Origin of the sequence: Bacillus sp. SIMBA_031 (assembly GCF_046535225.1) — a bacterium.
Taxonomy (GTDB): Bacteria; Bacillota; Bacilli; order Bacillales; family Bacillaceae; genus Bacillus; species Bacillus velezensis.
Genome location: NZ_JAWRXC010000006.1, coordinates 115,344 through 172,544, shown reverse-complemented (window position 1 = coordinate 172,544; position 57,201 = coordinate 115,344). Strand labels below are relative to the sequence as shown.

General features: G+C 46.4%; 64 protein-coding genes (2 of these 64 running past the window's edge). 27 read left to right on the top strand and 37 right to left on the bottom strand.

Annotated features, from left to right (window positions below; genetic code table 11):
• A protein-coding gene (locus SB724_RS15920) for a methyl-accepting chemotaxis protein (RefSeq protein WP_032876993.1) crosses the window boundary here: on the bottom strand, positions 1-340 show its 5' portion. Its footprint begins 1,646 nt before the window's first position; only the first 340 of its 1,986 coding nucleotides appear in the window; the start codon lies at positions 338-340; its stop codon lies beyond the left edge, outside the window.
• Between the two features lie 141 nt (positions 341-481).
• Here SB724_RS15920 and SB724_RS15915 point away from each other — a divergent pair, with 141 nt between their 5' ends.
• Entirely contained in the window at positions 482-1,219 is a 738-nt protein-coding gene (locus SB724_RS15915) for a protein-glutamine gamma-glutamyltransferase (protein ID WP_007408635.1), read from the top strand.
• 17 nt (positions 1,220-1,236) lie between these two features.
• Here the strand turns inward: SB724_RS15915 and SB724_RS15910 are convergent, their stop codons facing one another.
• The 7 genes from SB724_RS15910 to SB724_RS15880 form a co-directional block, all read right to left on the bottom strand.
• Positions 1,237-1,488, bottom strand: a complete 252-nt coding sequence (locus SB724_RS15910; RefSeq protein ID WP_007408636.1) for a hypothetical protein — start codon at positions 1,486-1,488, stop codon at positions 1,237-1,239.
• A gap of 25 nt (positions 1,489-1,513) precedes the next feature.
• Positions 1,514-2,545, bottom strand: a complete 1,032-nt coding sequence (locus SB724_RS15905; protein WP_038459625.1) for a nitronate monooxygenase — start codon at positions 2,543-2,545, stop codon at positions 1,514-1,516.
• On the bottom strand, positions 2,538-2,960 hold the full coding sequence (locus tag SB724_RS15900) for a secondary thiamine-phosphate synthase enzyme YjbQ (RefSeq protein WP_007613358.1): 423 nt from the start codon (positions 2,958-2,960) through the stop codon (positions 2,538-2,540). Before SB724_RS15900 ends, SB724_RS15905 begins: the two co-directional genes overlap by 8 nt.
• Before the next feature lie 121 nt (positions 2,961-3,081).
• Positions 3,082-4,740, bottom strand: a complete 1,659-nt coding sequence (locus SB724_RS15895; protein WP_410571859.1) for a glycoside hydrolase family 13 protein — start codon at positions 4,738-4,740, stop codon at positions 3,082-3,084.
• An 89-nt stretch (positions 4,741-4,829) separates the two neighbouring features.
• A complete protein-coding gene (locus SB724_RS15890; RefSeq protein ID WP_038459629.1) occupies positions 4,830-6,119 on the bottom strand; it encodes a hemolysin family protein in 1,290 nt (429 codons plus the stop codon).
• Positions 6,120-6,161: 42 nt separating this feature from the next.
• A complete protein-coding gene (locus SB724_RS15885; RefSeq protein ID WP_410571857.1) occupies positions 6,162-6,839 on the bottom strand; it encodes a zinc metallopeptidase in 678 nt (225 codons plus the stop codon).
• 46 nt (positions 6,840-6,885) lie between these two features.
• Positions 6,886-7,149: a YuzI family membrane protein gene (locus SB724_RS15880; protein WP_015418085.1), complete on the bottom strand. Its 264-nt coding sequence runs from the start codon at positions 7,147-7,149 to the stop codon at positions 6,886-6,888.
• Positions 7,150-7,281: 132 nt separating this feature from the next.
• On the opposite strand from SB724_RS15880, the gene SB724_RS15875 reads away from it, so the two are divergent.
• Together SB724_RS15875 and SB724_RS15870 are read left to right on the top strand one after the other, a co-directional pair.
• A complete protein-coding gene (locus SB724_RS15875; RefSeq protein WP_015418086.1) occupies positions 7,282-7,536 on the top strand; it encodes an Atypical membrane-integrating protein in 255 nt (84 codons plus the stop codon).
• Entirely contained in the window at positions 7,533-8,519 is a 987-nt protein-coding gene (locus SB724_RS15870) for a potassium channel family protein (protein ID WP_007408644.1), read from the top strand. Before SB724_RS15875 ends, SB724_RS15870 begins: the two co-directional genes overlap by 4 nt.
• Here the strand turns inward: SB724_RS15870 and SB724_RS15865 are convergent.
• The 3 genes from SB724_RS15865 to SB724_RS15855 form a co-directional block, all read right to left on the bottom strand.
• Positions 8,516-8,920 carry a YugN-like family protein gene (locus tag SB724_RS15865; protein ID WP_410571854.1) on the bottom strand — a complete coding sequence of 135 codons (405 nt, stop codon included), beginning with the start codon at positions 8,918-8,920 and terminating at the stop codon, positions 8,516-8,518. The two genes, SB724_RS15870 and SB724_RS15865, sit on opposite strands and share 4 nt — an antisense overlap.
• 22 nt (positions 8,921-8,942) lie before the next feature.
• Positions 8,943-9,293 (bottom strand): transporter, encoded by a 351-nt coding sequence (locus SB724_RS15860; protein ID WP_261990152.1) that lies wholly within the window; start codon positions 9,291-9,293, stop codon positions 8,943-8,945.
• A gap of 69 nt (positions 9,294-9,362) precedes the next feature.
• Positions 9,363-10,715, bottom strand: a complete 1,353-nt coding sequence (locus tag SB724_RS15855) for a glucose-6-phosphate isomerase (RefSeq protein ID WP_410571852.1) — start codon at positions 10,713-10,715, stop codon at positions 9,363-9,365.
• 390 nt (positions 10,716-11,105) lie between these two features.
• Between SB724_RS15855 and SB724_RS15850 the strand changes: the two genes are divergently transcribed.
• Positions 11,106-11,672 (top strand): NADPH-dependent FMN reductase, encoded by a 567-nt coding sequence (locus tag SB724_RS15850; protein ID WP_045208727.1) that lies wholly within the window; start codon positions 11,106-11,108, stop codon positions 11,670-11,672.
• A 124-nt stretch (positions 11,673-11,796) separates the two neighbouring features.
• Positions 11,797-12,441, top strand: a complete 645-nt coding sequence (gene ycaC, locus SB724_RS15845) for an isochorismate family cysteine hydrolase YcaC (protein WP_265973165.1) — start codon at positions 11,797-11,799, stop codon at positions 12,439-12,441.
• A 307-nt stretch (positions 12,442-12,748) separates the two neighbouring features.
• On the opposite strand, the gene SB724_RS15840 is transcribed toward ycaC, so the two are convergent.
• Positions 12,749-13,921, bottom strand: a complete 1,173-nt coding sequence (locus SB724_RS15840) for an iron-containing alcohol dehydrogenase (protein WP_265973163.1) — start codon at positions 13,919-13,921, stop codon at positions 12,749-12,751.
• An 86-nt stretch (positions 13,922-14,007) separates the two neighbouring features.
• Complete coding sequence (locus tag SB724_RS15835) at positions 14,008-15,171, bottom strand: iron-containing alcohol dehydrogenase (protein WP_032876828.1); 1,164 nt, start codon at positions 15,169-15,171, stop codon at positions 14,008-14,010.
• A gap of 230 nt (positions 15,172-15,401) precedes the next feature.
• Between SB724_RS15835 and SB724_RS15830 the strand changes: the two genes are divergently transcribed.
• Positions 15,402-15,638, top strand: a complete 237-nt coding sequence (locus tag SB724_RS15830) for a DUF378 domain-containing protein (protein WP_003152104.1) — start codon at positions 15,402-15,404, stop codon at positions 15,636-15,638.
• 51 nt (positions 15,639-15,689) lie between these two features.
• Here the strand turns inward: SB724_RS15830 and yugI are convergent, their stop codons facing one another.
• The 3 genes from yugI to SB724_RS15815 form a co-directional block, all read right to left on the bottom strand.
• On the bottom strand, positions 15,690-16,082 hold the full coding sequence (yugI, locus tag SB724_RS15825; protein ID WP_007408653.1) for a S1 domain-containing post-transcriptional regulator GSP13: 393 nt from the start codon (positions 16,080-16,082) through the stop codon (positions 15,690-15,692).
• 197 nt (positions 16,083-16,279) lie between these two features.
• Positions 16,280-17,449, bottom strand: a complete 1,170-nt coding sequence (locus tag SB724_RS15820) for an aminotransferase (protein ID WP_029973792.1) — start codon at positions 17,447-17,449, stop codon at positions 16,280-16,282.
• The gene (locus SB724_RS15815; RefSeq protein ID WP_003152098.1) at positions 17,450-17,950 is read right to left on the bottom strand and encodes an Lrp/AsnC family transcriptional regulator; all 501 of its coding nucleotides are present in this window, start codon (positions 17,948-17,950) and stop codon (positions 17,450-17,452) included.
• A 152-nt stretch (positions 17,951-18,102) separates the two neighbouring features.
• On the opposite strand from SB724_RS15815, the gene SB724_RS15810 reads away from it, so the two are divergent.
• A complete protein-coding gene (locus SB724_RS15810) occupies positions 18,103-18,924 on the top strand; it encodes an alpha/beta fold hydrolase (RefSeq protein WP_410571849.1) in 822 nt (273 codons plus the stop codon).
• Between the two features lie 24 nt (positions 18,925-18,948).
• On the opposite strand, the gene SB724_RS15805 is transcribed toward SB724_RS15810, so the two are convergent.
• Positions 18,949-19,209: a DUF1871 family protein gene (locus SB724_RS15805; RefSeq protein WP_003152094.1), complete on the bottom strand. Its 261-nt coding sequence runs from the start codon at positions 19,207-19,209 to the stop codon at positions 18,949-18,951.
• A gap of 86 nt (positions 19,210-19,295) precedes the next feature.
• Between SB724_RS15805 and SB724_RS15800 the strand changes: the two genes are divergently transcribed.
• The 3 genes from SB724_RS15800 (at position 19,296) to kapB (ending at position 22,300) form a co-directional block, all read left to right on the top strand.
• On the top strand, positions 19,296-20,459 hold the full coding sequence (locus SB724_RS15800; protein WP_410571847.1) for a MalY/PatB family protein: 1,164 nt from the start codon (positions 19,296-19,298) through the stop codon (positions 20,457-20,459).
• Between the two features lie 123 nt (positions 20,460-20,582).
• Entirely contained in the window at positions 20,583-21,866 is a 1,284-nt protein-coding gene (locus SB724_RS15795) for an ATP-binding protein (RefSeq protein ID WP_342019007.1), read from the top strand.
• Between the two features lie 47 nt (positions 21,867-21,913).
• Entirely contained in the window at positions 21,914-22,300 is a 387-nt protein-coding gene (gene kapB, locus SB724_RS15790) for a kinase-associated lipoprotein KapB (protein ID WP_015240473.1), read from the top strand.
• Positions 22,301-22,324: 24 nt separating this feature from the next.
• Here the strand turns inward: kapB and kapD are convergent, their stop codons facing one another.
• Positions 22,325-22,942, bottom strand: a complete 618-nt coding sequence (kapD, locus tag SB724_RS15785; RefSeq protein WP_003152084.1) for a 3'-5' exonuclease KapD — start codon at positions 22,940-22,942, stop codon at positions 22,325-22,327.
• A 151-nt stretch (positions 22,943-23,093) separates the two neighbouring features.
• Here kapD and SB724_RS15780 point away from each other — a divergent pair, with 151 nt between their 5' ends.
• From SB724_RS15780 to SB724_RS15770, 3 genes are all read left to right on the top strand, one after another.
• On the top strand, positions 23,094-24,338 hold the full coding sequence (locus tag SB724_RS15780; protein WP_076983608.1) for a multidrug efflux MFS transporter: 1,245 nt from the start codon (positions 23,094-23,096) through the stop codon (positions 24,336-24,338).
• 89 nt (positions 24,339-24,427) lie between these two features.
• A complete protein-coding gene (locus SB724_RS15775; protein WP_410571844.1) occupies positions 24,428-26,302 on the top strand; it encodes a transglycosylase domain-containing protein in 1,875 nt (624 codons plus the stop codon).
• A 21-nt stretch (positions 26,303-26,323) separates the two neighbouring features.
• Complete coding sequence (locus tag SB724_RS15770; RefSeq protein ID WP_014305710.1) at positions 26,324-26,737, top strand: thiol-disulfide oxidoreductase DCC family protein; 414 nt, start codon at positions 26,324-26,326, stop codon at positions 26,735-26,737.
• 14 nt (positions 26,738-26,751) lie between these two features.
• Here the strand turns inward: SB724_RS15770 and SB724_RS15765 are convergent, their stop codons facing one another.
• Entirely contained in the window at positions 26,752-27,309 is a 558-nt protein-coding gene (locus SB724_RS15765; protein ID WP_007408662.1) for a YufK family protein, read from the bottom strand.
• Between the two features lie 174 nt (positions 27,310-27,483).
• Between SB724_RS15765 and malK the strand changes: the two genes are divergently transcribed.
• The 6 genes from malK (at position 27,484) to nupQ (ending at position 34,935) form a co-directional block, all read left to right on the top strand.
• Positions 27,484-29,085: a malate sensor histidine kinase MalK gene (malK, locus tag SB724_RS15760; protein WP_029326022.1), complete on the top strand. Its 1,602-nt coding sequence runs from the start codon at positions 27,484-27,486 to the stop codon at positions 29,083-29,085.
• Entirely contained in the window at positions 29,078-29,785 is a 708-nt protein-coding gene (locus tag SB724_RS15755) for a response regulator (RefSeq protein WP_029326021.1), read from the top strand. The genes malK and SB724_RS15755 overlap by 8 nt, the downstream gene beginning before the upstream one ends.
• 401 nt (positions 29,786-30,186) lie before the next feature.
• Entirely contained in the window at positions 30,187-31,260 is a 1,074-nt protein-coding gene (locus SB724_RS15750) for a BMP family lipoprotein (RefSeq protein WP_007408665.1), read from the top strand.
• Positions 31,261-31,403: 143 nt separating this feature from the next.
• A complete protein-coding gene (locus SB724_RS15745) occupies positions 31,404-32,936 on the top strand; it encodes an ABC transporter ATP-binding protein (protein WP_410571841.1) in 1,533 nt (510 codons plus the stop codon).
• On the top strand, positions 32,929-33,975 hold the full coding sequence (locus SB724_RS15740; protein ID WP_012118308.1) for an ABC transporter permease: 1,047 nt from the start codon (positions 32,929-32,931) through the stop codon (positions 33,973-33,975). The genes SB724_RS15745 and SB724_RS15740 overlap by 8 nt, the downstream gene beginning before the upstream one ends.
• Positions 33,976-34,935 (top strand): guanosine ABC transporter permease NupQ, encoded by a 960-nt coding sequence (gene nupQ, locus SB724_RS15735; protein WP_003152071.1) that lies wholly within the window; start codon positions 33,976-33,978, stop codon positions 34,933-34,935. It begins immediately after the preceding gene.
• A gap of 44 nt (positions 34,936-34,979) precedes the next feature.
• On the opposite strand, the gene SB724_RS15730 is transcribed toward nupQ, so the two are convergent.
• Complete coding sequence (locus tag SB724_RS15730; RefSeq protein WP_285979805.1) at positions 34,980-35,198, bottom strand: hypothetical protein; 219 nt, start codon at positions 35,196-35,198, stop codon at positions 34,980-34,982.
• Positions 35,199-35,441: 243 nt separating this feature from the next.
• On the opposite strand from SB724_RS15730, the gene SB724_RS15725 reads away from it, so the two are divergent.
• From SB724_RS15725 to mnhG, 7 genes are read left to right on the top strand one after another with little or no spacing between them, the layout of a single operon-like run.
• A complete protein-coding gene (locus tag SB724_RS15725) occupies positions 35,442-37,844 on the top strand; it encodes a Na+/H+ antiporter subunit A (protein WP_410571838.1) in 2,403 nt (800 codons plus the stop codon).
• On the top strand, positions 37,841-38,272 hold the full coding sequence (locus SB724_RS15720) for a Na(+)/H(+) antiporter subunit B (RefSeq protein ID WP_007613424.1): 432 nt from the start codon (positions 37,841-37,843) through the stop codon (positions 38,270-38,272). The genes SB724_RS15725 and SB724_RS15720 overlap by 4 nt, the downstream gene beginning before the upstream one ends.
• A complete protein-coding gene (locus tag SB724_RS15715) occupies positions 38,272-38,613 on the top strand; it encodes a Na(+)/H(+) antiporter subunit C (RefSeq protein ID WP_032876807.1) in 342 nt (113 codons plus the stop codon). The genes SB724_RS15720 and SB724_RS15715 overlap by 1 nt, the downstream gene beginning before the upstream one ends.
• Entirely contained in the window at positions 38,606-40,087 is a 1,482-nt protein-coding gene (locus tag SB724_RS15710; protein ID WP_038459658.1) for a Na+/H+ antiporter subunit D, read from the top strand. The genes SB724_RS15715 and SB724_RS15710 overlap by 8 nt, the downstream gene beginning before the upstream one ends.
• 5 nt (positions 40,088-40,092) lie before the next feature.
• On the top strand, positions 40,093-40,569 hold the full coding sequence (locus SB724_RS15705; protein WP_007408672.1) for a Na+/H+ antiporter subunit E: 477 nt from the start codon (positions 40,093-40,095) through the stop codon (positions 40,567-40,569).
• Positions 40,569-40,853 (top strand): Na(+)/H(+) antiporter subunit F1, encoded by a 285-nt coding sequence (locus tag SB724_RS15700; protein WP_017419420.1) that lies wholly within the window; start codon positions 40,569-40,571, stop codon positions 40,851-40,853. The genes SB724_RS15705 and SB724_RS15700 overlap by 1 nt, the downstream gene beginning before the upstream one ends.
• A complete protein-coding gene (mnhG, locus tag SB724_RS15695) occupies positions 40,837-41,211 on the top strand; it encodes a monovalent cation/H(+) antiporter subunit G (protein WP_123117416.1) in 375 nt (124 codons plus the stop codon). The genes SB724_RS15700 and mnhG overlap by 17 nt, the downstream gene beginning before the upstream one ends.
• Positions 41,212-41,250: 39 nt before the next feature.
• Here mnhG and SB724_RS15690 read toward each other — a convergent pair whose 3' ends face one another.
• The 5 genes from SB724_RS15690 to degQ form a co-directional block, all read right to left on the bottom strand.
• The gene (locus SB724_RS15690; protein ID WP_265973156.1) at positions 41,251-41,634 is read right to left on the bottom strand and encodes a hotdog fold thioesterase; all 384 of its coding nucleotides are present in this window, start codon (positions 41,632-41,634) and stop codon (positions 41,251-41,253) included.
• A 21-nt stretch (positions 41,635-41,655) separates the two neighbouring features.
• Complete coding sequence (comA, locus tag SB724_RS15685; protein ID WP_003152052.1) at positions 41,656-42,300, bottom strand: two-component system response regulator ComA; 645 nt, start codon at positions 42,298-42,300, stop codon at positions 41,656-41,658.
• Between the two features lie 80 nt (positions 42,301-42,380).
• On the bottom strand, positions 42,381-44,684 hold the full coding sequence (locus SB724_RS15680) for a sensor histidine kinase (RefSeq protein WP_410571835.1): 2,304 nt from the start codon (positions 44,682-44,684) through the stop codon (positions 42,381-42,383).
• Between the two features lie 152 nt (positions 44,685-44,836).
• Positions 44,837-45,823, bottom strand: a complete 987-nt coding sequence (locus tag SB724_RS15675; RefSeq protein WP_410571833.1) for a class 1 isoprenoid biosynthesis enzyme — start codon at positions 45,821-45,823, stop codon at positions 44,837-44,839.
• 130 nt (positions 45,824-45,953) lie between these two features.
• On the bottom strand, positions 45,954-46,094 hold the full coding sequence (degQ, locus tag SB724_RS15670; RefSeq protein WP_003152043.1) for a degradation enzyme regulation protein DegQ: 141 nt from the start codon (positions 46,092-46,094) through the stop codon (positions 45,954-45,956).
• Between the two features lie 465 nt (positions 46,095-46,559).
• On the opposite strand from degQ, the gene SB724_RS15665 reads away from it, so the two are divergent.
• On the top strand, positions 46,560-46,901 hold the full coding sequence (locus SB724_RS15665; protein WP_267543587.1) for a YuzC family spore coat inner layer protein: 342 nt from the start codon (positions 46,560-46,562) through the stop codon (positions 46,899-46,901).
• 6 nt (positions 46,902-46,907) lie between these two features.
• Here SB724_RS15665 and SB724_RS15660 read toward each other — a convergent pair whose 3' ends face one another.
• The 12 genes from SB724_RS15660 to esaA all read right to left on the bottom strand — a co-directional run.
• Positions 46,908-48,131, bottom strand: a complete 1,224-nt coding sequence (locus SB724_RS15660) for an EAL and HDOD domain-containing protein (protein ID WP_410571830.1) — start codon at positions 48,129-48,131, stop codon at positions 46,908-46,910.
• Between the two features lie 129 nt (positions 48,132-48,260).
• Positions 48,261-49,727 (bottom strand): nicotinate phosphoribosyltransferase, encoded by a 1,467-nt coding sequence (locus SB724_RS15655; RefSeq protein WP_014418767.1) that lies wholly within the window; start codon positions 49,725-49,727, stop codon positions 48,261-48,263.
• 17 nt (positions 49,728-49,744) lie between these two features.
• On the bottom strand, positions 49,745-50,296 hold the full coding sequence (locus tag SB724_RS15650; RefSeq protein WP_003152033.1) for a cysteine hydrolase family protein: 552 nt from the start codon (positions 50,294-50,296) through the stop codon (positions 49,745-49,747).
• Between the two features lie 96 nt (positions 50,297-50,392).
• A complete protein-coding gene (locus SB724_RS15645; RefSeq protein WP_003152031.1) occupies positions 50,393-50,791 on the bottom strand; it encodes a YueI family protein in 399 nt (132 codons plus the stop codon).
• A 65-nt stretch (positions 50,792-50,856) separates the two neighbouring features.
• Positions 50,857-51,105, bottom strand: a complete 249-nt coding sequence (locus SB724_RS15640) for a YueH family protein (protein ID WP_003152028.1) — start codon at positions 51,103-51,105, stop codon at positions 50,857-50,859.
• A gap of 71 nt (positions 51,106-51,176) precedes the next feature.
• Positions 51,177-51,398, bottom strand: a complete 222-nt coding sequence (locus SB724_RS15635) for a spore germination protein (RefSeq protein WP_014418768.1) — start codon at positions 51,396-51,398, stop codon at positions 51,177-51,179.
• A gap of 61 nt (positions 51,399-51,459) precedes the next feature.
• Positions 51,460-52,566, bottom strand: coding sequence for an AI-2E family transporter (locus SB724_RS15630; RefSeq protein WP_014418769.1), 1,107 nt, complete (start codon positions 52,564-52,566; stop codon positions 51,460-51,462).
• 135 nt (positions 52,567-52,701) lie between these two features.
• The gene (locus SB724_RS15625; protein ID WP_014418770.1) at positions 52,702-52,938 is read right to left on the bottom strand and encodes a DUF2642 domain-containing protein; all 237 of its coding nucleotides are present in this window, start codon (positions 52,936-52,938) and stop codon (positions 52,702-52,704) included.
• A gap of 137 nt (positions 52,939-53,075) precedes the next feature.
• A complete protein-coding gene (locus SB724_RS15620; RefSeq protein ID WP_007613450.1) occupies positions 53,076-53,606 on the bottom strand; it encodes an HD domain-containing protein in 531 nt (176 codons plus the stop codon).
• 164 nt (positions 53,607-53,770) lie between these two features.
• A complete protein-coding gene (locus tag SB724_RS15615) occupies positions 53,771-54,502 on the bottom strand; it encodes a (S)-benzoin forming benzil reductase (protein ID WP_007408685.1) in 732 nt (243 codons plus the stop codon).
• Between the two features lie 60 nt (positions 54,503-54,562).
• On the bottom strand, positions 54,563-55,036 hold the full coding sequence (essA, locus tag SB724_RS15610) for a type VII secretion protein EssA (protein WP_015418112.1): 474 nt from the start codon (positions 55,034-55,036) through the stop codon (positions 54,563-54,565).
• Positions 55,037-55,043: 7 nt separating this feature from the next.
• Positions 55,044-57,201, bottom strand: the 3' portion of a protein-coding gene (gene esaA / locus SB724_RS15605; protein ID WP_410571827.1) for a type VII secretion protein EsaA. It continues 974 nt past the right edge of the window; 2,158 of the gene's 3,132 nt are visible here — the last part of the coding sequence; its start codon lies beyond the right edge, outside the window; it ends in the stop codon at positions 55,044-55,046.

Here is a 57,201-nt window from a genome sequence, read left to right as displayed (position 1 = left end):
CTCCGTAAATGCGGGCTACGTCCTTATGAATAGACGTGTATTGCCCGAACTTTTCTTCAAGAGCAGACATGTTTTTCTTTGAGAAGGATGACCCTTTTAACGTTTCACTGAAAAATTCAATCGCCTTTGCTTTTGCGCCGATATCATTTGTAATCGTTGTGTTAAAAGATTCGATGTTATTTTTCGCGTTGCCTGAAATCTGATCATCCAGCGAATTGCTCGCCGTATGGTATGAACTGAATTCTAACACGAGAATCGGTATGATTAAGATCACGATAAATGAAATGATTAATTTACGTGAAATCGATGCCTTTGTGCACCAATTGATGAATTTTTTCATATTAAGCTGCTCCCTCAAGTGTGATACCTTATATATCGGCTCAGTCTTCACATTTTGTTAACATTTCCTCCTTTTTTATGACTTGATTTTCATTGCCCAAGCTTCCTGCATATCTTATAAAAAAAGATAGGGGGCGCGCAGATGATTATCATATCCGGCCAAGTGCTTCGGCCTCAGGACATCGCGAACTGGCAGACGGAAGAAAGCCTTGTTCCATATATAAATGAACTGCTCAATTCTCCCGTACAATTCGATTACGGGTCGATTGCTGAACTGATGTTCGAGGTGCGGCTGCGCCGCCATATTGTGGAAGCCGCAAGAGAACTGCACGGATCAGGTGTGAAATTTGCAACTTTCGCCAAAACATACGGAAATACGGCTTATTGGAGAGTGACGCCGGAAGGAGCCTTGGAGCTGAAGTACAGAATCCCCGCTTCAAAAGCGATTCGGGACATTATTGAAAACGGGGCGTTTTACGCATTTGAATGCGCTACCGCCATTGTTGTGATTTATTATCTGGCCGTCTTAAAGACAATCGGTGAAGAACGGTTTAACCGGCGTTTCCGGGATATCACTTTGTATGACTGGCACTATGAGCATCTGCCGATCTACACGGAAACCGGCAGTCACTTTTTACGGGGAGATTGTTTATATTTTAAAAATCCTGATTTTAATCCTGCAAAGGCTCAGTGGCGGGGAGAGAATGTCATTGTGATGGGGAATGATCAATATTTCGCCCACGGTCTCGGGATTCTGACCGCTGAACAAATCATCCAGAGATTGAATTCTTTAAGAAAAAAAAATGCCGTGCAGCCGGCTTATCTGCTTAACCAGGCAACAAGGCTTGATGCACCCGCGCTTTATCAGATCATGCATTAAAACAATCCCATCGTCTGTCATTGTGACGATGGGATGCGGAATGCTTTTCTTTTCCGGTAAAAAGCCGTCGTGCCGAGCGCTTGGTTTGCAGCCCATTCAAACTTCTCTAAATCATGTCGGGTGACAGCTCTGTCCCGTCGGCTCCATTTAATGGCGCGGACAAAGTAATACCCTTTAATCGGCGCCATGGTGACTTTAGAATGCGGAAAATCTTCAAAGACAAACTCAATAGTCCCTCTTTTTTTATAGGACATTTGAAGAATCTTCATCATCCATCACCTCACGATTTCTGGATTATGATTCGCACAATCTGTCCAAAACGGTTTTCACGTCTGTCGGCCCTTCAAGTTTCGCGGCGGACTGGCCGGCCCATAAAGACATATACTCCGCGTCTCCTGATTGAGCCGCGTGCCCGCGCATCGGCTTTGTCAGCGTATTATGCAGCGGATAAGGCAGTGTATTTCCCTCGTCAGCTTCATATGTTTTCATGAACTGATTCACGATTCCCCGCGCCTGTTTTCCCGAAAACAGGGTGGTCAGCCGCGTGTCGGCTCCTTTTGATTCGGCAATGGCTTTTTGATATGCCGGTGAGGCGCTGCTTTCTTCACAAAGGAGAAACGGTGTTCCTACTTGAACGCCGTCCGCACCCAAACATCGGGCCGCCTGCACGCCGCGGCGGTCAAAAATGCCGCCTGCCGCAATCACCGGGATATTCAGCGCGTCTTTAGCCTGCGGAATCAGCGCCATAAGGCCGAGAGCCGGTTCTCCTTTAACCGGCAGAAACGACCCGCGATGTCCGCCGGCTTCTATTCCCTGAAGGATAACGGCGTCCATCCCCCGTTCTTCAAAAGCCTTCGCTTCCTCCGGCGTTGTCGCCGTGCCGAAAAGGAAACAACCGCTTTTCTTCAGCTTTTCCGCCGTTTCTTCCGGCGGCAGGCCGAAGGTGAATGAACACGCTTTGACTCCGTAACGGATCAGAAGCTCCGCTTTTTCCTCAAAATCATTCCATTCTTCTTTCAGATCAGAGAACGGCTTGGCGTCTTTTGCCCTCGGAATGCGGGCTTTCCATTTTTCAACCAGTTCCGCCTCAGGCATCTGCCTTTCTTCCGGGACGAAAAGATTTACTTGAAAGGAGCGGTCCGTCAGCTCTTTCATCTCGATAAGCTGTTTTTCAAGCGCTTGCGGGCTGACGTATCCTGAAGCAAGGCTTCCGAGCGCCCCTTCATTTGATACCGCCGAAGCCAGACACGGCGTGACCAGCCCGCCGGCCATCGGCGCCTGAATGACGGGCTTTGTTAATGATAATGCACTCATCCACTCACTCATTTGTGTTTTCCTCCGGTTCAGCCTGTATTTTGATATAACATGTTCTGTTTCGCGGACCGTCAAATTCGCAAAAATAAACGCCCTGCCATGTTCCGAGTATCAGGCGCCCGTCTTCTATGATGACATGCTGGGAGGCGCCGGTTGTACTCGCTTTCATATGTGCCGCCGTATTTCCCTCCATATGCCGGTCCAGTTCGTGCTCCCACGGATACATTTCATCAAACCTTCTGAGCATATCCCTCTTCACATCCGGATCGGCATTTTCATTTATGGTAATGCCGGCGGTTGTATGGGGACAGTATATGAGCGCCAAACCGTTTTTCACGCCTGTTTCGCGGAGAAACGCTTCGGCTTCATGTGTGATGTCGATCATTTCATCCCGTCTGTTTGTTTGAATCTGCAATTTTTTCAGCATATAAATGCCTCCTTTCTTTTTCTCTTCCTTTCCCATATTCGTTTCTGTATTTGTCTTTTCCTGTCGGATCGCGATGATAAACGCAGATCACAAAAAACTTCAGCCTCGGGACTGAAGTTTTTCACCATATATATACGCGGGCCTCATAAGGCTTTAAAAGAAAGGATGTCACATGGCGGTGCGCTTCTGTCTCCGCGTTTGCAAGCACGAGAGAATCGGAGTCAAGCGGATAACCGGGATGCCTGTATAAAGCGGGGGTTCGGGACAGATTTGTGATGATCAGGGCGGTTTTTGTTCCGTTTTTTCTTAGATAGGCATAAATCTGCCGGTCATTCGGAAGCAGCAATTCGTATGTGCCGCTGATCAATACGCCGTGTTCTTTTCTGAGGGCGAGCAGCCGTTTGTAGAAATGGTATACGGATGTTTCATCCTGCATTTGTGATGCAGCATTCAGCCATGTGTGGTTCGGATTCACTCCGAGCCACGGAGAAGCATCAGAAAACCCGCCGTTCGCCTCACCGCTCCATTGCATCGGTGTCCGTGAATTATCCCGGCCCTTCTTCCAGATGATCTTCATCACTTTTTCATGCGGAACGCCGCGGGACGTCTCTTTTTCATACAAATATTTCATTGCGGCGTCATCATAATCTTCAATGGATGGAAACGAAACATTGGTCATCCCGAGCTCCTGTCCCTGGTAAATAAACGGCGTGCCTTTCATCAGCATATACATTGCGGCGAGTGCCTTGGCGCTTTCTGTCAAAAACCGTTCGTCACCCCATACCGAGACGGAACGGGGCTGATCGTGGTTCTCCATAAACAACGCGTTCCAGCCCTTTCCTTCAAGACTGTTCTGCCAGCCGGACAAGACGCGCTTAAGCGCCGGAATGGAGATGCTTTGATCATCTTCCGTATCCCAGAGGCCGAGATGTTCAAATTGAAAAATCATTTGAAAGATGCCGTTTTCTTCACCGGCCCAATCAGCCGCCTCCCAAGCCGCCACTCCGTTCGCCTCGCCGACCGTCATGATCGGATAGCGCGAAAATGTTTCCCGTTTCAGCTCTTTTAAGAAATCTATTATGCCTTCCCCATTCATATGGTACGGGGAAGACGGAACGTACGGGAGACCGTCCGGGTTCGGCATGTCAGGGAGCCCTTCTTTTTTCTTAATGTGAGAAATGGCATCCACCCGGAAGCCGTCTATGCCTTTATCAAGCCACCACCGGACCATCTCATAAACGGACTGCCTCATCGCTTCGTTTTCCCAATTTAAATCAGGCTGTTTTTTGTCAAACAGGTGCAGGTAATACTGGCCGGTCTCTTGATCATATTCCCACGCTGATCCGCCGAAAATGCTTTCCCAATTGTTTGGCTCTTTGCCGTTTTTTCCGTCTCTCCAGATGTACCAGTCCCGTTTTTCGGAATCTTTCGCTGAGCGTGATTCGATAAACCAAGGGTGCTCATCGCTTGTATGGTTGATGACGAGATCTATAATTAGCTTCATGCCGAGCGCATGGACATCTGCAAGGAGCCGGTCAAAATCCTCCATCGTCCCGAATTCGCCGGCAATTTGTTTATAATTCCGAATATCGTAGCCGTTGTCCGCGCCCGGCGAGTCAAAAACGGGACAAAGCCAGATCACATCCGCCCCCAACTCTTTTATGTAATGAAGCTTTGCTCTGATGCCGTTCATGTCGCCGATTCCGTCCCCGTTCGAATCCATAAAACTTCGGGGATAAATTTGATAGACGGCCGCCGTTTTCCACCAATCCGTTTTCATACCGACACTCCTTTCTTTACATCATATGAAGAAGCGGGACGAAGAAGCATTTTTTCCATAAAAAAAGCCTCATTGCAAAAGCAGGAGGCTCAGAAATCAGTTTTTTTAATTTCAACGAAGCGGATATGATGGTCTTCCGCTTCCAGCACCTTAAATTCACACCCTTCGGCATGAAACACATCACCATTTTTCAGCTCCATTTTTTGTGTTAAGAGCCAGCCGGCAATCGTGTCAATGTCTTCATTTTCGATGGCGATATCAAGGAGATCATTCACCTCTTCTATGAGCGCCTTGCCGTCCATCACATAGTGGTGTTCGCCTTTTTTGACGATGTGGGGCATTTCATCCTGGTCATATTCATCACGGATTTCCCCGACGATTTCCTCCAATATGTCTTCGACGGTCACAAGTCCCGCCGTGCCGCCGTATTCGTCAACGAGAATCGCCATATGAATCCGCTCCTTCTGCATCCGGATCAAAAGCTCCTGAACGGGGATGCTTTCAATGACTCTGATGACCGGACGCATAATTTCTTTTAATTCAATGGAGCGGCCGAGAAAATACGCTTTAAATAAATCCTTATTGTTAATAATGCCGAGAATGTGATCTTTGTCTTCCTTAATAACCGGATATCGCGTATACCGTTCGTTGATGATCAAATGTATGGCTTCATCAACTGACTGTTCAAGCGAGATGGCGGCGATTTCGGTGCGCGGCACCATGATTTCTCTGGCGACCCGGTTATCGAATTCAAATATCTTATTGACGTAACGGAATTCAGATTGATTGATTTGACCTTTTTTATAGCTCTCGGACAAAATCAGCCGCAATTCTTCTTCACTGACCACGACCTCATGTTCTTTCACCGAATGAAAACCGAACAGCTTGACCAAAAATCCGGCTGAGCCGTTTAACAGCTTAATAAACGGATACATCACTTTATAAAACAGAATGAGCGGTTTCGCCGTCCACAGACTGACGGCTTCGGCTTTTTGAATGGATATCGTTTTCGGCGCAAGCTCTCCGATGACGACATGCAGATACGTGACGGCGATAAACGCCGCAATAAACGTGACGACGTGCGTAATAGATGACGGCATTCCGATCAGGCTGAAAACAGGATGAAGAAGCCGCTGAATCGTCGGTTCACCGAGCCAGCCGAGTCCGAGCGCCGTAATCGTAATGCCAAGCTGGCACGCTGATAAATATTCATCGAGATTTGAAATTACCCTGTGCGCCGCGAGCGCCCGGCTGTCTCCGGTTTCAACCAGCTCCGCGATTTTTGAACCGCGGATTTTGACAATCGCAAATTCCGCAGCGACAAAGATGGCCGTTAATCCGATTAACAGCATAATGAGAACCAGTTTTAATATAAGCAAAAAAACCCCTACCGCAAACGGTAAGGGGCCACCTCCTTCGTGTTAATTCTCATCACGACCATTTAAGAAAATCATCACAAAACGAAGCAGCTCGAATAATGAAACGAGCGCCGCAGCCACATACGTCAGCGCGGCGGCGTTCAGCACTTTATTCACGCCGTGTTCTTCACTGTTGCGAATGAATCCTTCCGACACGATAATCCGCTTCGCCCTCGCGCTGGCATTAAACTCGACAGGCAGTGTGACAAGCTGGAAAAAAACAGCGGCCGCAAACAAAATAATGCCGAGTCCGATTAAGTTCAAGCTGCCCAGGAGCATCCCGCCCAAGAAAAGCAGAGGGGCAACCCCGGAGGCAAAATTGACGACCGGAAAAATTTTGTGCCTCAGCACAAGCGCGCCGTATGATTCCTGATGCTGCAAAGCATGTCCGACTTCATGGGAAGCGACGGAAATGGCGGAAATGGAGCGGCCGTAATATACCGGCTCAGATAAACGCACCACCCGCTCCGTCGGGTCGTAATGGTCTGTTAAAGTGCCTCTTACCGGTTCTACCGGCACATCATATAAACCGTTAATATCAAGAATCCGTCTTGCCGTTTCCGCCCCCGTCCGCTGACTGGAAGCTTCCACGTCTGAGTATTTCTGAAAATTGCTTTTCACTTTAAATTGTGCCCAAAACGACAATCCCAATGCAGCAATTGTTAAAAAGATAAACAGCATATTATCCTCTTCCTTTTTCTCTTATATCGTACGATCTGCTTATATATTATTTTAATGATTGTCCGCTTTCCTGTACAGAAATCCGCTTCTTTTTTCTGACAGGAATCAATCCTCCGAGCATGATGAGGATACACCCGGCCAATCCGATGTAAAACGGAAACGTGCCTGCGGTCTCTTTTGCAAAAACAAGCCATGAAAATCCGCCGGACATATGATTGTATCCATTCAAATCGAAAATAAGCAATACGGCCGCCGAAGCGAGCAGCTGCGCTCCGGCCAGCGCCGCCAGCAGTTTTTGAATGACTGTCATTTGACTCACCCTTTTTCGGTCCGCTTTCTTTATCATATGAAAAAATAAGGGTGAATATGTTTTCGGCGATTTTTGAAAGACATCAAACGAACTGGGACATACTGTATAAAAAAAGATACAGGTGTGATCGACATGAAAGTGACAAATGGCGAGAAAGAACAGCTGAGCAATGCGATAGACAGAATGAACGAAGGGCTTGACGCCTTCATCCAGCTCTATAATGAAGCGGAAAACGATGAACCTCTCATTCAGTTTGAAGATGAGACGGCCGATTTAATCAGACATGCGCGTGACTCATACGGCCAGGAACAGCTGGACGAAAAACTAAACACCATTATTAAGCAGATTTTATCCATCTCTCTGTCGAAAGAAGAGCCGGACGAATGAAATCAAACCGTTTATTTATTTCCTGGCTGAGATGGCCGTTATATGTTCGGATCGGGCTGATCATTATCGCCTTGATTTTATTGTTCGGCCAACTCATTTACATGCTCGAACCGAAGCAATTCACGTCTGTGTTTGAAGGGGTTTGGTGGGCGGTGATTACGGTGGCCACAGTCGGCTACGGCGATTACGTTCCCCAGACGCCGCTCGGGCAGATTGCCGGTATGGTGCTTGTATTAAGCGGAGCGAGTTTTGTGACCGCCTATTTCGCCACGCTTTCTTCAGCCGTGTTCAGCAAACAGCACCGCTATGTCGAAGGCAAGGTCGCCTTTAAAGGCAAGGGGCACGTCATTCTTATCGGATGGAATGAGAAGTCGCATATGCTGCTGAAAGAACTGCAGCACATCGCACCGTCAAAAACTGTCGTCCTGATTGATGATTCATTAAGGGAAGGGCCGCTTATTGAAAACGTCCATTTCATCCGCGGACATGCCGCTGATGACAGCACGCTCAATAAAGCGAATATTACGGAAGCCGATACCGTCATTCTGACAGCGGATCAGCAGAAAAATGAATCCGAAGCTGATATGCTGTCGGTATTAACGCTTCTCGCCATCAAAGGGCTGCATCCGTCCGTTTATTGTATCGTAGAAATTTTAACGGAACGGTATGTCAAAAACGCCGAGCGCGCAGGAGCCAATAAGATTCTGTGCACATCACGGCTGTCGAGCCGGGTGATGTTTGAGCATTACCGGGTCAAGCTGCAGCTTGCCAAACCGCAAACGCTGTCAGATCTGACGCTGGAGAAAAAGGTGCGCATCATTCCCGTCCCCGAGGAACTAAAGGGCTCATCTTATCATGACTGTGCGCTCTATTATCTCAAACGGAATACCACGATCATCGGCATACAAAAAGAAGAGGGGCCGATGCTGACCCCTCCCCTGTCATACCAGGTGCTCGATACTGATCTGTTTTTGGCTCTTTAATGCAGCAGGACGTCTTCCAGCTCTTTCACAAGCGAGATGCCGATATCTATATATGAGCGGTCAATTGCCGCATCCCGCCGTTTCGGCTCCGAGAATTGGTTGAATAATGACTCAAAAACACCGCCGCCTGCGTGATCATCCGTTTCCTGCTGATAGACGTGCCTCAGCAAAAAGGGTGTGCCGATTGTAACGGCGGCCCCCCGTTCATCCAGGTGTCCCTTATTTGCTTCAACAGGGATGCGGAGAAATAAATAGCCGTCCTGATCGGAAATTTTGTAATCAAAGAACCCGCGGTCATACTCCCAGCCGCCTCCGATGGTATAACCGATCGGTTTCAGCACCTGTTCCAATTCGCGGAGTAAAAACGATTGCCCTTCAAGTGAAGATGGAATGCTGATCATGTGCATATGCTCCTTTTTGTCTTTAGCGTCCCCGCTCTGCGGCATCTTCATACGGCGTCTGGGAAGAATCGGGAGCGGCAGACAGACGCCGGAAAGAGGTAACGGCGCATTCAATCAGAACATACGTCACAATTGCGGAGAGAACGGCTTCCGTTGAAATATAGAAAACGGCGGAATAGAGACAGCACTTCGTGATCAGCGTATGCATCCGGCCAATCTTCAGTTTCAGCCGGACCATGTCCGTAAACAAGCCGAGAGGGAAAGCGAAAAACAGGATGGTTTGTAAGAGGGATTCAGGAGACAGTTTTAGTGCCGAATAGACAATAGCGGCGGAACAGACGGAAATGACGGCATGCTTACATAAGAGCCGCATCAATTCATCATCACACCTTTCACGGTTTAAAAAAGGCTGACCCGTCTTGCTGAGGGCCAGCCCTTCTTTTTATTTTTCAAGGCGTTTTTCAAGCTCTGCTTTTTTCTCTTCAAAGCCCGGTTTGCCAAGAAGCGCGAACATATTCACCTTATAGGCTTCAACACCCAGCTGATCAAACGGGTTGACTCCGAGCAGATATCCGCTCATCGCCACCGCTTTTTCAAAGAAATAGACGAGATATCCAAATGTATATGCATTAAGCTCCGGAATGTTGACAATTAAGTTCGGCACTTTTCCGTCTGTATGAGCAAGCATCGTCCCTTCGAACGCTTTTTTGTTGACGAAATCGACCGTTTTGCCGGCTAAGTAATTTAAGCCGTCGAGATCATTTTCCGCTTCTTCAATTGTCAGCTCATGCTTCGGTTTTTCAACGTTTAATACGGTTTCAAACAGATCGCGTCTGCCTTCCTGCACGTATTGACCTAGAGAGTGAAGGTCTGTTGAGAAGTTAGCGGAAGAAGGATAGATGCCTTTTTCATCTTTTCCTTCACTTTCGCCGAAGAGCTGCTTCCACCATTCTGCAAAGTATTGCAGCGCAGGCTCATAGTTGATGAGCATTTCAATAGTTCTTCCTTTATTATACAGAACGTTGCGGACGACGGCGTATTGGTAAGCCGCGTTCTCTTCTAATTCCGAGCTGGAAAAGTCTTTGCTTGCATCAAGAGCGCCTTTCATCATTTCATCGATATCAGCCCCGCTTACCGCAATCGGCAGAAGACCTACCGCAGTCAGAACGGAGAAACGTCCGCCGACATCATCAGGAATAACGAATGATTCGAAGCCTTCTTCATTAGAAAGCGTTTTTAAAGCGCCGCGCTCTTTATCTGTCGTCGCGTAAATCCGCGCTTTCGCTTCTTCTTTTCCGTATTTTTCTTCAAGAAGTTTGCGGAAAATCCGGAAAGCGATTGCAGGTTCCGTCGTCGTGCCTGATTTAGAAATGACATTGATAGAGAAATCAGCGTCTTCCAAAAGATCCATAACATCTTTCATATAAGTTGAGCTGATATTGTTGCCGATAAAGATAACTTGAGGGTTTTTGCGCTTGTCTTTCGGCAGAACATTATAGAAAGAATGATTGAGCGCTTCGATCGCCGCGCGGGCGCCTAAGTATGAACCGCCGATACCCACGACGAGAAGCACGTCTGAATCTGATTTAATTTTTTCAGCGCTTTTTTTAATGCGCGCGAATTCTTCTTTATCGTAGTTTTCGGGGAGGTCCACCCATCCTAAAAAGTCGCTTCCGGCGCCTGTTTTTTCATGGATATTATGGTGTGCCGTTTTTACGAAATCACGTGCGTATGTAAGTTCATGTTCATTGAAAAAAGGTAACGCTCTTGAGTAATCAAAGCGTACATGCGTCATTTGCTTGTCCCTCCATCACGGTGAATTGTTTTCTCTTTCACTTTATATGAACTCACCCGCTAAATCAAGTCATGAAGAAGGGCGGATGAATACGGGATTTGCGCTAAAGATGCGTTCATTTTTTATACAATATCCCGGATTCGAGATGGTTATATTTGTATTAACTGTGAGAGGGATAACGAATCGAATGTTGGTGATCCAGGAACGTATCACCTTTACTTTGGAGCAGGATGACATCCATCGCTAATCCCGATGGGCCGGTTCTTTTTATATAGTACTCCTCTTGAGAGGCTGCCGCACAGGCATATTAAGGCACAAATGTCCATTTTTAAAAATAGTGTCTATATTTGGGGTATCGTAAGATGAAAGTTTATACCGGGAGGTGATTTTATGACTAAAACCATTGGTCTTATTTGCGGAAGTTTACGAAAAAACTCGTATAATCGAGCGATTGCTCAATCATTGATTGACTTCGATAATGCGGCTCAATTTCGCTGGGTTGAAATAGACAGTCTTCCTTTTTTTAACGAAGATTTAGAAATTTCCGGAGCACCAGACTCCGTAACATCCTTTAGAGCTGATATACAAGACGTTGACGGCGTCATCATTGTAAGTCCAGAGTACAATTCCGGAATTCCGGGGGTATTAAAAAATGCATTGGACTGGGCATCGAGACCGCGGACCTCTTCTGTTTTAAACAGAAAACCGGTTGGCTTAATCGGAGCAACCCCCGGAGGGTTCGGTACTGCCTTTGGTCAAACGCAATTGAGAGAAGTACTCGAAGCTATGCAAGTCAATGTTTTGCCATTTCAAAAAATGCTGATTTCGCAAGTCCATGAGAAAATTGATTCCGCTCAAAACATACTTACGGATGAACAAACAAAACGTTATCTTCAACGCTATTTACAACAGTTCATCCATTGGATTGATCATGCTCCGGTTCCCGTTCCAGATTAATTGAAGGATCATCACCCTCACGAAAAGTCACCTCAGAAATAGCTTTCTATCAAATACAGCATATGAATGATTCACCGTTTTCAATTCACAAACTTACTTGCCTTAATTCAAGGAGGATTATAAAATGTCTGATCTTTATTCCCGTCTTTCAAAAGATCATGCTACCGTGCTTTTAGTTGACCATCAAACAGGCCTTATTTCCGGTCTCGTGCGTGACTATGGCGTTGATGAATTTAAAAACAATGTATTGGCTCTCGGTGATACAGCTAAATTCTTTGATTTACCGGTTATTTTAACAACGAGTTTTGAAAATGGACCCAACGGACCGCTCATGCAAGAACTCGTTGATCTCTTTCCTGATGCGCCAAAAATAGCCCGTCCCGGACAAATTAATGCATGGGACAATGAAGACTTTGTTAAAGCCATTGAAGCAACTGGCAAAAAACAGCTGATTATCGCGGGGGTGGTAACAGACGTCTGCGTTGCTTTTCCTGCGCTTTCTGCCATTAAAGCAGGCTACGAAGTGTTTGTTGTGACAGATGCTTCGGGGACGTTTAATAAGCAAGTAGCAGATGCATCATTAACGCGTATGGCTCATGGCGGCGCGCAGCTTATGAACTGGTTCAGCGTAGCATGCGAGCTTCAGCGTGATTGGCGCAACGATGTTGAAGGTTTTGGCGCATTAATCTCCAGTCATCTTCCCGGTTATCAAAACTTAATGGGAAGCTATATGGGGGCTCAGCGGGACCTTAGTACACAAAATGCATAAAAGGAGCGCTGATTGAATCAGCGCCCCTTTTTTAAATTCGAAGTATAGCAAGGCTCTTCATCTTCATGATTTAGATTTTGTGTAAATAGATGATCGGCATCGCAAAGTTAATTGATCCTTTTCTGCTAAATGTACAGAAACAGGGAGTCAAATCCGCATCATGTGAGATTTCCATAGTTGTCTCATGGCAAGGGGTGTTTCACTTGCTCTTGATGCACTAATGAAAGTCTGGAAAGAGGGACTCCCAAAACGGTTACATCTGCAGCTTGAAAATCTATTTCATCTTCACCCCGGGCGGGAATGTATCTTACAGTGACGCCTTTAAGATGGCAAGTACGTCATCTTTGTTCAGTTTTTGGAAATTGCCGAATCCGCCGTATTCCATTTCTTTTGCGGCGATGTCTGCGATCAGCTCAAGCTTGTCTTCACCGATGTCATAATCCGCAAGGCGGGACGGTGCGCCGAGGCTTGTCCAGAACGCGGACAATTTATCGATCCCTTCAAGCGCAATTTCTTTATCCGTTTTGCCTTCAGTATCAATGTCAAACATGTTGAGCATGAGGTTTTTAAAACGGCCTACATTTGTATCAAGCGTGTATCTCATCCAGTTCGGGAACAGAATCGCAAGTCCTCCCGCGTGAGGGATGTCATAAACCGCTGATACGGCGTGCTCCATCGTATGGGAAGCCCAATCGCCGAAATAGCCCATTTGCAGCGTGCCGTTTAATGCGATCGTACCCGCGTATAAAATCGTTTCACGGTGCTTATAGTTCTCAAGGTCTTCCAAAAGTTTCGGCGCTGTTTCAATTACCGTCTGAAGGACCGCAAAACACATTCTGTCCTGAAGCGGCGTGTTTTCAACATTGTGGAAGTATTGTTCAAATACGTGGCTCATCATATCCACCATGCCGTATACGGTTTGGTTTTCCGGAACGCTGAAAGTATTCTCAGGATCTAAAATGGAGAAACGCGGATGAGTGACATTGCTGCCCCATACGAATTTTTCGTTTGTTTCCCAATTTGTGATAACGGAATCAGGGTTCATTTCAGAGCCTGTCGCCGCAAGCGTCAGCACCGTGCCGAACGGGAGCGCGTCCTGCGCCGTTACTTTTTTGCTGTAAATGTCCCATGCGTCACCGTCATATTTCGCACCGGCCGCAATCGCTTTTGTACAGTCAATGACACTTCCGCCGCCGACTGCGAGAAGGAAATCAATCTCATGCTGTCTGCACAGCTCAATTCCTTTATTTACCGTTTCCAGACGCGGGTTCGGTTCAACACCCGCAAGCTCATGAACGGTTGCGCCTTCTTCTTTTAAGATGCCTGTTACTTGGTCATACAGGCCGTTTCGCTTAATGCTGCCGCCTCCGTAAACAAGCAGCACGTTTTTCCCGTATTGCTTCAGCTCTTTTTTCAATTGGTCGATTTGACCTTTTCCGAAAATCAGTTTCGTCGGATTGTAGTACGTAAAGTTCTCCATTTATCATGACCTCCAAAAAAATCGTAAGGGAATTACTATAACACAGAAAAAAAGGAGCTGCCAATCCGGCCGCCCCCTTTATGTTATTACAATGATGCTTTCAGTATCGCAAGCACGTCTTCTTTCTGCAGTGACTTGAACTGTCCGAATACTCCGTTTGCCATCGCTTTATCTGCAATCGTATCCAGCTTCTCATCAGAAATATCATAATCAGCGAGTCTGTTCGGAGCGCCGAGGCTCGTCCAGAAATCAGACAGCTTGCTGATTCCTTCAAGTGCGATCTCTTCATCTGATTTGCCTGTCTCGTCAATATCAAAGACACGGACGGCAAGCTGTTTAAAGCGGGCCGGATTTTCTTTGAGCACATGTCTCATCCAGTTAGGGAACAGAATCGCTAAACCTCCGGCGTGCGGTATATCGTAAACCGCTGATACCGCATGCTCGATGTTGTGTGTGGCCCAATCCCCTCTTGCGCCCATTGACAGCATTCCGTTTAATGCGATCGTGCCTGTATATAAAATCGTCTCACGAAGCTCGTAGTTCTCCAGATCATCGATCAGCTTCGGCGCTGTTTCAATCACCGTGCGCAGAAGCGATTCACACATCCGGTCCTGATACGGCGTGTTTGACGTGTGGTGGAAATATTGTTCAAACACATGGCTCATCATATCGACCATGCCGTAAATGGTGTGGTCTTTCGGAACGGTAAATGTGTTTACCGGATCGAGAATAGAGAATTTAGGGTAAACGAGCGGGCTTCCCCATCCGTATTTCTCTTGTGTCTCCCAGTTTGTGATGACTGATCCGGAGTTCATCTCTGAACCGGTTGCCGCAAGGGTCAGCACTGTTCCGAACGGCAGCGCTTCTTTCGGCTGGTGTTTTTTCGTGACGATATCCCACGCGTCGCCGTCATATTTAGCGCCCGCCGCAATGGCTTTCGTGCAGTCAATGACACTTCCGCCGCCGACGGCCAATAAGAAATCGATGCTGTTTTCTTTACAGAGCGCAACACCTTTGTTCACCGTTGAGACACGCGGATTCGGCTCTACGCCTGCCAATTCATGTACGGTAACTCCTGCTTTTTTCAGCAGTTCGGTTACTTGATCATAAAGACCGCTGCGCTTAATGCTGCCGCCCCCGTATACGAGCAGTACGTTCTTTCCGTACGGCTTGATTTCTTCAGGAAGTTTTTCGACCTCTCCCTTTCCGAAAATCAATTTGGTCGGATTCCAATATGTAAAGTTTTGCATGACATCTCCTCCTTTGGATTTATATTATGCAGAAAGATGACATTCAATGTAAAGCAATCCGCTTTTTTGACGGCACATCACACGGTTTACAGGCAGCGGCTTCGCGGGAAAGGCACTTGTACAGCTTGAGACAGTGTGTAATTTACACAGCGGAGAATGTAGTATGCATAGATTCTTTGCTTTGTCACAATCTATAACTGTTTCACGAATTCATAGAGGAGGTTGTTTACATGAGTGTTATTCAGCGTATCTGTCTCGTATTAACGATTATCGGCGCTATTAACTGGGGACTGATCGGATTTTTCCAATTTGATTTAGTAGCAGCCATCTTCGGCGGCCAAGGATCAGCTCTGTCGCGGATTATTTACGGTCTTGTCGGCATCGCCGGTCTGATCAATCTCGGCCTGCTGTTTAAGCCGAACGAAGAAACATCCCGCGAGGAAGCGGCAAATCCGGAAGTCAGATAAACAAACATAAAAAAAGCACCGAACATACATATCCGGTGCTTTTTTTGATGATTATTTTTTGATAAGGTCTTTGCGGTTGGACTGTTCAATCCACTCTTCAAGCTTATCTTTCAATGTGTTGAAACCTTGCGGAGCAGATGTTTCTTCAGAAGCTTGAGCCGCTTTCGGTTTTCTTGGTTTGCTTTCTTTTCTTTCAGGCGCCGCTTGAGTCGCACGGATAGAAAGGCTGATTTTGCCTTTTTCTTCGTCAACCGCAAGTACTTTTACTTGTACTTCGTCACCGATTGAAAGGTGCTCGTTAATGTCTTTTACGAAACCGTGAGTGACTTCAGAAATGTGAACAAGTCCTTGAGTTTCTTCATCTAATGCAACAAACGCACCATACGCTTGTAATCCTGTTACTTTACCAGTGTAAACACTGCCCACTTCAAATTTTGCTGCCATTCATAACAACTCCTAAGTTAAATTAAATACAGATTATACGCAATTTAAAATTATATCATACAAGTTTGTTTTTCGCAAAGAGAACTTTTTTACATGATCATGTTTAAGCACAGAAAAATGGGGGTATACTATGATTACGAAGGCTTTCTAGTATTCCCCCCCTTTTATTTGGATGCGAACCGGGTTCGTATCTTTTTTTATGCCCTTTTTTCAACAAACCGTTTGATTCTGACGAGCGCTTCCTGAATCTGCTCAATGGATGTCGCATAGGAACATCTGATGTAGCCTTCGCCGCTCGGGCCGAATACATTCCCCGGAACGACGGCTACTTTTTCTTCAATGAGCAGCTGTTCCGCGAATTCTTCTGAACTCATGCCGGTCGACTGAATGGAAGGAAAGGCGTAAAATGCTCCGCCGGGGTGGTGGCAGCCGAGTCCGATTTCGTTCAATGTCTCCACAATCAGGTTTCGGCGTCTCCGATAGCTTTTCTTCATTCTTTCGACGTCTTCCTGGCCGTTTTTCAGCCCTTCAAGCGCCGCGTATTGCGCCATGGAAGGCGCGCACATCATCGCGTGCTGATGAATTTTGAGCATCGCATCCCTGATCACGGGAGGCGCCGCCGTAAATCCGAGTCTCCATCCCGTCATGGCAAATGCTTTGGAGAAGCCGGAAATGAGAACCGTGCGTTCCTTCATGCCGCGGATGGCCCCCATGCTCGTGAATGGCTCATCATACGTCAGCTCGGCATAAATTTCATCGGCAAGCACGATCAAGTCGTGTTTTTCAGCGAAAGCAGCAATGGATTCAAGCTCTTCTTTCGAATAGACAGAACCTGTCGGATTTGACGGCGAGCATAGAAGCAGCGCTTTTGTTTTGTCCGTCAGGGCCGCTTCAAAATCGGCTGGGGATGCTTTGAAACCTTTTGCAGCGACAGTCTGAATTGGCACCGGCTTCGCCCCCGTCAGGGTCACGAGTGATTCATATGCGACAAAACACGGTTCGGGAATTAACATTTCCTCTCCAGGATTCATAATGGCGCGGACAGCGAGATCAAGCGCCTGGCTTGCCCCTACAGTAACGATCAGTTCACTGTCAGGCGAATAACTCAGGCCGAACCGCTGATCTAAGTAGCGGCTGATTTCTTCTCTCAGTTCATAAAGACCCGCATTTGCCGTATAAGCCGTATACCCCTGTTCTAAAGAAAGAATACTCGCTTCCCTCACGTTCCAGGCCGTCACAAAGTCAGGCTCTCCCACTCCCAGTGAAATGACGCCTTCCATCGTAGCGGCCAGATCAAAGAACTTGCGGATGCCTGACGGTTTAATCTGCTGCACGTAGTCAGATAAATAAGAAGTCTTCGTTTCCATTTACGGAGACACCACGATTCTTTTGTCATCGTCTCCGCTTTCAAAGACTTTGCCGTCATGCTTATATTTTTTCAGGATGAAGTGCGTTGTCGTGGAAACGACAGACTCAAGGGTGGACAATTTTTCAGACACGAAGCTTGCCACGTCTGACATCGTGTTGCCGCGAATAACGACGGATAAGTCATACACCCCTGACATCAGGTACACTGATTCAACTTCCTGGAATCTGTATATCCGCTCAGCGACTTCATCAAAGCCGACATTTCGTTTCGGAGTGACTTTTACGTCAATCATCGCCGTGACGCCTTCCAAACCGTCGACTTTGCGCCAGTCGATCATCGCCGCATAATCAATGATGACTTTTTCCTTTTCAAGCTTTTCAATGATGCTTTTAACTTCTTCAGCGGGAATGTTTGCCATTTTCGCAATCGTTTCCGCATCAACGCGGCTGTTTTCGTCTAAAATTTCTAATATTTCTGTTTCTTTTTCGGTCAGCTTCATACGTTTCACACCTTTGCATTATCAAAAATCTTCATGACATTATATCACGATTTTCGACAAATGCTAAGAAAAACCCGAAAGAAACCAGAGCTAAAATCTGACAATCAAAAAAGCCTTTACATTACAACAAAGAAAGGACGGCGAAGGCTCTCATGGAAGCTGTTTCACCGATTAAACGGGCTGCGATAGACGGAGTTGAGCTGTATTACGAGCATTATGAAAATCCCGGCAGACAGACACTCGTCTGCGTACACGGTTTTTTATCTTCGGCATTCAGCTTCAGAAAACTGATCCCGCTGCTCAGAAACCATTATGATATTATCGCCGTTGACCTGCCTCCTTTCGGGCAATCGGAAAAGTCACGGACTTTCGTATATACTTACGCAAACCTCGCCAAGCTTCTGATCGGACTTCTGGAAAAGCTCGGTATCAGCCGGGCCGCACTCATCGGCCATTCAATGGGCGGCCAGATTTCCTTATCCGCGTCTCTTCTCAGACCCGAGCTTTTTTCTAAAATCGTCCTGCTGTGCAGCTCGGGGTATTTAAAGCGCTCGCACCCGTCAATTATATTCGGGACGCATCTGCCTTGTTTTGACCTGTATCTTAAGTATTGGCTTTCAAAAGACGGCGTGCTGAACAACCTGTTAAATGTCGTTCACGACCGGACGCTTATCGATCAGGAAATGATTGACGGTTACGAAAAACCATTTACAGACCGCCAGATTTTCAAAGCGATGACAAGGTTTATCAGACACAGGGAGGGCGATTTAAAGCCCGAGGATTTGAAGAAAGTGCAAAACCCCGCTCTTTTAATCTGGGGAGAAGAAGACCGGGTCGTTCCGGTCTCAGTCGGAAAACGGCTTCATGACGACCTGCCGGATTCCATTCTGTATTCACTCAAGGATACGGGGCACCTCGTACTCGAAGAGCGCCCGGAGTTTGTTTCGGAGCGGATTTTTGAATTTATTCAATAAAAAAACCGGCGGAACCGCCGGTTTTTAAGGGGTGCAGGAGCTGCTTTCTTTTATGAACAGAAGCTGCTCGGCGGCCTTTTGGCAGCCTTCGATCGGAAGCTTTTGCTCAAATGAAGCTTCAAAGATATCCTGAATGGCTGCTGCCAGCTTGTCGGCACGGTCTTCACTGTAGACGGCCTGAACGATGTCGACAGCTTCTGTCTCATAAAAATCTTCTCCATATTTAAACGGGTCCCACTTGGCAATGATTTTCATCATTTCCATGACCGCTTGGCTTTCTTCCATTTTCATCACCGCTTATAATAAAGTTTGCAATTCTATTTTATCATAGATACGCTGTGCAAAATAATGATACTACAGGAGTGACATACATGAACTTTGATCTTCGAGAAAACCGTCTTGGCACACAATCGGTGAAATGGGACAAGGCGGAAGCGTTATTCGGCGTATCGGATGCACTTCCGATGTGGGTTGCCGATATGGATTTCCGCGCTCCCGAAGCGGTCACTGACGCCTTAAAAGCCCGCCTTGACCACGGCATATTCGGTTATACGTCTCCTGACGAAAACACAAGAGAAGCCGTCGCTTCATGGCTTGAGACGCGGCACGGCTACCGGCCCGATCCCGCAAGCATCGCGTTCAGTCCCGGTGTTGTCACGGCAATCAGCATGGCCGTACAAGCCTTTACCGAACCGGGCGATCCGGTGTTGATTCAATCACCGGTGTATACGCCTTTTTATCAGATGATCGAGGAAAACAAACGGCAGGTTTTACATAACCCATTACGGGAAGAAAACGGCGTCTACTGCATGGATTTTGAGGATCTTGAGAAAAAGCTGAGCGATTCTGAGGTCAAGCTGATGATTCTTTGTAATCCCCACAATCCGTCCGGCAGAGCGTGGAGCCGGGATGAGCTTATGAAACTCGGATCGCTGTGCGCCGCCCATAACGTCACCGTCGTTTCTGACGAGATACATTCCGACTTGATGCTGTACGGAAAGCCGCATACGCCTTTCGCTTCTCTGTCTGAGGAGTTTGCGCGGATTTCCGTTACTTGTGTCGCGCCGAGCAAGACGTTTAATATTGTCGGCATTCAGGCATCCGCCATTATCATTCCCGATCGGTATAAGCGGGCGAAATTCTCCGCCGCATTGCATCAGAACGGGATTTCCAGCCTCAACACATTTGCGGTTGCAGCAATCGAAGCGGCCTATACAAAGGGAGGCCCTTGGCTTGACGCGCTGATTCCTTACATTGAAGGGAATATGAAATTGGCTGAGGACTTTTTAAGAAAAGAATTGCCGAAAGTCCGCATGATGAAGCCTGACGCTTCCTATTTGATCTGGCTGGATTTCAGCGAATACGGATTTTCGGATGCCGAGCTCAAAGAAAGAATGCTCAAAAAAGGGAAAATCATATTAGAGCCGGGAACAAAATACGGACCGGGCGGCGAAGGATTTATGAGACTTAATGTCGGCTGTTCAGCCGCCGCCGTAAAAGAAGGGCTTGAGAGAATGAAAGCAGCGCTCGCTTAGCAACGGAAAGTAACGCCTTTATCAGATGAGATAAGGGCGTTCGCTTTAGAGAAATATATACTTTTTTTTCCGGTAAAGATGTTATAATAGATTCATATTTACATAGGAAAGGATTTCGCATAAATGGAGATTGTAAAGGATTACCTGCTTCACTTCTCTTTTATTCTATTCCCTATTTTTCTTTATCAAGTCTTCTGGCTCAGCAAGCCTGATTTGCTTGTGCCGAGAGCGAACCGCCTGCTGGTCGCCGTATTTGCAGCGTCATCTTCCTTATTATGTACGGCTTTTCCCATCCAGGAGCTTCATTCCGTCCGTTACGGTTTGCAGTTGATTCCCATTATCGTCTGCCTGCTTTATTCCGGTACCGCCGCAGGACTTGCCGCAGGGGCGGCATCCGTTTTTTTTCAACTCATATGGTTTGAACCTTCCGCTCTTTTTTTCTTATCCTTAATTCCTTTTTTAATCATCATCCCTATCCAGCTCCAAACGAAATGGCCTTTTTTTTCAAAGCGGAAGAAACTGCTTTTCGCTCTTCTCATCGGCTGCACTGAAACCGCCTTATTAACCGCATCTGTCTTCATCTATTCCGCGACCAATATTTTCAATTTTCAAAATCCATCTTCCGTTTATTATGAGGCGGCAGTATCTGTTTTTTTTCAAGTCAGCGCCCTTTTGCTGTGCATTTATTTGATTGAGATCATCGATGAGAATGCATCCATGCGGACAAGGCTGATTCACTCAGAAAAAATGGCCGTCGTCAGTGAGCTTGCGGCAAGCGTCGCCCATGAAGTCCGCAATCCGCTTACGGTCGTCAGAGGTTTTGTGCAGCTGCTGTTCAGCGGCGAGCAGCTTCAGGACAAATCCCACTCCGGATATCAGAAACTTGTGCTGTCCGAACTCGACCGGGCTCAGACGATCATTACGAATTATCTCGATATGGCGAAGCAGGATGACTATGAAAAAGAAAAGTTTGATATTTCTCTGCTCGTAAAGGAAACAGGTTCCTTAATGGAGTCTTATGCCCATTTTAAATCGGTGACCGTGACTGTTCAAAGCGAGCCTGATTTATATGTGTTCGGCGATGTAAAAAAACTGAAACAGGCCTTCATTAATCTGATTAAAAACAGTATTGAAGCCGTGCCCTCTGAAAACGGCCGAATCGAGGTCTCCGTCCAAAAACAGGAAGAGATGATTCTCATTCAGATTACGGATAACGGAATCGGCATGTCCGATGAAGAACTGCAGAAACTCGGCAAACCGTATTATACGCTGAAAACGAACGGCACCGGGCTCGGGCTTACCGTGACATTCTCGATTATTCAGCATCATGAAGGCTCCGTCTATTTCACCAGCGGCGAGCACTCGGGCACAACGGCCTCAGTCAGGCTTCCGGCAGCTGTTCACTAGCCAACCGCGTTGATCTTTTATAGAATAACTAGAGAGAGGTGAACGCTATGAATACGTTTGAAATCGGCACAATCGTAAAAGGGTTTTATAAAACAGGAGCATACATAGGGGAAGTGACAGACGTCAGGCCCAATCACTATTTAGTGAAAATTAAAGCCGTTCTGACGCATCCCGCTCAAGGAGACCTCCATCATCCGAAGCAGGCGGATGTTCCGTTTTTTCATGAAAGAAGAGCGCTTGCATTCGGGGAACAGACAAACATACCGCATCAGATGGTCAAACCGTTTGATGGCGAGGTGCCTGATTATACGGCTTCCTTACAAGCGGCGTCTGCCCGGCTGAAAGATCAGCTTACAGCGGACGGCTCAGAATGGGCGGAACGTTCGCTCGACAACTTGGCCGCGTTAGAGCGTGACTATTTTAAAAGAACTTGACCCAGTCGGCATGATTGGGTTTTTTTATGTGGCCCGGCGAAACAGTTCAGTCAGATCGACGCGATCACCGATCGTCGGAGGTTTCGGTTTTTCAAGATATTGTTTATCCCGCTCGACAAGCTTGAATAATTTGTATGTCGTCCGCGCATCATCCAGCGCTTTATGATGGGTGCCCGTCCCTTTATCGCCATACTCTTCTGCCGCTTTCCAAAGGCCGGTCAATGTTCTGTCGCCGAAGAAGTTTTTGTATTCAAGGGACAGATCCCTAAGTTCTCCTTTGAACGGAAAAGGGATGTGGTTAAACATGCAATTTTGCTTTAACACTTTCATATCCATATTGCCCCAGGTGACGATCGTGCAGTTTTTATCAGGATCAAGCTCATTTAATTTGCGGATGAATTCATTAAACGTGATTCCGCCGTCCACGTCTTTTTGGGTGATGTTCAGAAAGGTTTTGCATCGTTTCGTCAGCTTCGGAAATTTTTTCGGTTTGATATAACTCGAAAACGTTTCAGTCACTTCATCATTCACCGTCTTGACAATTCCCGCTTCAATAATTTCGGGAAAGAAATTTTGCGGGCTGTATTTTCCGTCAGGCATTGTAAATTCAAAATCAATAATGAGCAGACTGCGCTGATCCACTTTTTTTACACCTGCCTTTCCTCCGATCAAAAATGATATTTTATGATAGTATATCAGTTTCCCCTCTGAAACTTTCTTCATTTTCTAAAAATAATGAATTTTCCTATATCCGCATCGAAAATACAAATACCGGATTCATTCCTATATACTTATGATTAGACACACGAAAAGTAAAGAAGGTGATGTTATTTCTGTCCGTAAGAAGAACTTCGTCGTCATTTGGATTACAAATTTCTTTATTTCCGCCAGCATGACCATGATTGTTCCGTTTCTTTCGTTATATATCGAAACGATCAGCCCCCATTCGGGCGGGTATGTGCAGAGATGGAGCGGGTATGTGTTCGGCGTCACGTTTTTAATGGCGTTTGTGATTTCCCCGTTTTGGGGCAGATTCGGCGATAAGCGCGGCTACAAAAAAATTCTCTTGATTACAGGAACCGGCATTGCCGTCAGCATTTTATTGATGGGGTTTGTGACATCCGTTTATCAGCTGTTTGTCCTGCGGCTGCTTATGGGTCTAGTAACAGGCTTTGTTCCGACATCGCTTGCCATGATTTCGGCGCAGACGCCGAAAGAGACTGCCGGGAAAACGCTCGGCACCCTGCAGATGGGTCAGGTGTCAGGCACTTTATTCGGACCGATGCTGGGCGGGCTGCTCGCTGACAGCTTCGGGTTTACGTACACATTTTTTATTACGTCTTTTGTCATTTTCGCTTCTGTGCTTCTCGTTTTATTTCAGGTGAATGAGCAGCCGCTCGGCGAGAAACAAAATAAGCGGAAAACCTACTCCAGAAAACAGGTGCTCTCTTATATTTTTCACCAGCCCGCGCTTTGGGCGATGATGGTGCTTACTATGATCGTGCAGACCGGCAATTTCAGTATTCAGCCGCTGCTCGCTTTATATGTCAATGAGCTGCACGGACCTGTTAATTTAGCTTTTTTCTCCGGAATGGCGTTTTCAGCGACCGGACTCGGAAGCTTATTGCTTGCCCGGAAATGGGGGGACTTCGGCGACCGCTTCGGCCACAGCCGGATCTTAATCGTGCTTTTGATTGCCTCAGCGGTGTTTTTCATTCCGCAGGCGCTCGCCTCCTCCCTCTCCATTCTGTTAGTCTTCAGATTTCTGTTCGGCATGGTCATGGGCGGCACGCTCCCCTGCATTACGGCCGCGATCCGCGTCAGGGCGCCGGGCAGCATCCAGGGAGAGGTGCTCGGCTATAACGTCAGCTTTCGTTTTCTCGGAAATGTGCTCGGCCCTCTGCTCGGAGGTGCGGTCTCAAGCGGTTTTTCCATTTCGGCTGTTTTCTACGTCACCGCCTTTCTCTTTTTAATAGGCGCGGGGCTTTTATGGATGGCGGGACATCTGCAAAAGGATACAGCGTCAAATGCGGGCTGACCGGCAGCGATCACGATTTCTTCTAAATTTAACCTTCTCGTATTCTTAAAAGAATGATACGATATGGCTAGAAATCAGGAGAAAAGAGAGTGACCATGGTACGTAAAATAATCGGATGGATTTTGCTGCTCGGCATTATCCCGTTGTGTGCATTTACAGTTATTGCTTCCGGCAAAGAGGTAAAACAAATCAAGCCTTTTGATCAGGTGCTCGATAAACATATTGATTTAAAAGCGATCAACCTGGTTCAAAACAGTTACATGTATGACAGGGACGGAAGCCTTGTTTCTGAGATTGTCAGCGATCATGAGAACCGCGTGATCGTGCCCTTTAATAAAATACCGAATGAGGTAAAACAACTGTTTTTAACCTCTGAAGACCGTCATTTTTATGAGCATAAAGGGTTTGACTTTATGGGGATGGTCAGGGCGGCCGCCTCCAATTTCAAAGATCATAAAATTGACCAGGGCGCCAGCACCATCACCCAGCAGCTGGCAAGGAATGTGTATTTAAGCCATGAACGCACCTTCAGCCGAAAACTGACGGAGCTGGCCTATTCCTATCAGCTTGAGAAAAAATACAGCAAAGATGAGATTTTAGAAGGCTACTTAAATACGATTTATTTTAATAACGGCGTATACGGTGTCGGTTCGGCGGCACAATTTTATTTCAGCAAGCCGCTGAAATCTCTCACTTTGGGAGAGATGGCCTTTATCTGCGCCATCCCTAATAACCCTACATTATATGATCCTCTCAAGCATTTTGATTATACGAAAAAACGACAAGTCAGATTGCTTAACGGATTAAAAAAAGCAGGCGTTATATCCGGGAAACAGCTGAAAAAAGCCGAAAAGGAAAAGATCAAGCTTGATATAAACGAAAAAACAAATAAATATCCTGACTATGTTTCCTATGTAAATGATGAATTCACACAGCTTGTTTCATCATCTGAAGGCTATGACAAACGTCTTGAAAAAGCTTCCGGAAAGGCGAAACAAAAAATACAGAGTGAGCTTTCAGACAGAGTCAGCACATTGTTAAAAGACGGCGTGAAGATTTATACGGCGCTGAATCCGTATATGCAAAACCAGGTCGTCGCCCAAGTGAATCAAAATCTGCCGTATGCAGGCGTCCAGGGCGGAGCGGCCGTGATTAATCATCAGACACATCAGATTATCGCGCTTTCAGGCGGGAAAGATTATCATAAATATGATTTCAACCGCGCCTATCAAGCATACAGACAGCCCGGTTCTTCCATTAAGCCGCTGCTTGATTACGGACCTTACATTGAAAAGACCGGCGCAACGCCACACAGCAAGATTGACGCAAGCAAATTCTGCAGTGCGGATTACTGCCCGCAGAACTACAATAACCGCACGTACGGTACGGTCACGCTGGAAACAGCGTTTAAATACTCGTACAACACACCGGCCATCAGAATCATGGACCGCGTCGGCGTCAATAAGGCGTTCAGCTACCTTGAACCGTTTCATTTCGCGAAGCTGGTCAGCGCGGATTACCGTCTGCCTGCGGCGCTTGGCGGTTTTACAAACGGCATGACACCGCTTGAAATGACCAATGCGTACACCACGTTCGGCAACAACGGCATTTATACGCCGAGTCACGCGATTACAAAAGTGACTGATTTAAAAGGAAAAACGATATTAAAATGGAAAGATGAGCCGACGCAGGTATTCAGCGTGCGGACTAACATGCAGATCAAAGAAATGATGAAAGCCGTCGTCAAAAGCGGTACAGGAAAAAAAGCGAACTTTAAAGCTCCGTACGTCGGCGGAAAATCAGGAACGTCAAATGACTATCACGATATGTGGTTTGTCGGTCTGACGGACGCTTATACGATGGGGGTATGGGTCGGCAAGGATACACCGTCAAGCGTCGAATATCTTCATGACGCAAGCCCTCAGCTTTCGATCTGGAAAAACACGCTGCAGGCAGCTTATTAAAGATAACGGAGGGGATCCGCTTTGAAACCAGCTCAGCTTCCGGACCGCGTACTTTTGTTTGACGGCGTCTGCAACTTATGCAGCGGCGCCGTTCAATTCATCATTAAACGCGATCCGGCCGGCAAAATCTCATTTGCTTCATTGCAATCAGATACCGCCCGGGAGCTTTTGGCATCAGAAGGACTTCCGACAGAACAATTTGACAGCATGATTTTTATCGAGAACGGGCGGATATACAAAAAATCCGCAGCCGTGTTAAAGGTTTCCCGTCATCTCCGCGGAGCCTGGCGGCTGTCAGCGGTTTTTTTCGCAGTGCCCCGCCCCCTCAGGGACAGAGCCTATTCTTTCATCGCCCGGCGCCGTTACAAATGGTTCGGAAAAAGGGAAGCATGCATGCTCCCCTCCCCTGAGATCAAAAATAGATTTCTGTCTTAACAAAAATGGCTAGCTTACACAGGTAAGCTAGCCATTATGCTATTATAAAGCTTGATAAAGATGTACAAAATACCGATAACAAAAGTAAACCAAAACAGAATCTCAAGCAATATAAAACCGATCAGTGAAACGATAGAGAGTGTCGAATAGATTCTGTACACCATGAAAATCAAATAAACGAGCGTAACAACAGCAAATAACGCCGCAATCCAAAAACCATTCTGCACGAGCGCAAAGGAAAGAATTCCTCCGCCTACATAAATTAAAGAACCTAATCTGATTTTTTTCAGATTGTCCCCCTCAGGGTCATTTGTGAAAAACAAAAGAGACAGCTCTGTCACTGTGTTTGCAATCAGCTTCAAAGCCGAAAAAAGCATAAAATACACAAGGGCGAACGCTGCAAAAAGCGCCAGTCTGATCCCTTTCTCAGAGAAATAATCCAGCATCCCCTGATACATGCCGAGCGTCTGAAGTATCTTCATGACATAAAGCGAGGTAGAAATGGATAATGACGAACTAAAAAGCAGAATCGCAACGAGCGGAAAATAACCCGTCCAATAAGTATTTTTCATATAAAAAGTCCCTTTCTGTAATCTACCTCACTTATTATGGAGGACTTAAAACACATTGACAAGATAAAAAATTCCATTTTTCCTCACTTTTACGAAATAAGGGCCTGATCTTCACAAACCGGCTTTTTCGGAGTAAAGTAGAACGCGGGAATGATAAACGTAAGGAAGGCTGTTATGAAAAAAACATTAAAATTGCAAACCCGATTAACGATATTCGTCTGTATTGTCGTCCTTATCGCACTTTGTATCACCTTTTTCACGATCAGCGTCCAAACAGCAGACCGCGTGAAAGAAGAAGAACGGACAACCGCGCTGCGCACCGCAAAGCTGGTCGCGGAAACACCGAGTGTCGCGCAGGCATTGCAAACAAGAAAAGGGCTGAAAGAGCTCCGGGATTATACATTAGACGTCCAGCATACGACAGGAACCGAATTTGTCGTGGTGATGGATATGAACAGCATCCGCCTCACCCACCCCGACGCAAATAAAATCGGGAAGAAATTCACCGGCGGAGACGAACAGCCGGCGATGCACGGGCATATCAAAACGAGCACATCAGCGGGAACTCTCGGAAAATCCATGAGAGCCTTCGTACCGATCTATGGAAAAGATAAAAAACAAGTGGGCGTCGTTTCGGTCGGAATTTCGCTTAACAAAATACAGGATGTCGTCAGCCACAGTTTGAGACCGCTTTATTTCATCATCTGCGTAAGTATTTTTGTCGGCGTCATCGGAGCCGTCATTGTCGCCCGCACCGTCAAAAACATTATGTACGGTCTTGAGCCTTATGAAATCGCCACCCTCCTGGAAGAGCGGAGCGCCATGCTCGAATCAACGAAGGAAGGCATTCTGGCGGTTGACGCGCGGGGAAAAATAAAACTCGCCAATGCAGAGGCGAAACGGCTTTTTATTAAAATGGGTATTCCGACTAATCCGGTCGATCAAGATGTGAACGATATTCTCCCGAAAAGCCGGCTGAAACAGGTGATTGAAACGAAAAAACCGCTTCAGGACAGGGATATCCGCATTAACGGACTTGAGCTGGTCTTTAATGAGGTTCCGATCCATCTGAAAGGACAAACCGTCGGAGCGATCGCCACGTTCAGGGACAAAACGGAGGTCAAACATTTAGCAGAACAGCTGTCCGGTGTTAAAATGTATGCAAACGCATTAAGAGCCCAGTCTCATGAATTCATGAATAAGCTTCATGTCATTTTAGGGCTTGTCCAGTTAAAAGAATACGATGATCTCGGCACTTACATTAAAGACATTGCCATTCAGCAGAAGACGGAAACAAGCGAGATTATAAGTGATGTCAAAAGTCCGGTTCTCGCAGGGTTTCTTCTAGGAAAACAAAGCTACATACGCGAACAGGGTGCTGATCTGGACATTCAGCTCGGCAGCCTGATCCCGAATGCGGCGGATCCGGCCGTCATCCATGAGCTCATTACGATTATCGGAAACCTGTTAAACAACGCGCTCGACGCAGTGGCGCAGATGCCGAAAAAAAATATTACGTGCTCGATGCGGTTTCAGGATCGCCAGCTTGATATAGAGATTACGGACACGGGAGCCGGAATGTCTGCGGCAGACCAAGCCCGTATTTTTGAACAAGGTTATTCCACGAAAGGGACAAACCGGGGGTTCGGCCTCTATTTCACCCAGCAGGCAACAGAAAATTTAAAAGGCCATATGATTGTGACAAGTGAAAAGAATGAAGGAACGACTTTCAGTCTTCGCATTCCGTATGAACCGAAGGAGGAAAATGATGATTAATGTACTCATAGTTGAAGACGACCCCATGGTGGGTGAATTAAATAAGCGCTATCTCAGCCAGATTGAAGGATTTCAGCTGAAAGGGATCGCATCATCCTTTCAAAGCGCGCTGCACGTGCTGAGCGAGCATCATATCGATCTCATCCTTCTTGACATTTACATGCCGGGAAAAAACGGGCTTGAGCTTTTAACGGAAATCCGCAAACAAAACGAATCGGTTGATGTCATCGTCATTTCGGCCGCAAGCGAGCTGGACGTCATCAAAAAAACGCTTCGGTACGGCGCCGTCGATTATTTAATCAAACCATTTGAATTTGACCGCTTTCAAACCGCTCTTTCCGACTACAGACGCAAGCAGAAAGTTTATCAATCACACAGAAGCATGACACAGAAAGAATTGGATGCCGAGCTTTTTCAAAAGAAAGAAGCGGCGGAAAAGGTTCACCTTCCGAAGGGATTGACAAAGAGCACGCTTAAACTCATCTGGGCGAGCATTGAGTCTTTCGGCGACAGTTCTTTTACTACGGAAGATCTCGCCAAGCATACTGAAATCTCGCAAGTCTCCATCCGGAAGTACCTTAAATTTCTGGAAGACATTCAAGTGCTGAATGTAGAGATGGCGTACGGCACAATCGGAAGGCCCGTCTTTCAATACCATATCAACACAGGCAATGTCAGCAGCATCAAACAATATTTATAATGTCAAAAAGCGCCGTTCCGCTGTGAATGGTGCTTTTTTACTGTCATATCCCGTGACAAAAGGCTTGAGATTCCTTTTTGATATGCTATATAAGGATAATGACCCGGCTGATCCTCCTCTGTTTTAACCAGATGAGGAAGCCGATTCATAAAATTGATATTTTTTTAAAAATAAGCAAATTTCTATTTATTTATGGCGGGTAAAATGATAAATTATGATTGGTTAGCAGATCTTTTCAGATAAGTCATAAGTCCCGAACTCGGAAGAGACAGCCGCTCAAGGCGGGAAAAAGAGAGACGTCTCATCACTATTATCAGAAAGTTTTTTCGATTCTGCATCCGGTACGGGGACTCAAGTCTGAATTGAACGGCACAGCCATATTTTACAGGGGGGTTATATCTTTGAAAAAACGCAAAATCGGAATGGCGATGGCGCTCATCGCGGCGGCCGGAACCATATTAAGCGCATGCGGTTCAAGTGACAAAGCAAACGGCTCCGGCAGCAAAAACTTTACCGTCGGCATGGTAACGGATATCGGCGGTGTCGATGACAAATCATTTAACCAGTCCGCCTGGGAAGGCATCCAGGCATTCGGAAAAGACAACGGGCTTACAAAAGGCAAAAGCGGTTTTGACTATCTTCAATCAAAATCAGATGCAGATTATACAACGAACTTAAATAAATTAGCGCGGGAACACTTTGACCTGATTTACGGCGTCGGGTATCTGATGCAGGATTCCATTAGCGAAATCGCCGATCAGCGCAAAGACACAAATTTTGCGATCATTGACGCCGTTGTCAAAAAAGACAACGTGGCGAGCCTTACATTTAAGGAACAGGAAGGTTCATTCCTCGTGGGAGCGGCCGCTGCGCTATCGAGCAAAACGGGAAAAGTCGGATTCGTGGGCGGAATGGAGTCTGAATTGATCAAAAAATTCGAAATCGGCTTCCGCGCGGGTGTACAAGCCGCAAATCCGAAAGCGACCGTCGAAGTGAAATATGCGGGCGGATTTGACAAAGCCGATGTCGGCAAGGCGACGGCTGAAAGTATGTACAAATCAGGCGTTGACGTCATTTATCACGCGGCCGGCGCAACGGGAACGGGCGTCTTCACAGAAGCGAAAAATCTGAAAAAAGAAGATCCGAAGCGGAACGTATGGGTTATCGGTGTTGATAAAGACCAGTACGCGGAAGGTCAAGTCAAAGGCACAAAAGACAATGTCACTCTCACATCAATGGTCAAAAAAGTGGATACAGCCGTAGAGGACTTAACGAAAAAAGCAAGTGACGGGAAATTCCCGGGCGGCAAAACATTAACATACGGTTTGGCGCAAGATGCAGTCGGCATCTCGGATCACAAGGAGAACCTTTCTGACGATGTCATCAAAGCAACAGACGATTGGAAGAAGAAAATCGCGGACGGACTCGAGATCCCTTCAACTGAAAAAGAATTGAAATCCTTCAAGGCTGAGTAAGAACCAGGGGATAAGGAGACTTCCGTGCTTATCCCCTCTCTTTTTTGAAAAGAGCGGTGAAGGAAAAGCTGCATCTCTTGCAGCTTTTCTTTTGCCAAGCTCTTTCTCATCAAAGTATCTCTGAAAAGGAGCGACAAAAATCGGTGGATTATATCATTGAAATGCTGAATATACGCAAGGAATTTCCCGGAATCGTCGCCAATGATGACGTCACGCTTCAAGTAAAAAAAGGCGAAATACACGCCCTTCTCGGTGAAAACGGCGCCGGAAAATCGACACTCATGAACGTTTTATTCGGTCTGTATCAGCCGGAAAAAGGCGAGATCCGGGTGCGGGGCGAACGCGTTCACATCAACAGCCCGAACAAAGCCAACGATCTCGGCATCGGGATGGTGCACCAGCATTTTATGCTTGTGGACACCTTTACCGTCTCAGAAAATATCATTCTCGGAAAAGAGCCGAAAACATTCGGCCGAATTGACAGACAGCGCGCCGACCGGGACGTGCGCGATATTTCCGACCGTTACGGCCTGCACATTGATCCTGAAGCCAAAGTTGCCGATATTTCCGTCGGTATGCAGCAGCGGGCGGAAATATTAAAGACCCTCTACCGGGGCGCCGACATTCTCATTTTTGACGAGCCGACCGCGGTGCTGACCCCGCACGAAATTCAAGAACTGATTCAGATTATGAAAAATCTTGTCAATGAAGGAAAATCAATCATCCTCATCACCCACAAATTAAAAGAGATTATGGAAGTCTGCGACCGTGTCACCATCATCCGGAAAGGAAAAGGCATTACAACACTCGATGTCGCACATACGGATCAAGATGAACTGGCAAGCCTTATGGTCGGACGCGAAGTGTCATTCAAGACGGATAAACAAGCGGCCGATCCGAAACAAGAAGTGCTTTCACTTTCTGATGTAACGGTTAAAGACGCGCGCGGCGTTGAGGCGGTCAAACAGCTCTCCCTCTCAGTCAGAGCCGGTGAAATCGTCGGCATTGCGGGCGTTGACGGAAACGGCCAGTCTGAATTAATTGAAGCCATTACAGGTCTCAGAAAAACGAATGCCGGCACGATCACGTTAAACGGCAAACAGCTGCAAAACATGCCGCCGCGGAAAGTCACTGAAGCCGGCATCGGGCATATTCCGCAGGACAGGCATAAACACGGGCTCGTCCTTGATTTTCCGATCGGAGAAAATATCGTGCTGCAAAGTTATTACCAAAAGCCCTACTCTTCTTTCGGCATATTAAATAAACACACGATTTATGACAAAGCGCGAAACCTGATTAAAGAATACGATGTCAGAACACCTGATGAATATACGCCTGCGCGCGCTCTCTCCGGAGGGAATCAGCAAAAGGCCATTATCGGCCGGGAAGTGGACAGAAATCCGGATCTTTTAATTGCGGCCCAGCCGACGCGGGGACTCGATGTCGGCGCGATTGAATTCGTCCATAAAAAGATCATTGAGCAGCGTGACGCCGGTAAAGCGGTGCTTCTGTTATCTTTTGAACTTGATGAAATAATGAATCTCAGCGATCGCATCGCCGTCATCTTTGAAGGCAGCATCATCGCAAACGTCAATCCGCTTGAAACAAACGAGCAGGAGCTCGGGCTTTTAATGGCGGGAAGTAAGCAAATGGAGGCGGGGAAAACACATGATTAATCGACTTTCTCATCTGGCTGTGCCGCTGATTGCGATCATCCTTGGATTAGCTGCGGGTGCGGTCATCATGCTCGCCAGCGGCTACAATGTCGTAAGCGGGTATTCGGCTCTTTGGAGCGGCATTTTCGGTGAAGTGTATTACATCGGGGAATCGATCCGGCAGATTACGCCATATATTTTGTCCGGATTGGCCGTGGCATTCGCATTTCGGACCGGCCTGTTTAATATCGGGGTTGAAGGACAGCTCCTTGTCGGCTGGACCGCTGCGGTGTGGGTCGGCGCTTCCTTTGACGCCCCCGCTTACATCCACCTTCCGCTTTCGTTATTGGCGGCTGCGGCTGCGGGCGGCATTTGGGGCCTGATTCCCGGATTTTTAAAAGCCCGTTTTTTTGTCCACGAAGTGATTGTCACGATCATGATGAATTATATCGCTCTTCATTTAACCAATTATCTCATTTCCGATGTCATGACGGACCACCGGGACAAAACAGACAAAATTCATGAAAGCGCGTCGCTCCGCTCGCCGTTTTTAGAGCAGCTGACAGATTACTCCCGCCTTCACTGGGGCATTCTGATCGCTCTGTTTGCGGCAGTCCTCATGTGGTTTATTATTCATAAAACAAAAAGCGGATTTGAATTCCGGGCTGTCGGCTTTAACCAGCACGCCGCGCAATACGCCGGAATGAGCGTCAGAAAAAATATGATGTACGCCATGATGATTTCCGGCGCCTTCGCAGGGCTTGCCGGCGCGATGGAAGGACTCGGAACCTTTCAATACGCGGCGGTTAAGGGCGCCTTTACCGGCGTCGGCTTCGATGGCATTGCGGTTGCGCTTCTCGGCGGCAGCACGGCAATCGGCGTTGTTTTGGCGGCATGTCTTCTCGGCGGCCTTAAAGTCGGAGCATTAAATATGCCGATTGAATCCGGCGTGCCTTCTGAAGTCGTTGACATCGTCATTGCCATTATTATTTTGTTTGTGGCATCAAGCTACGCCATCCGTCTCATCCTTGATAAATTGAAGAAAAAGGGGGCGAAGTAAGTGGACTTCCTGCAGATTTTATCCATTATTGTCCCGGCAACACTCGTATATGCGGCTCCGCTTATTTTAACTGCTCTCGGCGGTGTGTTTTCTGAAAGATCTGGAGTTGTCAACATCGGTCTTGAAGGACTGATGATTATCGGCGCCTTTACAAGCGTCATGTTCAACTTATTTTTCGGACGCGAGCTTGGCGCCGCCGCTCCGTGGCTCGCCTTGGCTGCGGCTATGATTGCCGGCGGACTGTTCTCACTGATCCACGCGGCCGCCGCGGTTTCTTTCCGCGCCGATCAGACGGTAACCGGTGTGGCGATCAATATGCTCGCGTTAGGAGCGACACTGTTTATCGTCAAGCTGATCTACGGAAAGGCCCAGACTGATAAAATCCCGGAGCCCTTTTACAAAACGAACATTCCCGGGTTAAGCGATATTCCGGTTTTAGGAAAGATTTTCTTTTCCGACGTATATTATACGTCGATTTTAGCCATCGTACTGGCCTTTGTTTCCTGGTTTATTTTATTCAAAACGCCGTTCGGCCTCCGCATCCGTTCTGTCGGGGAACATCCGATGGCGGCCGATACGATGGGAATCAACGTGTTCGGCATGCGCTATATCGGCGTCATGATCAGCGGACTGTTCGGCGGGCTCGGCGGCGGTGTGTATGCTTCCACGATCGCGCTTGATTTCACGCACTCCACCATTTCCGGGCAAGGCTTTATCGCTCTCGCCGCGCTGGTTTTCGGCAAATGGCATCCGATCGGCGCGCTCGGGGCTGCGCTGTTCTTCGGATTTGCGCAGAGTTTGAGCATTATCGGCTCGCTTTTGCCCCTGTTCAAAGACATTCCGAATGTATACATGCTGATGGCTCCTTACATTCTGACCATTCTCGCGCTTGCCGGCTTCATCGGCCGCGCGGATGCGCCTAAGGCCAACGGCATCCCTTACATTAAAGGAAAACGCTGATTGCCACAAAAAAAGAGTTCCGCACCCCGGTGCCGGAACTCTTTTCATCTATATACGATTCTGATATACTCACGCGGCTGAAACGGTGTTTGCATTGATTCAGCCGCACTCAGCTTATCTTCCGCGTATTCCGCACCGAGAAAAAAACGCTCCCAATCATCTGCCTCCGTCTGCTGCCTCCCTTTGCAGAAATCTTCCGCTATGAATGTTCCTGCGATAATAGAACAAAATATTCCAATACAGGCCGCCGCCTTTCTCTTCATCTGATCAGCTCCTTTTTTAAAAGCTTGATCTGAAAGATAAATGTATATACAAAGATCCGGATATTTGATAAATTTATTTTAGGTTCAAAAGACCACAAAATCACAGAAAGGAATACATTATGCCGTAGCAGGGTAAAAAAAAGTGCGATATAATTTGTACTGGGTCCTATGACCGTGAATTGATGGATTCACTCTTACATAAAGCAGTTGCTTGATGAAAAAACAAGCAAAGGAGGTCTTCTGTTGCAGCTGTTACATTTCGCGATTTTGGCGCCTTTTTTATTTGCCTTTATCGTTCCCTTTCTTTATAAACGGGTAAAACAAGTCCATACAGGCTGGTTTGTGCTGATAGTGCCCGTTGTGCTGTTTGTTTACTTTATCAGCAAGCTCCCTGTCACAATGGCTGGGGAAACCGTCCGGTATGCGGCCGAATGGATTCCGTCCCTCGGTATTAACTATACCGTTTATATTGACGGACTCGGGCTGTTATTCGCTTTATTGATTACGGGCATCGGCTCTTTGGTGACGCTTTACAGTATTTTTTACTTATCGAAGGACAAAGAAAAGCTCGGCCCCTTTTATGTGTACCTGCTGATGTTTATGGGCGCGATGCTCGGCGTTGTGCTCGTCGATAACGTTATCGTGCTTTATATGTTCTGGGAGCTGACAAGCCTGTCATCCTTCTTATTAATCGGGTATTGGCATAAGCGGAAGAAATCACGCTATGGTGCGGAAAAGTCACTGCTGATTACCGTCGGCGGCGGACTGTGCATGCTCGGCGGCTTTATCCTGCTGTATCTGATGACGGATTCTTTCAGTATCAGGGAAATGGTCAACCAGGTGCATATTATCGCAGGCCATCCGTTCTTTATTCCGGCGATGGTTCTCCTGTTATTGGGAGCCTTTACGAAATCAGCGCAATTTCCGTTTTATATCTGGCTGCCTGATGCCATGGAGGCGCCGACTCCTGTCAGCGCCTATCTGCACTCGGCTACAATGGTGAAAGCGGGCATTTATGTGATTGCCAGATTCAGTCCGGTTTTTGCATTTTCACCCGTCTGGTTTTGGACGGTTGCCTCAGTCGGTCTGATCACGATGGTATGGGCTTCCTTCAATGCGATTAAACAAACCGATTTAAAAGCGATTCTGGCATTTTCCACAGTCAGTCAGCTCGGTATGATTGTATCGATGCTCGGCGCAGGAGCCGCCGCGCTTCATTACCAGCATTCAGAATATTTTACGGCGGCTGTCACCGCGGCTGTGTTTCACTTAATTAACCATGCTACTTTTAAAGGAAGTTTATTTATGGCGGTTGGCATTATCGACCATGAAACGGGAACACGGGACATCCGCAGGCTCGGCGGCCTGATGGCGCTTATGCCGGTAACGTTCACCGTTTCACTGATCGGAACGTTTTCCATGGCCGGCCTCCCTCCGTTTAACGGCTTTTTAAGTAAAGAAATGTTCTTTACAAGTATGCTGCGGATTGCTCATGCAGATATTTTCAGCCTGGATACGTGGGGCGTGCTGTTCCCCGTTCTCGCATGGATCGGGAGCGTCTTCACTTTCATCTACAGCATGAAGCTGTTTTTCAGAACGTTCAGCGGCGCGCGCAAACCTGATCAGCTTGAAAAGACGCCGCATGAAGCACCGCTCGGCATGCTGATTTCGCCGGTCATCCTTGCCGCTTGCGCCGTCAGTCTGTTTTTTGCACCAAACGTTTTGTCTTACAGCCTGATTGAACCGGCGATGAACTCCATTTATCCGGCTCTGTTAACCGGCGGAGATACATTCCATGTTCATATTTCCCAGTGGCACGGGGTGACGGCTGAGGTAATGATGACCCTCGGCATCATCATTGTCGGCACGATCGGTTACGTAACGCTGTCTAAATGGGAGCGGCTGTACGGTCTGTTTCCGAAAAAACTGACGCTGAACCGGCTCTACGATGCGGTGAGGGGCAGTATGGAAAAAAGGTCTTACCAGCTGACGTCATCTTATATGACCGGATTTTTGCGGGATTATCTGCTGTATATTTTTGCGGCGTTTATCATTCTTATCGGAACGGCGTTCGTGATGAAAGGCGGCTTTTCCATGACATCGAAAGGAATGGCTGAAATCGGCCTGTATGAAATCGTGCTGTCCCTCGTTATGGTGAGCGCAACGATTGCGACTGTGTTCGCCAAATCGCGGCTGACGGCCATTATCTCACTCGGTGTTGTCGGGTACACACTCGCGCTGTTTTTCGTGATTTTCAGAGCGCCCGATCTGGCGCTCACACAGCTCGTCATTGAGACGATATCCGTCGCCTTGTTTCTTCTTTGTTTTTACCATCTGCCGAAAATGCGGCGGAAAAAGAAGACAAGAACATTCCGGATGACGAATTTTATCATTTCTCTCGGTGTCGGCGTCATCGTGACAATGCTCGGAATCGCGTCTTCCAGCGAAAAAACAAAAGACAGCATCTCCTCCTTTTTCACCGCTTACAGCCATAAGCTCGGGGGAGGAAACAATATCGTCAACGTCATCCTCGTTGATTTCAGGGGATTTGATACGATGTTTGAAATCACGGTGCTGTCGATTGCCGCACTCGGGATTTACGGCATGATCAGAACGAAAGTAAAAGAGGAGGGAGAAGAGCGTTGAGACAGCAAAAAACAAACGACATCATCCTTCAGACGGCAACGAAGCTTGTATCTTTTATCATTCTGCTTTTCTCTTTCTATTTATTTTTATCGGGGCATAACGCTCCCGGCGGAGGATTTGTCGGCGGGCTGATTACGTCTTCGGCCATCGTGCTGTTGCTTTTGGCCTTTGATTTAAAAACCGTCAAATCGATTTTGCCCGTCAATTTTATTTATGTGGCGGGCGCGGGTCTGCTTATCGCGATTGCAACGGGTGCAGGTTCGTTCTTATTCGGAGCACCCTTTCTCACCCATACATTCGGCCATTTTCATCTCCCTGTGCTTGGGAATACGGAGCTTGCGACGGCCACTTTGTTTGATTTGGGTGTATATCTCGTTGTTGTCGGCGTGACGATGACCATTATTCAAACGATTGGAGAGGAAGAATAATGGAAATCTTAATGTCTGTCATTGCCGGTATTTTGTTTATGGCGGCAACCTACCTGCTGCTTTCTAAAAGTCTGCTGCGCGTGATTATCGGCACCGCGCTTTTAAGCCACGGCGTCCATTTGCTGCTTCTGACCATGGGCGGACTGAAAAAAGGCGCTCCTCCCATACTGGGCGGAAAAAGCACGTCGTTTGTCGATCCGCTGCCGCAGGCACTCATACTGACGGCGATTGTTATTTCGTTCGGCGTCACGTCCTTCCTGCTTGTGATGGCGTTTCGCGCCTATCAGGAACTGAAAACGGACGAAATGGATCGAATGAGGGGAAATGATCAACATGAATAACTTTGTGATATTGCCTATCCTGGTGCCGCTGCTTGCCGCAGTGCTGCTGATTTTTATGAACAGGCGCGTGATGCTGATGCGGATATTCAGCACTGCCGCTTCCTGTGTCTCCATCGTCATCAGCGCCGCTCTCGTTCAGACGGTTTTCACACACGGGATTCAGACGCTGACACTCGGCGGATGGAAAGCGCCGTACGGCATTGTGCTCGCCGCGGATCAGCTTGCCGCACTGCTTGTTTTGACAACCGCCATAATCGGGCTGCTCGTCACCCTGTACTCCTTCCGCTCCATCGGAGAAAAAAGGGAGCGCGCTTTCTATTATTCAGGAGTGCAGTTTCTTCTGGCCGGCGTAAGCGGAGCGTTTTTGACGGGTGACCTGTTCAACATGTACGTCTTTTTTGAGCTTCTGCTTATCGCGTCCTACATGCTGATCGTGCTTGGCGGAACGAAAATTCAATTAAGAGAATCATTGAAGTATATCGTGTTTAACATTGTGTCATCCGCGTTTTTTGTCATCGGTGTCGGTTACTTATACGCGGTGACGGGCACGCTGAATATGGCTGATCTAAGCGTAAAAATAAGCGAATCGGGCCAGACCGGGCTGATCACCGTCATCGGCGTCCTGTTTCTCGTCGTATTCGGTTTAAAGGGCGGGATATTCCCGCTGTATTTCTGGATGCCGGGCTCTTATTACGCCCCGCCGGCTGCGATTTCGGCTTTATTCGGGTCTCTTTTGACGAAAGTCGGCCTGTATGCCATTTTAAGAGTATTCACCCTGATCTTTATTCACGATACGGGCTTTACCCACCAATTGATGATGTGGCTTGCGATGCTGACGGTGCTATTCGGCGTAATCGGATCTATCGCCTTTTCGGATGTCATGAAAATCGTCATCTACAATATTATTACAGCCGTCGGCGTGATTTTGTTCGGCATTGCCATGAACACGCCGGCCTCCATTCAAGGAGCGGTTTATTACTTGATTCACGATATGCTGATTAAAGGAGCGCTGTTTATGCTTGCCGGCACGCTTATCGCATTGACAGGCACTGCCAGCCTGCATAAAATGGGCGGACTGATCACCCGTTATCCCGTTTTGGGATGGATGTTCTTTATCTCAGCCATATCTTTGGCCGGCATCCCGCCGTTCAGCGGATTTGTGGGCAAGCTGAAGATTGCGGAAGGCGGGTTCGATAAGGGGGAAACATTGTTTTCCGTATTGATTCTCTTATCAAGCCTGCTTGTGCTCTATTCGGTGCTGAAGGTTTTCACGACGGCTTTTTGGGGGGAAGAAAAAGAAATTCCGGGCGCAGGCGGACGGTCCGCAAAAGGACTTCTTTATCCGGCAGCCGCTTTTCTCCTTTTGTCGCTTCTGTTCGGGCTCGGAACCGAATGGGTTTCACCGTATGTCAATCAGACGGCTGAGAATCTGCTGAATCCGGAAAAATACATTGAAGCTGTTTTGAAGGAGTAGATGGCATGGCTTTTCAACTATTATTAAATGTTCTTCTCGCTGTTTGCTGGATGTTTCTCACAAACAGCCTCAGCGCGGCGGGTTTTATGACCGGATTTATCGCGGGCTTGGCGGCGCTGTTTTTTTTCCGGCGCTTCTTCTCACGGCCGTTTTACATTTGGAAAATATGGTCAGTCATCAAACTGGCGCTGATCTTTATAAAGGAATTATATTTGGCCAATGTCAGCGTGCTGAAAACCGTTATATCGCCGAAACTGAACATCCGCCCGGGCATTTTCGCGTTTAAGACGGAATTGACGGAGGATTGGGAGATCACGCTGCTCTCGCTGTTAATCACTTTAACACCGGGTACGCTCGTGATGGATATCTCCGATGACCGGTCGATTCTCTATATACACGCCATGGACATTGAAGATGCGGAGAAAGCGATCCATGACATCCGCGTTTCTTTTGAGAAAGCCATTCAGGAGGTGAGCCGCTGATGTTTACGTTTATTCTGCAATTATCACTCGGCATTATGGCGGTTTCGACTCTTCTGTACGTCATTCGCGTCATAAAAGGGCCTACGGTACCGGACCGGGTCGTCGCGCTTGATGGAATCGGCATTAATCTGATTGCCATGACCGCGCTTGTATCCATTCTCTTAAACACATCGGCCTTTTTGGACATCATTCTGCTGCTCGGCATTTTATCGTTTATCGGCACGATTGCCTTCGCTAAGTTTTTAGAGAAAGGAGAGATTATCGAAAATGATCGAAATCGTTAAATGGGCCGTCGCCGTTTGTATTCTGATGGGGGCGCTGATCTGCCTGGTCGCGTCTATCGGCACACTCAGGCTTCCTGATGTGTATACGCGCGCCCACGCCTCTTCAAAAGGCTCGACACTCGGCGTTAATTTGATATTGCTCGGGGTGTTAGGCTACTTGTGGATGCTGACCGGAGAAATTTCTGTAAAAATACTGCTCGGCATCATTTTTATCCTGCTGACGGCGCCGGTCGGAGCGCACCTCATATGCAGGGCCGCGTACAATTCGGGAGCGGCGCTTGATAAAAGAAGCGTTCAGGATGATTACAAAGGGATCAGAAACTTTGTGATCAAACGAAAAGAAGATTCATATTTGTAAAAACAAACAGCCGGACGATTCAGGGTTCCGGCTGTTTGTTTATTTTGTTATAACAGCCAGCGTGCAGCGGGAAACACAGATCAGCCTTTCCCTTTCATCGAAAATGTTAATCTCGTACACAATGGTTGCCCTGCCTGTGTGAACGGGTTTCGCAATCGCTGTGACCGTCCCGCCCTCTTTCACGGATTTTAAATGATTGGCATTAATCTCAAGCCCGACACACGCCTGTTTCGACCGGTCGATAAAATGCTGGGCCCCCACACTTGCAACAGTCTCCGCCAGCGCTGCTGACGCGCCCCCATGCAGATATCCGAAAGGCTGCACCGTCCTCTTATCCACCGGCATCACCGCCACGCATCTCTCCGGCGTGTTTTCAGTGATTTCAATACCGAGTGCGCCGAGCAATGTATTGTTCAGATCCATAGGTCATTCTCCCTTCAAGATTTATAGTACGTTATCTGACTTGGCGATCAGCACCGCTTCAGTGCGGGAGCCGACATTCAGCTTGTTAAAAATGGATGTCAGGCTGTATTCAATCGACCGCTTGCTTAAGTGAAGCGCATCTGCGATTTCCTGATTGGTCAAACCTTTTTCGACCTCTTGGAGAATATGGCGCTCTCTCGGGGTTAACCGATCCTGCTCACTTTGAGGGGAAGAAGACGTTTTTGTTTTTTGCTGGGTCATCAGCTGTTTGAAATAGGAGAAATCAACTAAAATCTGTCCGTTGAGCACGTGATATATGTATTGCATGATTTTCTCTTTAGATTCGGTTTTGCTGATGGCGCCATGCAGGCCCGCGCGGATGGATTCTTCAAAATAATCTTCAACCTCATAGCCTGTGTAGACAATGATTTTACAGAGAGGATTCTCTTTTAAGATTTTCTTGGAAAGCTCTATGCCGCTGATGTCATCACCCAGATTTAAATCCATTAATATGAGATCGTAAGCTGAAAAATCATGCCGGAGAACGAATTGTTCACTGGCATCAGGACTGAGGCAATCGACAGAAAGATTCGTGTCCGTTTCCAGAATCGTCTTGGTGCCCTCCATGACAGCCGGATGATCATCAATCACTAGTATCTTTTTCATGGTTTCCTCCCTTTTACTCACTCATTTCCATTTTATTAAAAAGACTTGGCTTCTGCCAAGTCGATTTGGTGATAAATTGGTTACAATTCCATTTCAATATCTACTTTAAAACCGTTTCCTTCACTTGTGTCGATTTTCATCCGTCCGTCAAGCGCCCGGACGCGCTCCTTAATACCCGAAAGACCCATGCTCATCGACTGCCCGCCGCCTTCTTCCTGATTGCATCCGACACCGTCATCTTCATAATGCAGAATCACTTTATTTTGAATGCTGATCAGCATAATCAGCACCTCATTCGCCTGTGAATGCTTCATGGCGTTCGAAAGAAATTCCTGAATGATGCGGTACAAATTCAGCTGCGTATCCAAATCCAGAGCCGCCGTAAACCGGCCCGTATTCAGACGGATATGAAACGGCGCACGCTCCTGCTGCTGCGCGGCAAGCTTGGATACCGCCTTGACCAGACCCAAATCATACAGCAGCTGAGGACGCAGCTCATGGCACGTCTCCCGGGTCATCAAAATGACATCCGACATCTGCTCATTCATCTGATGAAGCTTGTCCTGCACCTCTAACTGGCAAGGCTCCTCTTTCTTAAAATCGGCCAGAAACAGCTCACACTGGCGCTTCAAAGAAATCAAGTCCTGCAGCACCGAATCATGCAGATCACGGGCCAAATCCGAACGCTGCTTTTCCTCGATCGTAAACATCAGCTTTTTGAGCCAGACCGGGTTTGAGCCTTGTTGTTTCAGGTCTTGTAAATGATTCATGAGTTCTTCGATCTGTATCACATTTTCCATAGAGACACTCGTATAGAAAGACAATGTCTTCAGCCATGAAATCTCATCTCGTGTCAGTCTCGGTGTATTAATAGTGGACAAACAAAGCAAAACATAAGAACTTCCCCCGCGTTCTCCTATCTTGATTAAAAAACCGCGGTTTAGCTCAATGATTTTTCCAATCTCTGAAGTAACTTTCTTAAATTCTTTTGAATACATTTCCCAGTCAGGCTCATTTTCCTTTTTATCATGATATAAAATGTCACCCTCAGAGGTAACTTCGAAGACATAAGCTTTACTGACAAGTAGAACATCCAGAATCGTCTTTTTTAGTTCTTTAAACATTTGTTTTAAAGATGTTATGCTTCTGATAAGCTGAGTATATTTGAATATACTATCTTGATAATTAAATTTTTCAGAAAAACGTTTTAACCGAAATTTATAATCCATTACTTCTTTAAAATAAAAAATGACAAATATCATAATAAAGAAAAATACAGTTTGCTGAGCAGGATTCATTTGTATATCTATTGACTCGAACCAAGCTGAAATCCCAACAATAAAAAGGGCTGGAACTAAGGCAAGCAAGCCATAGTACCTCATCCTGCCTAAAATGAATTCAATATCAAAAATTTTGTTAGCTACGAACTGGTATACCAACCCCAATGGGATAAGCACGAGCAGGGATGCCGCTGCCAACGCATCTAATATATAACTTCCTGTCAAAATAATTGGGATTACATAAAAAAGCAAAAAGGGCAAAAAAGAGAGCGTGTTTGTTAAAATTAAAATCTTAAGAATATAAGCATGTTCTGAATACTTGAATTTATACAGATGATAGAAAACAGATATAAATGCATAGAGAGTCACGAAGAAAAACGATACTAAATTTAAATTTGTTGTGAAGTCATATGAATAAATATGTCGAAACGGTTCATTTAAGAGATTAATTATCGGTATGATATATAGAAAAGAAATCAAGCGATTGGCAAATTTTTTACCTAATTCCTTGAAATACTCTTGAATAAACTGGAGATAAAATATAGGTGAGGCAATGAAGGTAAACAAATTTATATATCTGTTAAATTCATGACCTCTTGAGGGACCACCAGCACTCATATAAGCTATTGAGATATCTAACAGGAAGAGAATTAGGACATACCCAGCTATCGATTTTCTGGTTTGACTCACCTTTACAATATAAAATATACATATTAAACTCAAAAAATAAAATACAAGGGGAAGGACAAATAAAAAGTAACTGTAGTATCCATTTAAATTAACAATATCAAAATCATCTAAATGAATTTGCTGTCCATTTCTTTTTATATCTAAGCTCTTAACGTGATAGAGAGTATCCCCTTTTAGATATTTTAAAGATGGTTTTTTATTATTAATTTTGACAATCATATCACCTTGTTTTAAACCTACAAATTTTCCATACGAGGTTTTTGACATTTCAGCAACTTCGAGTACTTTATGCTTATTTTCTACAATTTTCGTGCCTACAATAATTCCATTTATGTTAATAAAAGCGACATAACAAACATAGATAACACTTAAAATAATAATGGATATTGTAAATGGCTTTATAAGCTTCTTCAAGATTTACACCCTTCGCTTATTATTCATTATCCCATTTTTTATTGTCCGCACCCATCATTAAATAATTCTCAAACCCTTTAATGATAATTTGAGTTTGTATAGAGTCATAACCGATAAGGCTAGCTTCATTGCTTTTCAGTTTCTTTAATACATCAGGATAATTCAAAAAATAATTTATTAAATTCTGCATCTTCATCATCCTTCTTATTATTCTTATTATTCAACAAGTGTTTTTTTATTATTTTTATCTTCTTTGTATCTAAATTTAAATTTTCAACTTCAGTTTCACACTTATGCATGTATAGTTGGTATAAAACCGAAACATATTGAGATGCTCCAGAATCATACAGCTTTTGAATAAACTCTTTTTTATTAAGCCGCAGTTGCGAATATAATTTTTGATCCGAGAATATACAAAGCAATTCTTGAGAAGACTTATTAAACAAGCGCTTAAGATATAAATTAATCAATGTATGTTTATCTTTCAGAATATCACTAGTATTATCCTTAAAAATAGCATGATAATCACCGGAAATTTGTTCAAATATCCCTTTATAATAGGAATAACTTTCAACAGACTTATTGAATTCTCCAGTTGCTAAAAGCGTACCAGAAACATTTGCTAACGCAAATAAACTTCCGCATTTTAACTTGATTACCTCTAAACATTCATCTTCTGTCTTTGGTTTATTGATCAAATCATCATGTTGACCCTGCATTGCATCTTGAATATATTTTAATACATACTTAATCACTAAAGGATTCGTACTAATCGAATTAATGCTTTGCAATCCTGCTGTGTATAATGAAAATGCTGCACTTAATGCTAGTGAACGATCTATCTTCATCCAAGGAGCATCTCGATTATCCTCATCTTCCAGATCATCAATTATATCGGAAGTAAGTGTAAGAATTTCAATAGCGGCACCTAAGTTCACTGCGGTTTCTTGATTTTCGCCGTCAAAGATCACATAATGCAAAACAGCTGATTCAGCTAGAGAAAAATTTTTTTTTGGTTCAATAAAACTAAGAAGGAGCTGCATTAGATGTTCATTAAATATGTTCCGCTCTATTATACTCTTCATTCTATTCTTGATTTGGTTGGCATCTAAACACATTTGCTCAATAATTGTCTTCACCCTCCCATTCTATTTTACTAAATGCAGGTGATGAAAGACAGCAGGTTTTTCGTTTTTTAACAATCGTATAATACTTTATCCATGAAATGGATAAAAAATGCACAAAAAAAAGACTTGTTTCCAAGTCTTTTTAAGAAATTTTCATTGCATATGAGAATTTATCGAGCTGATCAATGCTTTTGTTAATGTTTCGTAATGAGTCGGTTGTTTCTCTGATATCATTTTCAAGTCGGAATAATAATTGCTTTACTTCTTCTAATTTGTTTTCCACCGTTTCCACACTCCTTTTTTTGAAAGATCAATGAATTGTGTATGGTGAACGAGTCCTAGGTATTTGATCTGTTACTAATAGTGTAAACGTTTTTGCGGGATTTTTCACCGAAAAGTATGTGTAAAAGTATCTGCGTGACACCGCAAACCGAGGTAATCCCATAGTCCCGAACGGAGCATTTAGCGAACAGGACTATATAACTACCAGAAAGGCAGACGTTTAGGATGAAGCAGACCAATCTGGCGGTTCTGCTGTTTTTTTAACGGTTTTCCGACAAACCGGCAAGGACTATAGTCCCTGCCGTCGCAATTTCAAAACAGAATGGGCGAACAACGTCGCATAACCACCGACAAACACCGAAAAGACCGCAACCCCCGCATTGTGGTCTTTTTGCATGTCATAACTCGTTATCACGCCGCCTATACTCATGTATAACGAATGTTTTCTCAGGAAGGAGGCCCCCGTATGCATTATATGTATCCATGCTTCCCTGTTTGCGCCGCGCCATACCGGAATCCTGCACCCAGTCCTCCGGTTCACGCAGATATTTTGACAGCGTCCGCAAAAGAAGCTGCGGGCATGCTGGAGGATGCGCGCCTGCTCCTTGCGCGTTTGTCGGCGTCAAAAGAGCTTGCGCGCCGCATCCTCACCGCAGCGCAATCATCTGACACCGCAGCGGTCAAGCGGCTCATTAAGCAGACCGGCATCAAAAATGACTTTGACGTGACGTATAATCCCGACGGCATCCGTGTCAGTCTGATCAGAGAGCAAAGCCGGTTTATCATCGCCCTCAGGTGGTCGGCTTAAAGCGGCTCAATCCACGAACAGCTGCCGGCACCATTCGATCGCCTGTAAGTAACATTCATATGCTTCTTCTTTGTTCAGTTCTTTTCCCCACTCGTCACAGTCCCAGTTGTTGCATTCAATGGCTTTGACGAGCGCGAGCATCTTATAATAATCGTTTTCATAACCGAGCAGCGCCTGTCCGACTTCATCGATTAAAGGCAGTTCCTTGATGATATCCTCCAGCTCCCTGTGGAGAAGCGTATCGATGAGCGAAAACATGCCGATCAGCATGTAAGAAGAGGGCTGGGGCCTTCCGGTTCTTTTCGCCAGCAGTTCGCACAGTTTGGCCCTGATTAAGGAAATCTTAATGATTTCTTTTTGGCTTGAGTGGCTTTTCGCCGTTAAATCTCTGAATGAAAGAATGTAAATCAAGCGCTTAATCTCATTCAGCCCGAGCATCATGATGGCCTGCTGGATGCTGTCTATCTTTTTTTTCAGCCTTGTTTGCGATCCGTTTAAAAAACGCAGAATCTGATACGATAAGCTGACGTCCCGCTCTATGTATTCCGTCACGCGCTTTATATTGGGCTGGTCATTGTTTAATTCGCTTAAAAGCTGGTAGTAAGAATGAAAATGAAACGTCAGATCATTTCCGCTGATGACACGCGGTTCACTGAAAAAATATCCTTGAAACAGGTGAAAGCCGTCTATGACCGCCTGTTTATAATCTTTTCTCGTCTCCACTTTCTCCGCTAAATAAATCAGACTTTTACAGCTGTACGTCTGAATGATTTTTTTGCGCTCCAGACGCGAGGATTGCAAAAAGTCGATTTTTAAAATATCAATATATTTCATCAGCTGTTCCACTAACTCTTCATTTTCCGGATTGATGGCGTAAAAATCATCAAGTGCTAATGTATATCCTAATTTCTTCAGCTGTCTGCATCTTGAGATGAGTGCCGGAGTGATCGGTATGTCCTCAAGAATTTCGATAATAAGCTGGTCAGGATCAAAGGAGGTAGGGAGATCTGAAAACATCAGGCTTTCTGTAAAATTCACAAAGCAGCGTTTCCCCTCAGTCAGCTTTTCGATTCCGATGTTGATAAAGCTGTTAATAATGAGATCCGTCGTAGCTTTATCTCCGTCAGCGGCCGAATAACGGTTCTCTTCGCTCTCCCGGTAAAGAAGTTCATAAGCAACAACCTGTTCGTTTCTGTTGAAGATAGGCTGTCTCGCAACAAACACCTTCATTCATTTACCCCCTTAGATGCGGCCTTCGAACATAAGTATATCAAATAATTTGACGAAATTTGTCTAAATGTGAAAAATATTATCACAACAAAAAGGCCTTTCCAGAGAAAGGAAAGGCCGCTTTGTCTTCTATTCAAGTTCCCTTTTCAGCTCGCTTTTGATTTCATGAATCCGCTGCATCTTGTTGCTCCAGCAGTCTTCGCTTAAATCGACCGGATATTCTTCCGGCTTGCTGATCCGTTTGTATTCCTCCCACAGAAGTTTGAGGTTATCCTGCACATATTGCTGGATGTCGGTAATTTCGGGATTATCATAGCATAAAACGCCGTTTTCAAAGATCGGCTCATGCAAGTCTTTCGCATAGAAATCAGTGACGAATTTGCTGACGAACGTGTGGACGGGATGGAACATTTTTAAGCGTTTCTGATCATTTACCCGCTCGTCATAAAGCGCGATATAATCACCTTCCGAGTGGTGATTCAGCTTGTTGATAATCCGGTATACTCTCTTTCTTCCCGGCGTTGTCACTTTTTCAGGGTTTGACGAAATTTTAATGGTGTCGGTCAGTTTGCCGTCTTCTTCAATGGCGACAAGTTTGTAAACCGCGCCGAGAGCCGGCTGATCGTATGCGGTAATCAGCTTCGTGCCGATGCCCCATGTATCGATTTTCGCTCCTTGCGATTTCAGATTTAATATCGTGTGCTCGTCAAGATCGCTTGAAGCAATGACCTTTGCGTCTGTGAAACCCGCTTCATCAAGCATTTCACGCGCTTTTTTTGACAGGTACGCCAAGTCCCCGCTGTCCAGGCGGATGCCGATGAAGTTGATCCGATCGCCGAATTCCTTTGCGACTTTAATCGCATTCGGCATACCCGAACGGATCGTATCGTACGTATCTACGAGAAACACGCAGTCTTTATGGGTCTCCGCATATTTCTTAAATGCCGTATATTCATCGCGGTACGCTTGTACGAGCGCATGAGCGTGCGTGCCGGATACCGGTATATTAAAACGCTTTCCGGCTCTTACATTACTCGTCGCGCTGAAGCCGCCGATCAGAGCAGCTCTCGCTCCCCACATAGCCGCATCCATTTCATGGGCGCGCCGCGTTCCGAATTCGAGGGCGTCTTCGTCACCGACAACGCCTTTAATGCGGGCCGCTTTCGTGGCGATTAATGTTTGGTAATTCACAATGTTAAGCAGAGCCGTCTCAATCAGCTGGGCTTCGATCAGGGGCGCTTCGACCCGCATAATCGGTTCGTTGTTAAAAACGAGCTCGCCTTCTTTCATGCTGTAAAGAGATCCGGTAAAAGAAAGATCCCGTAAATAATCAATGAAATCATCAGCATAGTGCAATTCCGTTTTTAAATAATTCAGATCGCTGTCGGTAAATTTGAAGTTCTCCAAGTATTCGATTGCTTTCTCTAAGCCCGCAAATACCGCATAGCCGTTTTCAAAGGGAAGCTTTCTGAAAAAAAGCTCAAAAATCGCTTTTTTCTCATGAATGCCGTCTCTCCAGTACGTTTCAGCCATATTAATTTGATAAAGATCTGTATGTAAAGACAAACTGTCGTCTTTAAAACCATGCTCCACCAAAATTATTTTCCCCTTCCTTACTCTGCCACTTGCGCTCCGATGCTGTTCTTAAAATGGGACAGGGCCCATTCATGCCCTTCCGGATTAAAGCTGGCCACAGCGTTTTGATGAATGACGATCTGAAAGCCCTTGTTGTAGGCGTCAACCGCCGTGTGAAGAACGCAGATGTCCGTGCACAGGCCCGCAAGATGCAGCTCAGTGATCTGCCGTTCCCGCAGTTTCAGCTCTAAATCCGTTCCCGCAAAAGCAGAATATCTCGTTTTTTCCATATAATTTACGTTTTTTGCGTGTTTATGTTTCTCATAAAGAGGCGATAGCCTTCCGTACAGCTCTTTGCCCTCCGTGCCGTTGATATTATGCGGAGGAAACAGGCGTGTCTCGGGATGAAAGTCATCGTCTGCATCATGCGAATCTACCGCAAAGACAACGTAATCACCGTTTTCTATAAATGCTTGCGTCAAACTGACAATCGTATCTTCAATCTGTCTCGCGGGTTCTCCGCAGGTTAATGCCCCGTTCTCTGCTGCAAAATCATTCGTATAATCAATGCATATAAATGCTTTTTTCATAGCCGGCCTCCCCGCCATTCATATGAAAACCATTATATCCTATCTCCACTTGTAAGTGAATTGGCATTGTAAAATGACAAACGGTGTTTTGCCCTTTTAAGATTTCAGGAGTGAGCGCTGAAAAATGTCATCCTGTACGTAAATGCCGTCAAGGTTCACGGCATAATCGGCGGCAAAAACCAGGCCGAGCGGCGTTTCGAATTGAAGGTCCGATATGACGGAGCTTCGGACACCGGCAAGTGCGGCAAGCTTCATATATGGTGAATAAGCATGATACGGGAGCCTTCCGTTTATATAGAGCACCGCGTCTTTTCGGCTTTTCAGCGCCTGTTTCACTTCTTCATAAGGCTGCTTTTGCAGCACCTGCCCCTTCGTCAGGGCAATGATGACTCTTTCACGCAGCGAGCCTAAAAATAAATGGCGTTCATCCGGTTTCGTCTGCAGAGGGCCGTACATCCCCTGCTGTAAATAAAGGTCAACCGTTTTGTCGCTCATCGGCCTGTCCCTCCTCAGCTTGTTTTACAATTATCTCCCCGGACGGGACGCGGTAAACCGCTTCGTTACATTTCAGCCACCCAATGGGAGATCTTGCCGGCGAGCTCTCCGGCGGGCTCTTCTTCAATCAGCTTGCTGAATGATTGTAAAAGCCGCTGCGCCAGCGCCTTTTTCTCTTCCTCATAGGAAATGATCGTGCTCCACTCAAGTTCCGGAACGGCTACAAGGGTATGCTGTTCTTTTTTATTTTCATGCAGATATACATCACCGATCATTCCGGACTGCACGGTAATATTCGCTTTTCTGATTTTCATAAAAATTCCCCTTTTATAAAGACTGATTCTATTATACTACAAAAAAGCGACAGCCTCCTAAAAGGAGGCTGTCACGCGTTGAACCAATCAGGTTCGTCAAACACATCGATGTCTTCAAAGCGCGTTTTGCTGAATTTATTAGTGACTTTGATAAAATCTCCGGAATGAAACGCCCCTGCCCCCGCGCCTGAGTGGTCAACGGCTTTGGGAGAAATGGCAAACACGTCACCGAAGCTCGCCGCAGCGTCTCCGGCTAAACTCATAATATAAATCGGTCCCACAATTGCAGGCATACCCACACCTCCGCTTTTCTTTACAGCATTTTATGCGCTGCATCGGGAGTTGTGCCCGTTTTTATTTCGGCTTGCGGCTGTCTTCGAGCTTTGACCGCTGACGAAGTTTGATAAGCCGGACGATATTTAAGACGAAAGCTTTTAAAACCGCGTAAACCGGCACGGCCAGAATCATTGCGAGAATGCCGCCGAAACTGCCCGCTCCGATAAGCAGAAGAATAATGGTGAGCGGGTGGGTATTCAGCCGTTTCCCGATGACAAGCGGAGAAAGCAGGTTCCCGTCAAGCTGCTGGACGACAACGACAACAATAACGGCAAACAGCGCCTTAGCCGGCGAATCCATAAACGCGATAATCACCGCGGGCGCCGCCCCGAGAAACGGCCCCAGGTACGGAATGATATTGGTGACGGCGATCACCATCCCGAGAATTAACGCATACTGCAGGCCGATGATCCAATATCCGATAAAGCATGCCGTTCCGACAAAGAGACAAATCAGCAGCTGGCCTTGGAAATAGGCGGCCAATGTGACATATAAGTCGTTAAATATTTTCCTGCCTTCCGCCCGGTAGGAAGAAGGCAGGATTTTGACCGCCAAGAGCGGAAACCGCCGGCCGTCCTTCAGCATATAAAACAAAATGAACGGAACGGTGATCACGACAAGCGTGATATTCGTAACGACGCCGAACACGGCCGACAGGCTTGCCGTAATATTTTGCGGAAGGCTTTGTAAAAATCCCGTCAGAGACTGCTGGATTTTTTCTATCGACACATAATCCTGCGTCATCATCCACGTAAACCATTTGGAATGGGATAATTGCGCCGTCAAGACTTGAATCTGATGAATGTAATCAGGGAAATTGTTAATCAGCCCCGTGACCTGGGAAGCCACAATCGGTCCGATGGCGGTGAACATAAAGGCAATCAGGCCGATGAAAACGAGATAAATGAGCAGGATCGCCAATGTCCGGGGGATTTTTTTCTCAAGCAGGCGCACGATCGGATTAAAAATGAAAAACAAAATGCCCGAGATCAAAATCGGGAAAAACAGAGTGGTGATAAAACCGAAAAACGGCTGAAAAATAAACGAGACTTTCGTTGATACGTAAATAATGAGCAAAACGAGCAAAATTTGCAGCGTCCAAAAATGGACCTTTGATTTCAACAAGCGGTTTCCTCCTATTGTTATGTGAACTTGTACTGTGATTGTACCAAAAAAAGCCGCCGTGCATCTATGTATCTCAAAAAGAAGACGCACCGGGGTTCTATAGGGCCGCCTCCGGTTTGCGCCTTATTCGGGCTGCTACACGCGTTCGGTATAATCAGGCATGACGGAAACCACATGGCGGTTTCTGATATAAAATACACGGTCATGCGTTTCTTCAATGGCGATGTGATCCGGAGTGGCATCAATCAGCCGTCCTCTGATAATGCGTCTGACGGTTTGAATAATAAACCTTGAGCCGATAAGCTTATGGATGGTCTGATAAACGTAAGGGTCCACTAACGAGACGATTTGCGGGCTTCCTTGATGGGCCATTTTCGCTGATCCCCTTTACTATGTTTTCCTTCAGCATATGCAGCGGACAAAGGCTTTGACACAGTACGTCTATCGGAGCGGAAAAGGTGTTAGTGAGCATGCGGAGTTATGTAAGCGGAAAAGGCCGCATGAGTGGCCTAGACTGAGCTTCTTATGGGATATTGGGCTTGGTCAATTAACTGATCAAGCTTTTGGATTTGTTTGAGCGCGGCTGTGTGATCCATTTGGCGGTAATGGTGATGTCCGCCGGGTTCTTCATCGAGTTCATCCGCTTGTTTCACGATTTGCTGGAGCGTATTCTTGTCCAGTTCGCCTTCAGGCAGATAGGAATCGGTGTGAAGCAGAATCGCCAGCGCAATGTCCTTCGCCGCCTTCGGTTCTTCACCGAGCCGGATGAGCAGCTTATGCGCCCGTTCCGCGCCTTTAATGGCATGGATATCGTTTCTTCTGTACTTTTCATAATCCCATTTGCCGTCTGTGTACCATTCATAATGGCCGACGTCATGCAGTAAAGCCGCTTTCGCCGCAAGATCCGGGCTGACACCTGCTTTTACGGCAAGACGGTATGCATGAAACGCGCAGGCGATCGCATGGGCGACACCGGAACGCTGTAAATACTTTTGTGCGATTGGATGGGTGAAGACATCCATTAACGTTACATTTCTCATGGAAACCCCTCCTTATTTATATTTTTAGAATCCTAACATAAATCGAGAAGAAACTCAATTCATCTGATACATTTCTTATACCCCTTATACGTTGTTTCATTCATCATATGCCGCCGGACTCCGAAGTGATTGTACAAACAAAAAAGAGCAGCGTGAACGCTGCTCTACAAAAATTCTTTGATATCGTATATCCGTCCGTTTTCCGGCTCGCCCGCGATCAGTGAGTGAATGACGCCGGCGATGTATTCAGGACTTCTGAGGTTTTTCGTTTCTTTCAGATTGCGGAACCGTTCGATGTCATGGAAATCTTCTTTTGACGAAGAACGGATGACAGCCTGCATGTCTGTATCCATCACTCCCGGCGAGAATGAGATCATGCGGACCGGCAGCTCTTCATCTTCCTGTTCAAACCCGAATGTTCTCGTAAACATATCAAGCCCCGCTTTTGAGCTGCAATACGCGCTCCAGCCTTTATAAGGATTTTTCGCCGCACCCGATGTGATGTTGACAATTGTTTTGCTGCCGCTGAACGCTTCGAAACGCTTTGTGAACATTTGGCTGAGCAAAACGGGCGCCGTCAGATTAAGGGTGTAATGACGGTTCAATTCTTCGGCGGAAGCCTCTTTCGCCCGCTTGATCGGTTCCACCATTCCGGCATTGTTGATCAGTGTGACAGCGGAGTACCCCTTCTCCTCTGCTTGATCAAGAATCGCCTTCATCTGCCGCCCGGTATCTGCCAGATCGGTTAAATCAACACTGTATTCTGTCAGCCCCTCGCGCTTTTCCCCGCTTATCGTTCTTGAAAGCGCGGCGACTTCGGCTCCTTCTTGAAGCGCCTGTTCCGTAAGCGCCCGGCCCAAGCCTTTTGACGCGCCTGTTATAAGAAAAAACTGCATGAAACTCCTCCTTTTTTTCTTATTTTACGGGCTGTCTTCCCGCAAACACAAGCGATCCGTTTACCGCTTTGCCTTTTCCTGCGCCGTGACTTTCGGGATCAGATAGATCATCGCCGCAATCCCGAGGAGGATCAAGACGGCATATATGACAGGCAGCAGATAAGAAGTCTTTTTCTCTTCCGTTTCCATATCTGCCGAGGTATGCCGCACCGCAGGCTCGGCAAATGTGATACCCAGTTTTTTCGATTGCGCTTTGATCGTATTCGGCTCCGTGTCTGACGATGTAAACAACTTTGATATCAGTTTGTCATCCGGGTTTTCGGCCGGCTGATCAAACGTGATATCCTTCTGTTCTTTCGGAAGCGCCGTTTTTTCCTCAGAGTAGGCATCGTCGTGCAGGTAATCCGTACGAATTTCAATGTCTTTCTTTTCATATTCATTCGGCTTGACATCAGTATTTTCCTCATTCGCGGCTGCGGCTTGGGGAAGGAAAAGGAAAAAGGAGAGAGCAAACAGCAGCAATCCTTTTTCCATGAACGTGTTACGCCTCATAAGACTGATCACTTTCCTCCGTTTTTTCCGCAAACAGCCGAATGACGAGCGGAAGCGCCGCCGCAATCAGCGTAATGATCGCAAGAACCGTTACCCCCATCGCAAACAGATGGCCCGTTCCGTATTGAATATCGATATAGACTTTCGAAACCGGACTGTCAAAGGTGAAGTTCGGCATAATCAGGTCGATCAAAGGCGCCACATAAAAGAGAATGAGCGCTGATGATGCGATCCATCCGGTAATCGAGCCGAAGACAAAGGCTGCCCGGATAAAAGCTGAACTTGCCGCAAGCAAGAGAATCGTAAAGACTGACCATTTAATCGTCTGATCGTCCGGAAGCGAGTAGATATTCAGACCGAACAGACTGATCATCAATCCGACCATAATGTTTAAAATCCCAAAGAGCGCGCCTTTGACAAGAAGCGGCGCCTGCTGATAATACGAGCTGAAATAGCCGATCAGAAGACTGCTGATCAGGACGATCACCAAAATGACGACCGGCGGAACATTCTGAACCCGGTCTTCCGGCACCTCTCCGCTGATTTTAAGCGGGTTGGCGAGATAATCGTAAACGTAGCCGTTTTCCTGTCCGTCAACGAGCGCGTTCCCTAAAATGCCGTACACGTCATTTCTGATCAATTTCGTGGAATTGACGTTTTTGCCCCAGTTGCTGTTCAGGGTGTCCGCTTTTTGCTGGACGTCATTTACGCTTTGCTGCATATTGTCGGTATAGCTGATGATGCCGGACTGGCGTTCTGACAGATGGCCCATCGTGTCAGACATTTGCAGGACTTCGCGGCCGACGGTATCCTGAGCGCCGAGCGCCATCGTTCCGGTTAATCCGTCTCCGCTGAACGCGGCCGCTTCCTGCACGGCACCTTCAGCCAGCTGATCGGATGCTTTCGCCGCGCTGTCTGAAATGCTGGCGAGCTCATCGAGCACCCCGGCTTGTTCATCTCTGATATAGGTACTGTAGTTATCCGAGAATTCGGTCATGCCTTTAATGAAATTGCTGATGTCTTCATCTGTCTGCATCTTGTTATTTTTCAGGTTTTCCCAGCTTGCCGTTTCCACCGGTTTGATGGCGAGAACGGTTTGAACTTCGCCTTGCTGGGCTTTCAGCACCCTGTTTTTCACATCAGGCAGCGAGCCCGCGTCAAGAGAGTGATAGAGTGTCGCCTCATACAGAGATAAATCATTATAGTAACTCATTAAATCTGATATCTTTTTTGTATTGATGTCAGCGGCAAATATCTGTTCAAGAGCAGATTTGCGGCCGCTATCCAATGACGGGTAGTTCAAAATGTTCTGTTCTGTTCTTACAATCAATCTGTAAACGGTATTGAAGTCTTGTTTTCTCTTTTCTTCCAATTCCTCTAGCTTTTTCTTTGCACGTTTTTTGACGTCATCAATCTTGTCTTGAAGGCCTTGGATTTCTTCATCAAGAGCATCGAGACGTTTTTTCAGTTCTTCATTATGAGTCTGCTGTTTTTCTTCCAGCTCTTTTTCAATTTGCTGAATCCGCTCTGCGGCTTGGTTCAGCCTTTCTTTCGCCTCAGATATGTCTGTGCCGCCGTCCCCTTCAGAATCGTTCGGATCGTCCGCCGGCTCATCAGCAGGCGGAGTGACGTTTTTAGCGGCTGTCGCGGTCTGGACGGTTTTTGGCTCCTGATCGCCTGTGTTATCGGAAGCAGGCTGCTCTTCTTTTCTGCCGTCTTCCGTTTTTCCGTCTTCTCCGGGATTCGTTCCGTTATTCAGATCGGTATCGCCGGAGTTTTCACCGTCATCGCCTTGGCCCGGGTTTTCGGGTTCCGGTTTTTCTTTTTCCGGTTCTTTTAATCCGTCAGAAATGTGATTGATTTCAGCGGAGATGCGTTTTAACTCGTCACGCTGATCGTCAAGGTCAATTTTCAGATCGCCGGGTTTTTCTTCTTCCGGTTTTTCTTCTTCCGGTTTTTCTTCTTCTTTCGGTTCATCCGAGCCGTCATCCCCCGGGTCCTTTTCCGGAACGGTTAATGCCTGCCGATCCCTTTTCATAAGGGTTTGGATGCTGTTCAATGTTTCAAATCTTGCTTGAGCTTTATATTGAGCCAAATAATTGTCCAGTAAATTGGATTGAATATTCGCCATCCCGTGTTCCTGCTCA

Coding starts and splice junctions, on each gene's coding strand:
- SB724_RS15915 (WP_007408635.1), top strand. CDS start 482: ATGATTATCATATCCGGCCAAGTGCTTCGGCCTCAGGACATCGCGAAC.
- SB724_RS15910 (WP_007408636.1), bottom strand. CDS start 1,488: ATGAAGATTCTTCAAATGTCCTATAAAAAAAGAGGGACTATTGAGTTT.
- SB724_RS15905 (WP_038459625.1), bottom strand. CDS start 2,545: ATGAGTGAGTGGATGAGTGCATTATCATTAACAAAGCCCGTCATTCAG.
- SB724_RS15900 (WP_007613358.1), bottom strand. CDS start 2,960: ATGCTGAAAAAATTGCAGATTCAAACAAACAGACGGGATGAAATGATC.
- SB724_RS15895 (WP_410571859.1), bottom strand. CDS start 4,740: ATGAAAACGGATTGGTGGAAAACGGCGGCCGTCTATCAAATTTATCCC.
- SB724_RS15885 (WP_410571857.1), bottom strand. CDS start 6,839: ATGCTGTTTATCTTTTTAACAATTGCTGCATTGGGATTGTCGTTTTGG.
- SB724_RS15880 (WP_015418085.1), bottom strand. CDS start 7,149: ATGACAGTCATTCAAAAACTGCTGGCGGCGCTGGCCGGAGCGCAGCTG.
- SB724_RS15875 (WP_015418086.1), top strand. CDS start 7,282: ATGAAAGTGACAAATGGCGAGAAAGAACAGCTGAGCAATGCGATAGAC.
- SB724_RS15870 (WP_007408644.1), top strand. CDS start 7,533: ATGAAATCAAACCGTTTATTTATTTCCTGGCTGAGATGGCCGTTATAT.
- SB724_RS15865 (WP_410571854.1), bottom strand. CDS start 8,920: ATGATCAGCATTCCATCTTCACTTGAAGGGCAATCGTTTTTACTCCGC.
- SB724_RS15860 (WP_261990152.1), bottom strand. CDS start 9,293: ATGCGGCTCTTATGTAAGCATGCCGTCATTTCCGTCTGTTCCGCCGCT.
- SB724_RS15855 (WP_410571852.1), bottom strand. CDS start 10,715: ATGACGCATGTACGCTTTGATTACTCAAGAGCGTTACCTTTTTTCAAT.
- SB724_RS15850 (WP_045208727.1), top strand. CDS start 11,106: ATGACTAAAACCATTGGTCTTATTTGCGGAAGTTTACGAAAAAACTCG.
- ycaC (WP_265973165.1), top strand. CDS start 11,797: ATGTCTGATCTTTATTCCCGTCTTTCAAAAGATCATGCTACCGTGCTT.
- SB724_RS15840 (WP_265973163.1), bottom strand. CDS start 13,921: ATGGAGAACTTTACGTACTACAATCCGACGAAACTGATTTTCGGAAAA.
- SB724_RS15835 (WP_032876828.1), bottom strand. CDS start 15,171: ATGCAAAACTTTACATATTGGAATCCGACCAAATTGATTTTCGGAAAG.
- SB724_RS15830 (WP_003152104.1), top strand. CDS start 15,402: ATGAGTGTTATTCAGCGTATCTGTCTCGTATTAACGATTATCGGCGCT.
- yugI (WP_007408653.1), bottom strand. CDS start 16,082: ATGGCAGCAAAATTTGAAGTGGGCAGTGTTTACACTGGTAAAGTAACA.
- SB724_RS15820 (WP_029973792.1), bottom strand. CDS start 17,449: ATGGAAACGAAGACTTCTTATTTATCTGACTACGTGCAGCAGATTAAA.
- SB724_RS15815 (WP_003152098.1), bottom strand. CDS start 17,950: ATGAAGCTGACCGAAAAAGAAACAGAAATATTAGAAATTTTAGACGAA.
- SB724_RS15810 (WP_410571849.1), top strand. CDS start 18,103: ATGGAAGCTGTTTCACCGATTAAACGGGCTGCGATAGACGGAGTTGAG.
- SB724_RS15805 (WP_003152094.1), bottom strand. CDS start 19,209: ATGGAAGAAAGCCAAGCGGTCATGGAAATGATGAAAATCATTGCCAAG.
- SB724_RS15800 (WP_410571847.1), top strand. CDS start 19,296: ATGAACTTTGATCTTCGAGAAAACCGTCTTGGCACACAATCGGTGAAA.
- SB724_RS15795 (WP_342019007.1), top strand. CDS start 20,583: ATGGAGATTGTAAAGGATTACCTGCTTCACTTCTCTTTTATTCTATTC.
- kapB (WP_015240473.1), top strand. CDS start 21,914: ATGAATACGTTTGAAATCGGCACAATCGTAAAAGGGTTTTATAAAACA.
- SB724_RS15780 (WP_076983608.1), top strand. CDS start 23,094: ATGATTAGACACACGAAAAGTAAAGAAGGTGATGTTATTTCTGTCCGT.
- SB724_RS15765 (WP_007408662.1), bottom strand. CDS start 27,309: ATGAAAAATACTTATTGGACGGGTTATTTTCCGCTCGTTGCGATTCTG.
- malK (WP_029326022.1), top strand. CDS start 27,484: ATGAAAAAAACATTAAAATTGCAAACCCGATTAACGATATTCGTCTGT.
- SB724_RS15755 (WP_029326021.1), top strand. CDS start 29,078: ATGATTAATGTACTCATAGTTGAAGACGACCCCATGGTGGGTGAATTA.
- SB724_RS15740 (WP_012118308.1), top strand. CDS start 32,929: ATGATTAATCGACTTTCTCATCTGGCTGTGCCGCTGATTGCGATCATC.
- SB724_RS15730 (WP_285979805.1), bottom strand. CDS start 35,198: ATGAAGAGAAAGGCGGCGGCCTGTATTGGAATATTTTGTTCTATTATC.
- SB724_RS15715 (WP_032876807.1), top strand. CDS start 38,272: ATGGAAATCTTAATGTCTGTCATTGCCGGTATTTTGTTTATGGCGGCA.
- SB724_RS15710 (WP_038459658.1), top strand. CDS start 38,606: ATGAATAACTTTGTGATATTGCCTATCCTGGTGCCGCTGCTTGCCGCA.
- SB724_RS15705 (WP_007408672.1), top strand. CDS start 40,093: ATGGCTTTTCAACTATTATTAAATGTTCTTCTCGCTGTTTGCTGGATG.
- SB724_RS15700 (WP_017419420.1), top strand. CDS start 40,569: ATGTTTACGTTTATTCTGCAATTATCACTCGGCATTATGGCGGTTTCG.
- mnhG (WP_123117416.1), top strand. CDS start 40,837: ATGATCGAAATCGTTAAATGGGCCGTCGCCGTTTGTATTCTGATGGGG.
- SB724_RS15690 (WP_265973156.1), bottom strand. CDS start 41,634: ATGGATCTGAACAATACATTGCTCGGCGCACTCGGTATTGAAATCACT.
- comA (WP_003152052.1), bottom strand. CDS start 42,300: ATGAAAAAGATACTAGTGATTGATGATCATCCGGCTGTCATGGAGGGC.
- SB724_RS15665 (WP_267543587.1), top strand. CDS start 46,560: ATGCATTATATGTATCCATGCTTCCCTGTTTGCGCCGCGCCATACCGG.
- SB724_RS15660 (WP_410571830.1), bottom strand. CDS start 48,131: ATGAAGGTGTTTGTTGCGAGACAGCCTATCTTCAACAGAAACGAACAG.
- SB724_RS15650 (WP_003152033.1), bottom strand. CDS start 50,296: ATGAAAAAAGCATTTATATGCATTGATTATACGAATGATTTTGCAGCA.
- SB724_RS15645 (WP_003152031.1), bottom strand. CDS start 50,791: ATGAGCGACAAAACGGTTGACCTTTATTTACAGCAGGGGATGTACGGC.
- SB724_RS15640 (WP_003152028.1), bottom strand. CDS start 51,105: ATGAAAATCAGAAAAGCGAATATTACCGTGCAGTCCGGAATGATCGGT.
- SB724_RS15635 (WP_014418768.1), bottom strand. CDS start 51,398: ATGCCTGCAATTGTGGGACCGATTTATATTATGAGTTTAGCCGGAGAC.
- SB724_RS15625 (WP_014418770.1), bottom strand. CDS start 52,938: ATGGCCCATCAAGGAAGCCCGCAAATCGTCTCGTTAGTGGACCCTTAC.
- SB724_RS15620 (WP_007613450.1), bottom strand. CDS start 53,606: ATGAGAAATGTAACGTTAATGGATGTCTTCACCCATCCAATCGCACAA.
- SB724_RS15615 (WP_007408685.1), bottom strand. CDS start 54,502: ATGCAGTTTTTTCTTATAACAGGCGCGTCAAAAGGCTTGGGCCGGGCG.
- essA (WP_015418112.1), bottom strand. CDS start 55,036: ATGGAAAAAGGATTGCTGCTGTTTGCTCTCTCCTTTTTCCTTTTCCTT.